This is a genomic window from Pseudomonas monsensis (assembly GCF_014268495.2).
In the GTDB taxonomy this organism is placed as follows: Bacteria; Pseudomonadota; Gammaproteobacteria; order Pseudomonadales; family Pseudomonadaceae; genus Aquipseudomonas; species Aquipseudomonas monsensis.
Genome location: NZ_CP077087.1, coordinates 1,230,515 through 1,286,698, shown reverse-complemented (window position 1 = coordinate 1,286,698; position 56,184 = coordinate 1,230,515). Strand labels below are relative to the sequence as shown.

The window sequence follows — 56,184 nt, the reverse complement described above, 5'->3', positions numbered from 1 at the left end:
GCACGGCCAGGTGATTCGTGGCTGGCTGGGGATTGAAGTGCAGCCGCTGACTCAGGAACTGGCCGAATCGTTTGGCCTGTCGGGACGCCCGGGGATTGTGGTCGCGGGGATTTTCCGCGATGGCCCGGCGCAAAAAGCTGGCCTGCAGTTGGGTGACGTGATTCTGAGCATTGATGGCGAACCGGCCGGAGATGGTCGCAAGTCAATGAACCAGGTCGCGCGGATCAAGCCGACCGACAAGGTGACCATCCAGGTCATGCGCAACGGCAAAGAGCTGAAGCTCACCGCTGAAATCGGCCTGCGCCCACCACCGGCACCGGCGCAGGAAAAAGAAGGGTAAGAGATTGTTCGCGCCAACGGCGCGAATAGCAGACATTCTCAACAGTCATGTTATATTGTTTCAATTGAACAATTGGAACAACATAACATGTCGTCTCGAAAAAGGGCCTCCCTGCTCCGTCTGACCCTGGGTCTACCCCTTGGCTTGCTGGGCGATCCGGTCTTCGCCGAAGAACCGCAACCGCTCGAACTCGACGCCATCAGCGTCACCTCCGACTACGAATCAGCCACCGACCCGGTCAAGGGCTATCGTGCCACGCGGTCGTCGAGCGCGACGAAAACCGACACCGCGATCCGCGACATTCCGCAAGCGATCAGCGTGATACCGGCCAGCGTGCTCAAGGATCTGGGCAGCAGCAGCGTCGAACGCGCACTGGATTTTGCCGGCGGCGTCTCGAAGCAAAACAACTTCGGCGGTCTGACGCTTTACGAATACAGCGTGCGCGGTTTCACCACTTCGGAGTTCTACAAGGACGGTTTCAGCGCCAACCGCGGTTATCCGAGCACGCCGGACGCCGCCAACATCGAGCGCATTGAAGTGCTCAAAGGCCCGGCTGCCAGCCTGTACGGCCGTGGCGATCCGGGTGGCACGGTGAACATCGTCACCAAGAAACCGCAGCCGCAAGCCTTCACGACGCTGCAAACCAGCGCCGGCAGTTGGGACCGCTATCGCAGCGCACTGGACGTCAACACCCCGCTCGATGAACAGGGTGACGTGCTGTCGCGGGTCAACCTCGCCGTCGAGGACAACCACAGCTTTCGCGATCACGTCGACAGCCAGCGCGTGTTCGTCGCCCCCTCGATCAGTTGGCAACTGAACCCCGACACGTCACTGCTGGTGGAAAGCGAAATCGTCCGTCACAGCTCCACCTTTGATCGCGGCATCGTGGCGCCGAACAACAAATGGAGCGGCGTCTCGCGCTCGACCTTCCTCGGCGAACCGAACGACGGCAACATCGCCAACCATAACAACCTGCTGCAGGCGACGCTCGAGCATCACCTCGACGACCGCTGGAAACTGCGTCTGGCCAGCCATTACAAGGAAGGCAAGCTCTGGGGCGACGCGTCCGAAAGCCGACCGCTGAACGCCGATGGCCATACCGTCAACCGCCGTTATCGCGAACGCGACACCAACTGGCACGACAGCATCACCCAACTGGAACTGCGCGGACTGTTCGACCTCGGCCCCTGGCAGCACGAACTGCTGATCGGTACCGAGTATGAAAACTTCCGCAAGAACGAGCGCGTCACCACCATCGCCGGCGGCCCGTACGCCATCGACATCTATAAACCGATCTACGGCCAGGCAAAACCCGACGGCGCGCGCTCGGGCAGCGACTTTTTCGAACACGTCGAGAGCCAGGCGCTGAACCTGCAGGATCAAATTGTTTTCACCGACAAGCTGCGCGGGATGATCGGCGCGCGTTTTGAACATTTCGATCAACACATCAATGATCGCAGCCGCAATGCCACCAGCCACCAACGTCACGACACCCTCACCCAACGCGCCGGCCTGCTCTATCAAGTGACGCCGGATACCGGCCTGTTCGCCAACGCATCGACCTCGTTCAAACCAAACAATGGGCTCGACGCGTCCGGTAAATCCTTCGATCCGGAAGAAGGCGTCGGTTATGAAATCGGCATCAAGAACGAGCTGTTCGACGAGCGCCTGAGCAGCACCCTCGCCTTCTTCCACATCGACAAGGAAAACGTCCTCGCCCTCGACCCGGCTACCGACAGCAGCCGCGCGATGGGCAAGGCGCGCAGTCGCGGGTTCGATTGGCAGGTCACCGGGCAAGTGACCGACGCCGTGCGGGTAATTGGCGCCTTCGCCTACATTGATGCCGAAGTCACTCAGGGTGACGCGGTGATTCCCACCGGCAGCCGCATTCTCGGCGTGGCTAAACGCAGCGGCAGTCTGCTGGGTGTGTACGAGTTTCAGGACGGCCACCTGCGCGGCTCGGACGTCGGCGCGGCGTTCACCTACGTCGGCGACCGTTCCGGTGAAGCCGGCAGCGACTTCGAATTGCCGGCCTACCACACCGTCGACCTGCTGGCCCATTACAAGGCCAGCGACACCGTCACCGTCGGCCTGAACCTGAACAACCTCTTTGACGAAAAGTACTACGAGCGCGCCTACAGCAACTACTGGGTCAACCCCGGCGAACCGCGCAATTTCACTGTCAGCCTGACTCTCAACCTGTAAAAGGAAGTCCCCATGCAATACGGCAAAACCCTTGTGCTCATCGCCGCACTGTTCGCCGGCCAGGTCTCGGCCCACGGCCTGTGGACGGAACAACGCCGCGGCAATATCGAAGTGATCTACGGCCATGGCGCCGAAGACAACGCGTTCAAGGCGCAGAAAATCAGCGGCGCCTGGGCCTATGACGCGGGCGGCAAGATGATCCCGGTCAGCGTCGAGCGCCTGGCGGACCATGCACGCTTGAAACCCTTGAAGTCGCCGGCGGTGATGGCCGTGGCGCTGAACAACGGGATGTGGTCGCAGACGGCTGACAAGAAGTGGATCAACGAAGGGCGCAGTAAAGTGCCGGGGGCGGTCGAGGCGACCGAGACGTTCAAATACAGCCTGGCGATTTACCAGCCGGGGGCAAAGTTGCCCAAGCTCGATCAAATCAGGTTGCTGATTTTGCCGGAGGTCGATCCGCTGACCGTTGGCCCGGGCAAATCATTGCCGGTGCGGGTATTGCTCGATGGCAAACCGGCAGCGGGCGTGAAGTTGATCGGTGATTATCGCAGTGCGCCGAACACGCTGAGCACCGAGACCGACAAGGACGGACGTGCGCAGGTGTTGGTGAGGAATGAAGGGTTGAATGTGATTGCGGCGCAGGTGGAAGTGCCGGTCAAGGACAACGCTGATGTGGACAGTCGTGGACTGTTCAGTTCGCTGACGTTCCTTGGCGAACCGCATCACGAATAAAAGCAGCCCCTCACCCCAACCCTCTCCCGGAGGGAGAGGGGGCCGACCGGGTTGTCTTGCGGGATACATCGACCTGAAAGATCAAGTCGATTAGGGATTCGGTACAGCACTTTCACCTCGGCGAAACTCTGCAATATCCCGCAATCAGTCCCCTCTCCCTTTGGGAGAGGGGGCCGACCGGGTTGTCTTGCGGGATACATCGACCTGAAAGATCAAATCGATTAGGGATTCGGCACAGCACTTTCACGTCGGCGAAACTCTGCAATATCCCGCAATCAGTCCCCTCTCCCTTTGGGAGAGGGTCAGGGTGAGGGCTTTGCTTTTAGAGCTCGCCAAGCCCAACGATCAGCGCCTGGTTCTGCTCCGGCGTACCGATCGAAATCCGCAGGAACTGCGCAATCCGCTCCTGCTTGAAGTGCCGCACAATCACGCCCTGCTCACGCAACTTCGCTGCCAGACCCGCTGCATCATGCTGCGGGTGCCGCGCAAAAATGAAGTTGGCCGCCGACGGCAACACTTCAAAACCCTTGGCCTGCAACTGCGCGATCACCCACTCGCGGCTCTCGATCACCAGACGGCAAGTCTTGTCGAAATACTCGCGATCTTCGAACGCTGCTGCCGCACCGACAATCGCCAGGCGATCCAGCGGATAAGAGTTGAAGCTGTTCTTGATCCGCTCCAGCGCTTCGATCAGATCTGGATGCCCCACCGCCAGACCCACGCGCAGCCCGGCCAGCGAGCGCGACTTGGACAGCGTCTGCGTTACCAGCAGGTTCGGATAACGGTCAACCAGACTGATCGCCGTCTCGCCGCCGAAGTCGATGTACGCCTCATCCACGACCACCACCGAATCCGGGCTGGCCTTGAGAATCTGCTCGACCGCCTCCAGCGCAAGCAGGCAACCGGTCGGTGCGTTCGGGTTCGGGAAAATGATCCCGCCGTTCGGCTTGGCGTAGTCCGCCGGGTTGATCTGGAACTGCGCGTCCAGCGGCACGGCATCGAACTGGATGCCGTACAGACCGCAATACACCGGGTAGAAGCTGTAGCTGATATCCGGGAACAGCAGTGGCTGCTCGTGTTGCAGCAGACCGTGGAAGATGTGCGCCAGCACTTCGTCCGAACCGTTGCCGAGGAACACCTGATTGCTCTGCACGCCGTAGTAGTTGGCGACGGCGGTTTTCAGCAGATCGCTGTTCGGGTCCGGGTACAGACGCAGGTTGTCGTTGAGTTCGGTCTGCATCGCCGCCAGGGCTTTTGGCGACGGGCCGTAGGGATTTTCGTTGGTGTTGAGCTTGACCAGTCTGGTCAGCTTCGGCTGCTCGCCTGGCACGTAAGGCACCAGATCCTTGACGAACGGGCTCCAGAATTTACTCATGTTCATTCCCCTTGCCCTTGAAGAAAGTCTTGGTCTTTGATGCGGTATTCAGCGCTGCGTGCGTGCGCGCTCAGGGATTCGCCACGGGCCAGCACCGATGCGGTCTTGCCCAGCTCGGAAGCACCGGCTTCGGAGCAGAAGATGATCGACGAACGTTTCTGGAAGTCGTACACACCCAGCGGCGAGGAGAAACGCGCGGTGCCGGAGGTCGGCAGCACGTGGTTCGGGCCGGCGCAATAGTCGCCCAGCGCCTCGGAGGTGTGACGGCCCATGAAGATCGCGCCGGCGTGACGGATCTGCGGCAGCCAGGCCTGCGGGTCGGCCACCGACAGCTCCAGGTGCTCCGGGGCGATGCGGTTGGCGACTTCGATGGCTTGCGCCATGTCACGCACGTGAATCAGCGCACCGCGACCGTTGATCGAGGTTTCGATGATGGTCGCGCGGTCCATGGTCGGCAGCAGCTTGTCGATGCTCGCGGCCACCTTGTCGAGGAACCCGGCGTCGGGGCTGACCAGAATCGCCTGGGCGTCTTCGTCGTGTTCGGCCTGGGAGAACAGATCCATGGCGATCCAGTCCGGATCGGTCTGGCCGTCGCACACCACGAGAATCTCGGACGGGCCGGCGATCATGTCGATACCAACCTGACCGAACACGTGGCGCTTGGCGGTGGCGACATAGATGTTGCCCGGGCCGACGACCTTGTCCACTTGCGGCACGCTTTCGGTGCCGTAAGCCAGCGCGGCAACCGCCTGCGCACCGCCGATGGTGAATACCCGGTCGACGCCGGCGATGCACGCCGCCGCCAGCACCAGCTCATTGATTTCACCGCGCGGGGTGGGCACGACCATGACCACTTCGGTCACGCCGGCGACCTTGGCCGGAATCGCGTTCATCAACACCGACGACGGGTACGACGCCTTGCCGCCCGGCACGTAGAGGCCGGCACGATCCAGTGGCGTGACCTTCTGGCCCAGCACCGTACCGTCGGCTTCGGTGTAGCTCCAGGAGTCCTGTTTCTGTTTTTCGTGGTAGCTGCGCACGCGCGCTGCGGCTTTTTCCAGCGCTTCGCGTTGCGCCACGGTGATGCGGGTCAGGGCCAGCTCCAGGCGCTCGCGCGGCAGGATCAGGTCAGCCATCGAGGCGACTTCAAGGCCGTCGAATTTCTGGGTGAACTCGACCAGCGCCGCATCACCGCGCTCGCGCACAGCCTTGATGATGTCCAGCACGCGCTGATTGACCGAGTCGTCAGACACACTTTCCCAGCTCAGCAGATGATCCAGATGATGCGCGAAATCCGGGTCAGCAGCGTTGAGTCGGCGAATTGCAGTCGGTGCGGTCATAGCGAGAGCCTCATAGGAATGGCAAAAACTCAGGCGCCCTAACTTAGCAGTCGTTTCCGCTTGGGCACCTGAGATTCTGGCTATGAGGCGGATAGACGGGCGCGACTCAAGGTCGCGCAGGTACATCAGCCGCGGTGTCGCGATTCCACTGCCTTGCGCAGGGTATCGATCAACGCCTGGATCCGGGCGTGTTGCATCTTCATCGAAGCCTTGTTGACCACCAGGCGCGAGCTGATCGTGGCGATCAGTTCCTGAGGTTCCAGGCCGTTGGCGCGCAGGGTGTTGCCGGTGTCGACCACGTCGATGATCTTGTCGGCCAGACCAATCAGCGGTGCCAGCTCCATCGAGCCGTAGAGCTTGATGATGTCGACCTGACGGCCCTGTTCGGCGTAGTAACGCTTGGCAACGTTGACGAACTTGGTCGCCACGCGCAGACGGCCTTTAGGCTCGGCTGCGCCAATCTTGCCGGCGGTCATCAGCTTGCACTGGGCAATCTGCAAATCCAGTGGCTCGTAAAGGCCCTGGCCGCTGTATTCCATCAGCACGTCCTTGCCGGCCACGCCGAGGTCGGCCGCGCCATGCTCGACATAGGTCGGCACGTCAGTGGCGCGCACGATCAGCAGACGAACGTCGTCCTGGGTCGTGGGGATGATCAGCTTGCGGCTCTTGTCCGGATTCTCGGTCGGCACGATGCCCGCTTCGGCGAGAAGCGGCAGGGTGTCGTCAAGGATTCGGCCCTTGGACAGTGCGATGGTCAACATGGGAAACGTCAGTCCTTATCAAGGTACTCATGTCCGGTCGCAATCGGCGCCGGACACACATCGAGCCGGAAACCGGCTCGACTCAAAACGAACTCAGCGGACACGTCCCTGTGTCCCGATGCAGCAATCAGCCCGGAACGCGACGGATCTTGGCGCCCAGCATCTGCAGTTTTTCTTCGATGCACTCGTAACCACGGTCGATGTGGTAGATGCGATCGATCAGGGTATCGCCTTCGGCCATCAGTGCCGAGATCACCAGACTGGCCGACGCCCGCAGGTCGGTCGCCATCACTGGCGCACCCTTGAGGATTTCGGTACCGGTGACGATGGCAGTGTTGCCTTCGACCTGGATCTTGGCGCCCATGCGGTGCAATTCGTACACGTGCATGAAACGGTTTTCGAAGATCGTCTCGATCACGGCACCGGTGCCTTCGGCAATGGCGTTGAGCGAGATGAACTGCGCCTGCATGTCGGTCGGGAACGCCGGGTACGGCGCGGTGCGCACGTTGACCGCTTTCGGGCGCTTGCCGTGCATGTTCAGCTCGATCCAGTCTTCACCGCAGGTGATTTCTGCACCGGCTTCACGGAGTTTTTCCAGAACGGCTTCGAGAATGGTCGGATCAGTGTCCTTGACCTTGACGCGGCCACCGGTGACCGCAGCGGCCACCAGGTAAGTGCCGGTTTCGATACGGTCAGGCATGACCTTGTAGAACGCCGAACCCAGGCGCTCGACGCCATCAATGGTGATGGTGTCGGTACCGGCGCCGGAAACCTTGGCGCCCATGGCGTTGAGGAAGTTCGCCAGGTCAACCACTTCAGGCTCGCGAGCGGCGTTCTGCAGCACGCTGCGGCCCTTGGCCAGAGCAGCGGCCATCATGATGTTTTCGGTACCGGTCACACTGACGGTATCGAAGAAGAAGTGTGCACCGCGCAGGCCGCCTTCCGGCGCCTTGGCCTTGATGTAGCCGCCTTCGACGTCGATGACCGCGCCCATGGCTTCGAGACCACGGATGTGCAGGTCGACCGGACGCGAACCGATGGCGCAACCGCCAGGCAGGGCGACTTCGGCTTCACCGAAACGGGCAACCATAGGGCCCAGCACGAGGATCGACGCACGCATGGTTTTCACCAGTTCGTACGGGGCGATCAGGGTCTTGATGGTGCGCGGGTCGATTTCGACGCTGAGTTTCTCGTCGATCACCGGCTCGATGCCCATGCGACCGAACAACTCGATCATGGTGGTGATGTCATGCAGGTGCGGCAGGTTGCCAACGGTCACCGGGCCATCGCACAGCAGGGTGGCGGCCAGGATCGGCAGGGCAGAGTTCTTTGCCCCGGAAATGCGGATCTCGCCATCAAGACGAGCGCCACCGGTAATAATCAATTTATCCATAAGAATCTCGACGCCCTAGGGCTCAGGTGCGCTCGGCCCAGGCCGCGCGGCTGAAAAATTTCATAGTGACCGCGTGGATGCTGCCATCGGCGATCCATGGGTTCAAATGGGCATAGATGCTTTGCTGACGCTTGACCGGGCTCAACGCCGCCAGTTCATCGCTAATCACGTTCAGCTGAAAGTTGCACCCTTCGCCTTCAACTTCTACCAGCGTTCCTGGCAGCTTCCCTTCAAGGAAGCTCTTCACTTCTACGGCCTGCATGCTCAACCTCAATCGGCGCCCTGTGCGCACGGGTCGGACATCATACAAAAAAGCCCCGCGCCTGCGAACCCCGCATGGCAGGACTCTGACGGGGGGCTATTTGATTGATGCGGGTTCAGGGGTGCGCCAACAACTCGGTCAATTCACTGACCTGAGCGATTTCACGCATGTCTTCGGGCATCGCGCGAATGCTGACGGCCTTGCCGGCCGCCTGGGCATCACGCATGAAGCACAGCAGCAACGACAAACCGACGCTGCTGGACTTCTTTACCGCCGAGCAGTCGATCACCAGCGACGACGCCTTGCTGGATTTGATCAGCGCCTGGCCTTCCTTTCGCAAGTCCGGCCCGGTGCGATAATCCAGCACTCCGCTGAGCAATAGCTCGTCGACATCACTCATACGAACTGCCGCCTCACTCATTGCGCTGGTTTCTTTTCGGTGGCTTCCTTGGCCTTGGCCACTTCACCGGCCCAACCATTGATGGTCTTGTCCAGATCGTTGCCATTGCGCTGCATCGCATCCGCGAACTGGTCACGGAACAGCTTGCCGATGTTGATGCCATTGATGATCACGTTACGCAGCTTCCACTCGCCGCTGATCTTCTCGAGCGTGTATTGCACAGGATAGATCGCGCCATTGCTGCCCTTGACGGTCATGCCGACGCTGGTGCGATCGCCCGACTCATCCTTGGCAGGATCAACCGTGATGCCCTGATTGTTGTACTCCAGCAAAGCGTTGCCGTAGAACTGGAACAGGCCTCTCTTGAAGTTTTCCTGGAAGGTCTTCATCTGCGCGGGCGTGGCCTTGCGCGAATATTTGACCGTCATGATGCTTTTGGAAATGCCTTCGGCATCCACCACCGGACCGACGATGGTATTCAACGCCGTGTAGAAATCCTGCGGATCCTGCTTGTACTTCTCTTTGTTCGCTGCCAGGTCGGCAAGCATCCGGTTAGTAGTGTCCTGAACCAGATCGTGCGCGGATTGCCCGGGCGCAGCGTTAGCCATCAGAGGCAAGGCCGCGAGCAACACAAACAGGCCACGTCGCAAGGTAGAGATCATTCAAAAGCTCCTCATTTGGCGTCTTTGCTAACGGTATTGAGCAGGAATTTACCGATCAGGTCTTCCAGTACCAGTGACGACTGCGTGTCGTGGATGGTTCCACCATCCTTCAGACGGGTGTCCTCCCCGCCTACGCTGATACCGATGTACTTCTCGCCCAGCAGACCAGCGGTCAGGATAGACGCTGTGGAGTCAGTCGGCAGGTTGTCGACCTTTTTATCCACTTGCAGCGTGACCCGACCGGTGAAGCTGTCGCGATCCAGATCGATCGCCGTGACCTTGCCGATGGTTACGCCGGCCATGGTCACTTTGGCTCTGACCGTCAAACCGGCGATATTGTCGAAATAGGCATAAAGTTTATACGTGTCGGTGGTCGAAGTCGGAGACAGGCCACTGACCCGCAAAGCAAGCAGCAACAAAGCCAGGATCCCTGCCAGCAGGAACAGGCCGACACCGATTTCCAGGGTGCGGTTTTGCATCAGAAATCTCCAAACATCAAAGCGGTCAGAATAAAGTCCAGGCCGAGCACTGCCAGCGAGGCAAATACCACGGTCTTGGTGGTGGCGCGACTGATGCCCTCGGAAGTGGGCTCACAGTCATAGCCTTGGAATACGGCAATCCAGGTCACGACGAAGGCGAACACGATACTTTTGATGACGCCGTTGAGCACATCGCTGGTGAAGTTCACGCTGTTCTGCATGTTCGCCCAATAAGAGCCTTCATACACACCCAGCCAGTCGACAGCTACCCACGAACCACCCCAGATACCCACCACGCTGAAAATCATGGCCAGCACTGGCAGGGAAATGAAACCGGCCCACAGCCGCGGGGCAATGATGTACTTGAGCGGGTCTACACCGATCATTTCCAGGCTGGAAAGCTGTTCGGTGGATTTCATGTTGCCGATTTCGGCGGTCAGCGCCGAGCCGGCACGCCCGGCGAACAACAGCGCGGTCACCACCGGCCCCAGTTCACGCAGCAGGGTCAACGCAACCATCTGCCCCACGGCCTGCTCCGAACCGTAGCTCGACAGAATGCTGAAGCCTTGCAGCGCCAGGACCATGCCGATGAAAATCCCGGAGACCACGATGATCACCAGCGACATGACGCCGACCGAATGCAGCTGCTTGACCAGCAGGCCGAAACCGCCGCTGATGCCGCCACGACCGAGCAAGGCGTGAAACAGGAACAGCGTGGCACGCCCGAACACCGCAACGGCGTCGATTGCCGACTCGCCGAACCGGCGTACGCGCTCTATTAATGAAATTCTGCGCATCAGCGCTTCCCCAGAAGATCTGCGCGGAAATCCGTCGCTGGAAAATGGTACGGCACCGGGCCATCGGGATTACCGGTCATGAACTGGCGGATACGCGGTTCATCCGAGTTCATCAATTCATCCGGCGTGCCCTGCCCCAGTACCTGACCATCACCCACTACATAGATGTAGTCGGCGATGCTGGCGGTTTCGGCCAAGTCGTGGGAAACCACGATACTGGTGATCCCCAGGGCATCGTTGAGCAGACGGATCAGGCGCACCAGCACGCCCATGGCGATCGGGTCCTGACCGACGAACGGTTCGTCATACATGAGGATCTGCGGGTCGAGGGCAATGGCCCGGGCCAGCGCCACACGACGCTTCATGCCTCCGGACAACTCGTCGGGCATCAGATCGATGGCGCCGCGCAGCCCCACCGCCTGCAACTTGAGCAGAACGATGTCGCGGATCATTTCATCCGGCAGATCGGTATGAACGCGCAGGGGAAACGCGACGTTCTCGAAGACATCGAGATCGGTAAACAGCGCGCCGCTCTGAAACAGCACGCCCATGTGCTTGCGCGCATCGAACAGATCGCTGCGCGACAGCGCCGGCAGGTTCTGACCGTTGACCCAGACTTCGCCGCTGCCGGGACGCAACTGTGCGCCCATCAACCGCAGCAGCGTGGTCTTGCCACACCCGGAAGGTCCCATGATGCCGGTGACCTTGCCGCGCGGGATGCGAATATCGACGTTATTGAAAATGCTGCGCGCACCGCGCTTGAAGGAGACTCCCTTCAGCTCGACCGCGTAAGCGTTATCGGCACTCATCTAAACTCCTTGCGATGCAGCCTCTCACTCGGACGCCTGGCTTTCCTGGGAAAGCACATACCTCGAGGGCAGGCCGAACTGGCGGCGAACTATATCACTGCAAAGCCCAAGCGCCCAAGGCCTCTACCGGGCTGTGTTCAGCGACATGACAGGCTTTGAGGGGCTTTTTCCGGGTTTTGGTTACGAGGAATGACAAAGCACGACGAACTTGCGTGAGGCTTTGCCACATAACCGCTATAATCGCCGCCTTTTCATCGGGCTATACGATTCTGACATGAGCCAAACCAGCGACCTGATTCAATCGGCACAACGCACCATTCGCCTCGAAGTGGAAGCCATACAAGGCTTGTTGCCCCATATCGACGCCGATTTCGTACGCGCTTGCGAGATGATTCTGGCCAGCAAGGGCCGTGTCGTCGTGGTCGGCATGGGCAAGTCCGGGCACATCGGCAACAAGATTGCCGCCACCCTGGCCAGCACCGGCACCCCGGCATTTTTCGTCCACCCGGCCGAAGCCAGCCATGGCGACATGGGCATGATCACCCGCGAAGACGTGATTCTGGCCCTGTCGAACTCCGGTTCGACCAACGAAATCGTCACCCTGCTGCCACTGATCAAGCGACTGGGCATCCAGTTGATCAGCGTGACCGGCAACCCGGCCTCCCCCCTGGCGAAAGCCGCCGAAGTGAACCTCAATGTTCACGTCGAACACGAAGCCTGCCCGCTGAACCTGGCGCCGACGTCCTCGACCACCGCCGCCCTGGTCATGGGCGATGCCCTCGCCGTGGCATTGCTGGAGGCGCGAGGCTTCACCGCTGAAGACTTCGCTTTCTCGCATCCGGGAGGCGCCCTTGGCCGCCGCCTGTTGCTGAAAGTGGAAAACGTCATGCACGCCGGTCAGGAGCTGCCGCAAGTGCAACGCGGCACCCTGCTCAAGGACGCACTGATGGAAATGACCCGCAAGGGTCTGGGCATGACCGTCATTCTTGAAACCGACGGCAAACTCGCCGGGATCTTCACGGACGGTGACCTGCGTCGCACCCTGGATCGCAGCATCGACATCCGCAGCGCCACCATCGACCAGGTCATGACCGCGCACGGCAAGACGGCCCGCCCCGAGATGCTGGCTGCCGAGGCCCTGAAAATCATGGAAGACCACCGAATCAACGCACTGGTCGTTGTTGATGAAGAGGATCGCCCGGTGGGCGCCTTCAACCTCTCCGATCTGCTGCGCGCAGGAGTGATGTAATGAGTAACGATCTGCTGCAACGCGGCAAAGCGATCAAACTGGCGGTTTTCGACGTCGACGGCGTACTCACCGACGGGCGCCTGTACTTCCTTGAAGACGGCAGCGAATTCAAGACCTTCAACACCCTCGACGGCCAAGGCATCAAAATGCTGATGAACGCCGGCGTGCAGACCGCTATCATCAGCGGTCGCAAGACCCCGGTGGTCGAGCGTCGGGCGAAAAACCTGGGGATTCCCCACCTGTTTCAGGGCCGCGAAGACAAACTGGTCGTTCTCGACGGCCTGCTTGAAGAACTGGGCCTAAGCTATGAGCAGGTGGCCTACCTCGGTGACGACCTGCCTGACCTGCCGGTGATTCGCCGCGTCGGCCTCGGCATGGCCGTGGCGAATGCCGCCGACTTCGTGCGTGAACACGCTCATGGCGTGACCCGGGCACGTGGTGGCGAAGGTGCCGCCCGCGAATTCTGCGAATTGATCCTGCGCGCCCAGGGCCGCCTCGATGCGGCCAACGCCGCGTACCTGTGAGCCAAACCATGTTTAGCAAAAAATTTCGCAATTTCCTGCTGTTCGGCTGCATCGCGGCGCTATTCGCAGCGGTCGGTTACTGGAACATCAGCCCGGGGCGCTTCCTCGACAAGCCTGCGGTCACGTCTATCGAAAACCCGATAGACTGGTATGCGACCAACACGCATACCCTGCAGTACCTGCCGGACGGCAAGGTGCAGTACGAAATGACCTCCGACAAGGCCGAGCACGTCAAGGCCACCGACATCACCCTGGTCACCAAGCCCGACCTGAACATGTACCGCGGCACGGAATTTCCGTGGCACGTGACCAGCGAGCGCGGCGAAGTGAATTCGGGCGGTACTCAGGTCGAATTGATCGATTCTGTGCGCATCAAGCGCACCGATGAGAAGAACCGCGATCTGCTGGTCACCTCCACGCGCATGACAGTGTTCCCACAGGACCAATATGCGCAGACCGAGCAACCCGTTAGAATCGACGGCGCTGGCGGTGTATCGACTGGCGTAGGCATGAAAGCGTATCTGAAGGAAAGCAGGATACACCTGCTATCGAACGTAAGAGGACAGTATGAGGCTCGTTAAAACCCTCCCTATTTTGCTCAGTCTGGGCGCAGCACTGGGAAGCGTGAGCGCCTGGGCTCTGCCGAACGATCAGCAGCAACCAATCCGCATCCAGGCCGACGACGCCCAACTGGACGACAAGAACGGCATCGCCACCTATAAAGGTGACGTGATCATCACCCAGGGTTCGATGAAGGTGACCGGCAACACCGTGACCATCACTCGCACCCCGAGCGGTGATATCGACGTGGTGACCTCGGTGGGCAACCTCGCCTACTTCGAACAACTGCAGACCGCTGGCGACACCAAGCCGGTTCAGGGCTGGGGCGTGACGATCCAGTACCATGCCGCGCAGAATCGCGTCGTACTGATCGACAAGGCCAAGGTTGTCGACAAGGACAACAACACCACCCAGGGCGAGAAAATCGTCTACGACACCGTGAAGAAACTCGCCAGCGCCGGTCGCGCGACCGGCAGCAAGGTCACCGAATCGCGTCCGCGTATCGACATGGTGATCCAGCCGAAGAAGAAAACCGACGAGAAAACCCAGTAATGGCAACTCTGAAAGCTCAGCACCTGGCCAAGGCCTATAAAAGCCGCCAGGTCGTGCGTGACGTCAGCCTGTCGATCGACAGCGGCCAGATCGTCGGCCTGCTCGGCCCTAACGGCGCCGGCAAGACGACGTGCTTCTACATGATCGTCGGCCTGGTGCAGGCCGATCAGGGCCGCGTACTGATCGACGATCTGGACGTCAGCCACCAGCCGATGCACGGTCGTGCCAAGGCCGGTATCGGCTATCTGCCGCAAGAAGCGTCGATCTTCCGCAAACTGTCGGTGGCCGACAACATCATGGCCATCCTCGAGACCCGCCCGGAACTCGACAAGGCAGGCCGTCGCAAGGAGCTGGAAAGCCTGCTGCAGGAATTCCACATCAGCCACATCCGCGACAACCTCGGCATGAGCCTGTCCGGTGGTGAACGCCGCCGGGTGGAAATCGCCCGCGCCCTGGCGACTGCACCGAAGTTCATCCTGCTCGACGAACCGTTCGCCGGTGTCGACCCGATCTCGGTCGGCGACATCAAGCAGATCATCCACCATCTCAAGGCCAAGGGCATCGGCGTACTGATCACCGACCACAACGTCCGCGAGACGCTGGACATCTGCGAAACCGCTTACATCGTCAACGACGGCCAGTTGATTGCCGAAGGCGACGCAGAAACCATTCTGGCCAACGATCTGGTCAAAGAAGTGTATCTGGGTCACGAGTTCCGCCTGTAAGCGCGACGTCCCGGTGGTTCGCGAGGGCGCTGTATCGTTGAAGCAGTTTTTTATACGTTTTAATTGTTACAGCGCTCTAGGCAAACACTTCAGTTTCAGGCATATAATTTGCTTAAGTTTGGCGCTTCGGCGCCCTGTAGTGGATGGCGCATAGCGCCGGCGAATAAGGTGTTAAGCCCCTGCCATGAAACCATCGCTAGTCTTGAGAATGGGCCAGCAGCTGACGATGACACCGCAGCTGCAACAGGCCATCCGCCTGCTCCAATTGTCGACCCTGGATCTGCAACAGGAAATCCAGGAGGCCCTGGAATCCAATCCGATGCTCGAACGCCAGGAAGAAGGCGACGACTTCGACAACTCCGACCCGCTGGCCGACAACGCCGAACACAAGCCCAATACTGAAATCCAGGAACCTTCCTACCAGGAATCCGCCCCGACGGTGGACAACCTCGAGGAGGGCGAATGGAACGAGCGCATCCCCAACGAGCTGCCGGTCGACACCGCGTGGGAAGACGTCTACCAGACCAGCGCCAGCAGCCTGCCCAGCAGCGATGATGACGAGTGGGATTTCACCACCCGCACTTCTGCCGGCGAGAGCCTGCAAAGCCACCTGTTGTGGCAACTCAATCTTGCCCCGATGTCCGACACCGATCGCCTGATCGCCGTGACGCTGATCGACTGCATCAACAACCAGGGCTACCTGGACGAGACCCTTGAAGAGATTCTCGAGGCATTCGACCCGGAACTGGATATCGAACTGGACGAAATCGAAGCCGTCCTGCACCGCATCCAGCAATTCGAGCCGGCCGGTATCGGTGCGCGCAACCTCGGTGAATGCCTGCTGCTGCAACTGCGCCAGTTGCCCGCCAAGACGCCGTGGCTCGCGGAAGCCAAACGCCTGGTCACCGATTACATCGACCTGCTCGGCAGCCGGGATTACAGCCAGTTGATGCGCCGCATGAAGCTCAAGGAAGACGAGCTGCGCCAGGTCATCGAACTGGTGCAAAGCCTCAATCCGCGTCCCGGTTCACAGATCGAATCGACCGAAGCCGAATACGTGGTACCGGACGTCATCGTGCGCAAGGACAACGAGCGCTGGCTGGTCGAACTGAACCAGGAATCAGTGCCACGCCTGCGGGTCAACGCGCAGTACGCCGGTTTCGTCCGTCGCGCCGACACCAGTGCCGACAACACCTTCATGCGCAATCAGTTGCAGGAAGCCCGCTGGTTCATCAAGAGCCTGCAGAGCCGCAACGAGACCCTGATGAAAGTTGCCACGCAGATCGTCGAGCATCAGCGCGGCTTTCTGGAGTACGGCGACGAGGCCATGAAACCGCTGGTCCTGCATGACATCGCTGAAGCGGTAGGCATGCACGAATCGACGATTTCCCGGGTGACCACGCAGAAATTCATGCATACCCCGCGCGGTATTTATGAACTGAAATACTTTTTCTCCAGCCACGTCAGCACCTCCGAAGGCGGCGAATGCTCGTCCACGGCGATCCGCGCGATCATCAAAAAACTGGTTGCCGCGGAAAATCAGAAAAAGCCGTTGAGTGACAGCAAGATCGCTGGTTTACTGGAGGCACAAGGCATTCAGGTGGCTCGCCGCACCGTCGCCAAGTACCGCGAATCCCTCGGGATCGCGCCTTCGAGCGAACGCAAGCGGTTGATGTAAGCCACGTTACAGCGTTCCAGTGGCAGGCTATCCAGCCTGCCGCTTTATGCACTGGCAACGAAGGAGAAGCTGTATGCAAGTCAACATCAGTGGACACCAACTGGAAGTGACCGAACCTCTGCGCGATTACATCAATGAGAAACTTCAACGATTAGAGCGCCATTTCGACAAGATCACCAACGTGCAAGTCACGATGTGCGTCGAAAAGCTGAAGCAGAAAATCGAAGCCACCTTGCATATTCCCGGCAGCGAAGTGGTCGCCAACGCAGAAGATACTGATATGTATGCTGCGATCGACTCACTCACCGACAAGCTGGATCGCCAACTCAAAAAGCATAAGGAAAAGACCCAGAGCCTGCTCCAGGGCGCTACCGGTCGATAACCCCCCTACTCCATGATCCGACTTGAAAGTATCCTGACCCCCGGCCGTTCCCTCGTGAACGTGCCGGGCGGCAGTAAAAAGAAAGCCCTCGAACAGATTGCCAACCTGATCGCCCGTGAAGTGCCTGATCTGGAGATGCAAGATGTCTTCGAGGCGTTGATTGCCCGTGAAAAACTCGGTTCCACCGGTTTTGGTAACGGCATCGCCATTCCTCATTGCCGCCTCAAGGGTTGCGAAGCGCCAATCAGCGCATTGATGCACCTTGATGCACCCATCGATTTCGATGCCATCGACGGCGCTCCGGTTGACCTGCTGTTCGTCCTGCTGGTGCCGGAAGCTGCCACCGATGCTCACCTGGAATTACTGCGCCAGATCGCCAGCATGCTCGATCGCAAGGAAGTTCGTGAAAAACTGCGCAGCGCATCGAGTAACGAAGCCTTGTATCAGGTCGTCCTGAGCGAGCAGAACGGTCACTAATCATGCGCTTGATCATTGTCAGCGGCCGCTCCGGCTCGGGTAAAAGCACCGCTCTGGATGTCCTTGAGGACAACGGCTATTACTGCATCGACAACCTGCCAGCCGGCCTGCTGCCGGAACTGGCCGAACGCGCGCTGATTCATACCGAGCTGGCGCAACCGCTGGTGGCCGTGTCGATTGATGCGCGCAACCTGCCCAGCCATCTGTCGCGCTTTCCGGAGTTGCTTGAAGAAGTCCGCAGCCGCCACATCCAGTGCGATGTGTTGTACCTGGATGCCGACGAAGAAACCCTGCTCAAGCGTTTTTCGGAAACCCGTCGCCGCCACCCTTTGAGCACGGCCAATCGTTCATTGGCCGAAGCGATCAGTGATGAAACCGCTCTCCTCGGCCCGATTGCCGATCTGGCCGACCTGAAAATCAACACCACCAACCTCAACCTCTACCAGTTGCGCGACACCATCAAGTTGCGCCTGCTGAACCAGCCGGAGCCGGGAACGGCCTTTCTGGTCGAGTCATTCGGCTTCAAGCGCGGGATGCCGGTGGATGCGGACCTGGTGTTCGACGTCCGCTGCCTGCCCAATCCTTACTGGAAACCGGAGCTGCGCGCGCAGTCCGGGCTGGACGCACCCGTGGCCGAGTACCTGGCGGCGCAACCGGAAGTCGAGGAGATGTTTCAGGACATCTTCAGCTATCTGCACAAGTGGCTGCCGCGCTTCGCCGCGAGTAACCGCGCCTACGTCACCATTGCCATTGGCTGCACCGGCGGGCATCACCGCTCCGTCTACCTGACCGAACGCCTGGGTCAGGCCCTGCAGAAAACCCTGAAGAACGTCCAGGTTCGCCACCGCGACCTCACTTAAAGGATTCACACCGCGATGCCTGCTCTGGAAATCGAAATCATCAATAAACTGGGCTTGCATGCCCGCGCGTCCGCCAAGTTCGTTGGCGTGGCCGGCCAATATCCCGATTGCACGATCAGAGTGGGTCGCACACCGGAGACCACGGTCGATGGCAAAAGCATCATGGCGATGATGATGCTGGCTGCCGGCAAGGGCACCAAAATCTATCTGAGTACCGAAGGCCATCAGGAACAGGAAGCGCTGGATGCGCTGGTGGCGTTGATCAATAACTACTTCGACGAAGGTGGTTGAAAGCCACCAAGGCCATCGCAGCCCACAGCGCGCATATCCCTCTGTAGGTGCTGCCGAGGCTGCGATCTTTTGATCTCTTCAACCCAACGCCGTATCCATCACCATCATCAAACAGAAGCCGATCAACAAGCCAAGACTGGCCAGCTTGTCATGACCATTGCGTCGCGACTCCGGGATTACTTCGTGAGTCACCACCAGCAACATCGCCCCCGCCGCCAGTGCCAGCCCCAATGGCAATAACAACTCCGCCAGGCTGACCAGCCACGCACAGAGCAGTGCAAACACCGGCTCGACCAGACCTGACGCCGCGCCGATCAAAAACGCTTTGCCCCGTGACATTCCCGCCCCGGCCAGTACCAGCGCAATCACCAGACCTTCCGGCACATCCTGCAGGGCAATGCCCATCGCCAGGCTGTCGGCATCGGGCATGCCGCCGCCGGCGGAAACGCCGACCGCCATGCCTTCCGGGATGTTATGGGCAATGATGGCGAACACGAACAGCCAGATCCGTGGCGCAATCACCGGATGCTCGACGGTGCCAACAAACATTTCCGGTGAAGCCCCCGAGACCTTGCGATCGACCAGAAACAGGCCGAACGCCCCGAGCATGATGCCGAAGCAGATCAGCCCGCTCGCAGCCCACGGGGTCAAGCCAAGACCTTCTGCAGCGGCGATGCCTGGCACGATCAGCGAAAACGCCGTCGCCGCCAGCATCACCCCGGCACCGAAGCCGAGCAAGGTATCGCCAAGCGCCTGCGGCATGTTGCGAATCACCAGCACCGGCACCGCGCCGAGCGCGGTGCCCAAGGCGCAGAGTGCTCCACCCTGCAAGGCCCGCGACAGTCTCGGTTCAAGCTCCAGCCATTGCAGTCCGTGGGCGACCAGCAAGGTCATGCCCGCCAGCAGCAATAGCGATCCCACCGCGTAACGAAACATACGCCCACTGCCGATCGCCAGTGTTTCAGTGCCCATAGTCAACCCTGGATGGTTTTTTTGTAGAAGGCTTACACCAGCGCGGCCCGATAGCGCGCAGCGACTTCAGGCCAATTGATCACGTTGTAGAACGCGCTGATGTACTCCGGGCGACGGTTCTGGTAGCGCAGGTAATAGGCGTGCTCCCAGACGTCCAGACCGAGAATCGGTGTGTTGCCGTTCATCAACGGGCTGTCCTGGTTGCCGCTGCTCTCCACCAGCAGTTTTTTCTCCGGCGTGACGCTGAGCCAGGCCCAGCCACTGCCGAAGCGGGTCAGCGCAGCCTTGGTGAACGCTTCTTTGAAACTGTCGAGGCCGCCCAGTTGCTCATTGATGGCTTCGGCCAGCGCACCTTCCGGCTTGCCGCCGCCGTTGGGCGCCATGACTTCCCAGAAGAGCGAATGGTTGGCGTGTCCGCCGCCCTGATTGATGACCGCCGCACGGAGTTTTTCCGGCAGTTGTTGAACGCTGGCGACCAGTTTCTCGACCGGCCACTCGGCAAACTCGGTACCTTCAATCGCTGCGTTGAGGTTGTTGATGTAGGTCTGGTGATGCTTGGTGTAGTGAATCTCCATGGTCTGCGCGTCGATGTGCGGTTCCAGCGCATCGTAGGCGTAAGGCAAGGCAGGCAAGGTAAAAGCCATTTCAATGAACTCCATGGTGATGGGTGGCAGGCGCACGGCGCGCATTGCCGGTGTCGGGATGCAGCAGACGCTGGGTACGCGGGTACTCGCCGTGTTCGCTGATGAAATTCAGCAGTTCGACATAGGTCTTGCTGCTCTGGCGCAGTGCCGCTTCCCGCAGGGCCATGCGCAGGCGCTCGTCCTGCATGGTCTGCAACAGCCGTTGGTGGATCGCGCAGAGATATTCGGCGCTTTCCTCCGGCTGATTCAGGCGCAGGTGCAGATCCGCCAGGTTGTGGTGGGAGATGACGCAGGCCGCCACCGCTTCATCCGCATCCGGCCAGCGCTCGAACAACACTTGCGCCAGGGCCAGCGCTTGCAGATAAGCCTCACGGGCATCGATCAGCTCGCCCAGCATGAAGCAGCGATTGGCCCGTTCGATCGTGCGTTTCCAGTGCTCCATGGTGAACCTCCAAAGCGGTTACGGGATTTACACGCCGCCGGCGGTGAGTTTCTCGGGATTGAGCAACTCTTCCAGCTGGCTGCGCGACAGGTTGGTGTGTTCCAGCGCGACGTCGATCACCGGGCGCCCCTGCTTGTAGGCCTGCTTGGCGATTTCCGCAGCTTTCTGGTAACCGATGATCGGGTTGAGTGCGGTGACCAGAATCGGGTTGCGCGCCAGCGCTTCCTTGAGCCGCGACTCGTTGACCTTGAAGCTGGCGATGGCCTTGTCACCGAGCAGACGGCTGGAATTGGCCAGCAGTTCGATGCTGCTCAGCAGGTTCTGGGCAATGATCGGCAGCATCACATTCAGCTCGAAATTGCCCGACTGCCCGGCGATGGTGATCACCGAGTCGTTGCCGATCACTTGCGCGGCGACCATGGCGGTGGCTTCCGGAATCACCGGATTGACCTTGCCCGGCATGATCGACGAGCCGGGTTGCAGGCCTTCAAGCTCGATTTCGCCAAGGCCGGCGAGCGGGCCGGAGTTCATCCAGCGCAGGTCGTTGGCGATTTTCATCAGTGACACGGCGGTGGCCTTGAGCTGGCCGGAGACGGCGACGGCGGTGTCTTGCGAGCCGATCAGCGCGAACAGGTCCTTACCCGGCGTGAACTGCACATGGGTCAATTGGCTGAGTTGACGGCTGAAACATGCGGCAAACTCAGGATGCGCGTTGATCCCGGTGCCCACCGCCGTGCCGCCCTGCGCCAGACATTGCAGGCTCGGCAGCAAATCCTGCAGATGGCTGATGTTGGCCTTGAGCTGCTGCGCCCAACCGTTCAACACCTGGCTCATGCGCACGGGCATCGCGTCCATCAAATGCGTGCGCCCGGTTTTGACGTGGTGATGCACTTGCGCGGCTTTCTTTTCGATCACCTGCACCAGGTGCAGCAGCGCCGGCAGCAGTTGTTCGTGCAACGCCAGGGCGGCACTGACGTGAATGGTGGTCGGGATGATGTCATTGCTGCTCTGGCCGCAGTTGACGTGATCATTGGGATTGACCGGCTCGTCGAGCAGACGGCTGGCGAGGGTCGCGAGCACTTCGTTGGCGTTCATGTTGGAACTGGTGCCAGAACCGGTCTGGAAGATATCCACCGGAAAATGCTGCATGAAATCGCCTTCGAGCAAACCTTGGGCGGCGTCACTGATGGCCTTGCCCTGGGCGGCACTGAGCTGGTTGAGTTCAACGTTGGCGCGGGCGGCCGCAGCTTTCGCCAGAATCAGCGCGCGGATGAATTGTCTCGGCATCGGCTTGCCGCTGATCGGGAAGTTATCCACGGCGCGCTGGGTCTGTGCGCCGTAGAGTGCGTCCACCGGCACCTGCAGTTCGCCCATGCTGTCACGCTCAATACGTGTCTTGGTCATCTGAAAATCCTTGTACCCGGTCAATGAGAGAAATCGAGGGAAGCAACTCACAGGTCGCGAGCTGCCAGGTGTAGCGTTGCCAGCGCTGGAGCCGGCAGACGCACAGCGACAGGCGCTCCATGTCCCGCAATGGGCGCCAGGCTTGATCGAGACACAGGCTGCGCCAATGCCACGGCAAGGCGATGTCGGTGGCCGTGTCGAGCAGCAGACGGAAGGAAGTTTCAGCGATGGTCCACGGAGAAGTTGCCGTACAACAGGCCAGGTACCGGCCTTCGGCGAGGTAGTGTTCGATCAGGCGCGGCTCGTCGGAATCCATCGCGCAACGGATCTGGCGACTCATCCAGCGCCAGCTTTCGAGGTACGGCTGCTCGTGCAGGGCAGAACTCATGATCCGGGACTCATTCTAAGATGAGATTTATTATTAAATGATAATGAGAACCAAAACAAGCATGGGTTGTGCATCAAATGGTGGGAGCGGGATTTGTGCGCTACAAAAAAAGGCGCGCCACCCAGAGGGATGGCGCGCCTTTTTGTGTGTGACGGGCCGAGCTTAGCTGCCTGCCACCGTCATGCGCTCGATCAACACCGAACCGGTGCGGATATTGCTGCGCAGCTCCAGATCATTACCGACCGCGACGATCTGCTTGAACATGTCGCGCATGTTGCCGGCGATGGTCACTTCCTGCACCGCGAACTGGATTTCGCCGTTCTCGACCCAGAAACCCGCTGCCCCGCGCGAATAGTCGCCGGTGACCATATTCAAGCCGTGGCCCATCAATTCGGTGACCAACAGCCCACGGCCCATGCGCCGCAGCAGCGCCGCCTGGTCTTCTTCACCATGGGTGACGAACAGGTTGTGCACACCGCCGGCGTTGGCGGTGCTCGGCATGCCCAGCTTGCGCCCGGAGTACGTGCCAAGGATGTACGAGACCAACTCACCCTTTTCGACGAACGGTTTGGCATACGTTGCCAGACCATCACCGTCGTACGAGGCGCTGCCCATCGCACGCATCAAGTGCGGACGCTCGTCGATGGTCAGCCATTCCGGGAACAGCTTCTGCCCCAGCGTGCCTTCAAGGAACGACGATTTGCGGTACAGACTGCCGCCGGACACCGCCGACAGGAAACTGCCGAACAAACCACCCGCCAGTTCTGCAGAAAACAGCACTGGCACCTCGCAGGTCGGCACCGGACGCGCGCCCAGGCGGCTCGCCGCCCGTTGCGCGGCACGCTGGCCGATACTCACCGGATCCGCCAGCAAACTGCCCTGACGGTTCACGTCGTACCAATAATCGCGCTGCATCTGGCCATCGGCCTCGGCGATCATGACGCAACTCAGGCTATGCCGCGTCGAGGCGTAACCACCGATGAAACCGTGGCTGTTGCCGTAAACCCGGCAGCCCTGATGGGTGCTGAGGGTGGTGCCGTCAGCGTTCTTGATCCGCGCATCGGCATCGAACGCCGCGGCTTCACAGAGCAGGGCCTTCTCGATCGCCTGCTCCGGGGTGATGTCCCATTCGTGGAACAGGTCGAAATCCTGCAGATCCTTGGCCATCAGTGCCGCATCGGCCAGGCCCGAGGCTTCGTCTTCCGAGGTGTGTCTGGCAATCGCCAATGCGGCGGCGACGGTTTCGCGAATCGCGTCCGGTCCGGTCGCCGACGTACTGGCCGAGCCTTTGCGCTGGCCGACGTACAGGGTGATGCCAAAGCCCTGATCGCGGTTGAATTCGACCGTTTCGACTTCACGCTGACGCACCGACGTCGACAGGCCTTGCTCCAGCGACACCGCGACTTCACAGGCGCTGGCGCCCTGACGCTTGGCCTCGGCGATGATCTGCTCGACCTGTTCCTGCAGTGCCGGCAATGCCTGCGGGCCGACGCTTTCAACTGCACTCATGCTCATCTCCACTCAAATTCTGCTTTCGGCTGGGGTCATCGAGCGACCGGGCCGGACAAGCGGCCCCCGACTGGTTATCATGGCGGCGTTTCTTTGCGGACTGCCACCATGGTTGATTCTTACGACGACTCCCTCGATACGGGAGAAAAAAGCAAATCTCAGGTCAAACGCGAGCTGCATGCTCTAGTTGACCTGGGCGAGCGCCTTACAACACTCAAGCCCGACTTGCAGGCAAAACTGCCGTTGACCGACGCCTTGCGTCGAGCACTGGCCGATGCGCCCAAGCACACCGCGAATATCGCGCGTAAACGGCACCTGCAGTTCATCGGCAAACTGATGCGCGATCAGGACACTGACGCCATTCTGACCCTGCTCGATCAACTCGATGCCTCTACCCGTCAGTACAACGAGCGTTTCCACAATCTCGAACGCTGGCGTGACCGCCTGATCGCCGGTGACGATGCCGTGCTGGAGAAATTCGTCGTCGAGTACCCTGACGCCGATCGCCAGCAATTGCGCTCCCTGATCCGTCAGGCCCAGCACGAGGTTGCGCAAAACAAACCGCCGGCTTCCAGCCGTAAAATCTTCAAGTACATCCGCGAGCTGGACGATACGCAACGCGGCCTGCGTTGATATTCGTCATCGGGTGGCCGCCCTGCGCGCCACCCGAAGCTCCGCCTCGTCTTATGCGCCCGTGCCACCCACGGTAATCGCATCGATCTTCAGCGTCGGCTGACCGACACCCACCGGCACCGACTGTCCGTCCTTGCCACACGTCCCCACACCGCTGTCCAGCGCCAGATCGTTACCGACCATCGACACCCGGCTCATCGCCTCGGGGCCGTTGCCGATCAACGTCGCGCCTTTGACCGGCGCGGTGATCTTGCCGTCTTCGATCAGGTACGCCTCGCTGGTAGAGAACACGAACTTGCCGCTGGTGATATCGACTTGACCGCCGCCAAGGTTGGCGCAGTAGATGCCTCTCTTCACCGAAGCGATGATTTCCGCCGGATCACTTTCCCCGCCAAGCATGTAGGTGTTGGTCATCCGTGGCATCGGCAGATGCGCATAGGATTCGCGACGACCGTTGCCAGTACGGGCCACCCCCATCAGCCGCGCGTTGAGCTTGTCCTGCATGTAGCCCTTGAGCACGCCGTTTTCGATCAGCGTGGTGCACTCGGTCGGCGTACCTTCGTCGTCGACGCTCAGCGAACCGCGACGACCGGCCAACGTGCCGTCATCAACGATGGTGCAGAGTTTGGAAGCAACCATTTCGCCCATGCGCCCGCTGTAGGCAGAGCTGCCCTTGCGGTTGAAGTCGCCTTCCAGACCGTGACCGACTGCTTCGTGCAGCAGCACACCGGACCAGCCCGAACCTAATACCACCGGCAAAGTGCCGGCCGGTGCCGGAATCGCTTCCAGGTTCACCAGGGCTTGACGCAACGCCTCACGGGCATAGCCCATGGCGCGGTCTTCGGCGAGGAAATACCGGTAATCGGTACGCCCGCCACCGCCGTGCCCGCCGCGCTCGCGACGGCCATTCTGTTCAACGATCACACTGACATTGAAACGCACCAGCGGCCGCACATCGGCCGCCAGACCGCCATCGGTGGACGCCACCAGAATCCGTTCCCAGACCCCGGCCATGCTCACACTGACCTGCTGAATCCGTGGATCGAGGGCGCGGGTGGCGACGTCGATGCGCTTGAGCAGTTCGACCTTCTCCGCACGGCTCAGCACTTCCAGCGGGTTATCCGGCGCGTACAACTGGGCAACGTCCTGCGTGGTAAACGCCTGCACTTTGCCGTTCTGCCCGGCACGGGAAATCGAACGCGCGGCACGGGCCGCAGCACCAAGGGCTTCGAGGGTAATTGCGTTGCTGTAGGCAAAACCGGTCTTTTCGCCGGATTGCGCACGCACACCGACACCCTGGTCGAGGTTGAAGCTGCCTTCCTTGACGATGCCGTCTTCCAGCGCCCAGGACTCGGAGATCTGCCCCTGGAAATACAGGTCGGCCGCATCGATGCCCGGACCGGCCAGATCGCCGAGCACGCCTTGCAGGCTCTCGAGGGTCACACCGCCCGGGGCCAACAAGTGATCACTGACTGAGGACAACAACTCGCTCATAGGTTTACGCCTTAAATTCGTGTTCTGAAGCAGGTCGCTGTGCGCCCTGCGAGAAAAACCGCCGGTGGCTCGCCACCGGCATGCGCGCCCGGATGGACGCTTGTTCGTCGATATCGCGTTCGGCCAACAACACCGCTTCGCCTTGATCCTGATGCGCCAGCACACGACCCCATGGGTCGATGATCGCCGCATGCCCGAAAGTTTCTCGCGGTCCCGGATGGGTCCCGCCCTGTGCTGCCGCCAATATGTAGCACTGAGTCTCAATGGCCCGTGCGCGAATCAGCACGTCCCAATGCGCCGCGCCGGTCACCGCAGTGAAGGCCGACGGCGCCGTAATCAATTCGGCACCGGCAGCACGCAACTCGCTGTACAGCTCAGGAAAGCGCAGGTCGTAGCACACCGTCAGGCCGACTCGGCCGACCGGGGTGTCCGCGACCACCACGCCGCTGCCATAAGCATAGTCATCGGATTCGCGGTAACGGCCCCGATTATCCGCCACATCGACATCGAACAAGTGCAACTTGTCATAGCGGGCCACGGTGTCGCCCTGATCGTTGATCAGCAGCGAACAGGCATTGGCCTTGGCCATCGGTTGATCCAGCGGCGGCAACGGCAACGTGCCAGCCACTATCCATAACTTGAGGTCGCGGGCGGTCTGTTTCAACCACGGCAGGATCGGGCCTTCGCCCAGTGCTTCGGCGCGGCCGATGTCAGCGATGTCGCGACGGCCCATGGCCGCGAAGTTTTCCGGCAACACCGCCAGCTTCGCACCGCCGGCCGCAGCCTGCTCGAGCAGGCGTCGGGCCTGGGCCAGATTGGCCAGCACATCGCTCTGGCTGACCATTTGAATCACCGCTAAAGACATGGCCGTTCCTTATCCGCAAATCAACACAAACCCTGCAGAAGCTGGCGCAGGGGGCTTCGGCCATGCTACTAGCGGCGGTTCAAAAAGGCTTGTCGAATGTGATTTTCGGCTCTTTCCACGGGCCCTTGACGGTGTATTTCACACTGGCAAAGCGCGCCACACGGTCGCCGATCAGTTTGTCGATCAGGAATAAGGCACCACCAACAGCCGGTGCGCCCACGATCAGCGCGGCAATCGGCAGGTTGTTGGTCACCGGCAAGGTCACCAGCAACTTGGCATCGACCTGTTCGCCGACCAGATCCAGCGTCCCGTCCAGTTCGATGTTGCTCGACGGCCCGGTCAGGCGGATCGGCTCGCGGGTCACGTAAACGCCGTTGCTCGCCACCAACAGGCCTTTGACCCGGTCATAGCTCAGGCCTTTGCCGAACAGGTCGGAGAAGTCCAGACGCAAGCGGCGGCCGATGGAGTTGAAGTTAAGCAGGCCAAACACCCGCAATGCCTGGGCCCCGCCCTCCACTTCGACAAACTGGCCCTTGTTCAACGATGCATCGAGGGTGCCCGAGAAACGTTTGGTCGCCAGCCACGCCGGCGAGCCCGGCCAGCGGCCGTCGACGTCCATGCGGAATTCCTCGCTGGTCACACTCGGGGCAAAGCCCCAGCCTTTGAGGACATCGGCCAGGTTCTTGCCAGCGATCCGCCCCTTGAACCAACTGTTGGTCGCCCCCGGCGCACCTTCCCAGCCACCGTTCCCCTGCAACAGGATGCCTTTGAGGCCCATATCGAGGCTGTTCAGGGCGATGCCTTTGGCGGTCGGTCGCACCTTGAGCGACCAGCCGCCAACCAGATCCTGGCCGAGAAACAATTGATTGATGGTGATATCCAGCGCGGGGATTTTCGTCGGGTCGACCGAGACCAATGGATCGGGCGAGTTCTCATCGGCCTGGACCGACGGGTCTGGTGCCGGCAAGCGGACGTATTGCAGATTCACCGTAATCGGCGTGCTCTTGGCATCCGGCAAGCTCGCCCAGCCTTTGGCCTGCTGGCTGTCCAGTGCCAGGTTCCACGTACTCGGCTTGCGGTTCACCTGGACCGAGGCCTGGTCAAGTGTGGTGCCGAACGCCGTGAGCTTGCCGATCTTGAAATCGGCACTGTTCAACAGTTGCTTGGCACTGCCACCCGGGTCCTGACCGGCGTATTTGTTGACCAGATCCTGCCACGGCGCCACGTCCAGCTCCGACAGCACACCGCGAATGCGCAAGCCTTTGGCGCCCGGCAGCACGGCTTCGCCGGCACCGAGGAACAGTTCGCCACGTCCGTCGGCAAAACTGCCTGGTGGTGCCGCGAAGGTAAAATTGGCCAGTTGATCGTAGTTGACCCAATAACGTCGCTCCTGCCCTTGCAGGGTCATACGGAACACCGTGCTGCGTCCGACATCCGCCGCCATGCCGAACGGTGCCGGCAGATCCACCGCCACGCCCTTCATGCTGGAGCTGACCAACAACTGACTGTCGGCACCTTCCAGATTCAATTGCAACTGGTACGGGATCGTCCCGGACACCGGCAGCGGTTGCGTCACGCCCAGCCAGTCGGTGAGTTTCTTGACTTCGACCTGCCCCGACGCGGCCACCCGGGTCTTGAGTTTTTTGGCGCTGCCGTCGGCAAAAATCTGCGCCGTGACAGGCTTGTCGAACGCGCGCGCCGCGATGTTCTGCCCGCTGAGGCCTTTGCCGCTGTCGAAACGGAAGTCACCTTTGAGCTGCGTCAGTTCCAGCTTCGGCTCTGCCAGCTGCAACCGTGCATTGGCGGTCTTGAAGTCGACCAGAATCTTCGGCTGATCGCCGCCCTTGTCCAGCGGCACGTCCAGCTTGAGCTTGCCCTGCAGATCGCCGGCGCCTTCCCAGCCGGCGAAGGTTTCGCCCGTACCGATCGGCGCCTCTTGAAGAATCTTCAAGCCATCGCCCAGGCCACCGGCAAAAGCCCCGTCGAGAAACAGATGGGTATGTTGGCCGGCAGGCACATGGGGAATATTGACGAACACATCACTGACCTGGGTATCGAGCAACTGGCCCTTGTCGGCCCAGATGCGCACACCGCTGTCTTCGATGAACACGTCGCCACTGACGTTGCTGACGTGAGGCCAGCCCGGCTGGAAGGCCAGTTCGGCGTCATGCACCTTGAAGAACAGGCTGATACTGCGATCCGCATCGCCCGCGTCCTTGTTCAGCGAGCCTTGATACTGGAAGAAGCCCTGATCCACTGCGCCTTTGAGAATGGCGGTGCGCAGCCATTCATCCAGCGCCGGGCTCAAGACCTTGGGCAGATACTTGGCAGTGTAGCGACCATCGCCCTCGACCAGCCCGACCCGCAGGTCCATGTAGTCTTCCTGGCTATGGTCGAAGTGCAGGCGAATCAGGAAGTCGCCGGCAATCTTGCCCTCTTCGCCGAGCACCTTCAGGTACGGTGCGATCAGGGTGAAGCCGTCTTTATCGAGTTTCCAGGTCAGCCGCGCATTGGCCTGCAGATACTGCCAGGGCTTGGCGAAGATCGGATCAAGGTGCAGGACGAAATCCTTACTGTCCATGCGCAACTCGCCACCGTCGAGGTTACCGCTGAGACTGCCACTGACATTACGGGCGGCCGGCGCACCGTGATAGGCATCGAAACCGACGCTATCGAGATTGGCCGCGAAGCTGAACTTGCTGCCATCAGTGGCGTTGGGTCGGAAATCCAGCAACACATTACGCAGGCCGCCGGTGACGTTGAGGTGATCGACCACGGTGGCGAAACCTTGCGGCAATGGCCCCAGGGCGTTGAGCAACGGGGTGAGCGGGGTCAGGTCGAGGCGATCGGCCTGCAGATGCCAAAGCTCTTCAACGTTGTCACTCGCACGGGTCTGCTGCAGCTGCACGCGCGATTCCCAGCGGGTTTCGCCAATGCTCATCGCCAGTGAATCGAAGGTGACCGTCGCACCCTCGGCGCTGTTACGGTAGTAAGCGTTGAGCGCCAGATTGTGTATCTGAATCGGTTTGCGCTCGGCATAGGCACCGGTCAGTTGCGGCGCGTTCAGGCGCAGCGAGGCACTTTGCAGGGCACCCTCGGCCCAGTTGAACCAGAGCTCGCCACCGGCCTTGAGCTCGGCGAAATGCCATTGCCGGGTCAAGCGCTCGGGCAACCACTTCGCCCAGTCGCTTTGCGGCAGGCTGGCATAGCCGTCCACCACACTGTCCTGCCATTGATCAGGACGGATCCGCGTACGCAGGCTCAGCGCAACGGGCTGGCCATCCGGCAGGGTCAAACGCGCATCGAGGCGTTGCCGACTGGCGCCGGTTTTCAGGTTGAGGCCGACATAGGTCAGCGTCATTGGCGCGTGATCCTGCGGCTGCAAGGTCACCTGACTGTCGAGCACCGACAGTTGCTGGATCATTTGCGAGCGGTTGAACAGTTGCTGCGGATCGAGCGGCTGATCGTTCTGCACCGGCAGACCTTCCAGCGCCCAACGGCCGTCCGCCGCCTCCTTGAGGCTGATCTTCAGACCGTTGAGTTCAAGATGAGCGATGCGCACTTCGCGGGTCAACAGGCTGGCCCACAGATCCGGTACGGCACGCACCCGATCCAGGCGCAGAGCATTGGCGCCGTCGCCAACCATGACGTCGTGGGCGAGCAGGATCGGCGCAAACCCGCTCCAGTTGCCTTCCAGCTCACCGATCTGCAGCGGCATGCCCAAAGCCGCACTGGCCTTGTCTTCGATGTCGGCGCGATACTCGGCCACCAGCGGGGTCAGCTCACGGCCAAGACTGACGTACAACGCCATCAACACCAGAACCAACGCGCACAGGCCCAATCCCCAACGGGTGAGCGCGGCCAGAATGCGTGTCAGACGCTCCATGTCAGTTGGCTCCCATGGCGAAAATACTGCGAAAAGCTGAGGCCAGCCGCGGTGGATTGAATGTGACGCAGGTGATCAGAGCAGCACCACGTCGTATTGTTCCTGGGAATACATGGTTTCCACCTGAAAGCGTATGGTGCGACCGATGAACCCTTCAAGCTCGGCGACGTTACCGGATTCTTCGTCGAGCAGGCGATCGACCACTTTCTGGTTCGCCAGCACTCGATAACCCTCGGCCTGATAGGCGCGGGCCTCGCGAAGAATCTCGCGGAAGATCTCATAACAGATGGTTTCCGCCGTCTTCAGTTTGCCGCGCCCCTGACAACTGCTGCACGGTTCGCACAATACCTGCTCAAGACTTTCACGCGTACGCTTGCGGGTCATCTGCACCAGGCCCAGCTCGGTGATGCCGATGATGTTGGTCTTGGCGTGATCGCGCTCCAGCTGTTTTTCCAGGGTGCGCAGCACCTGGCGCTGATGCTCTTCGTCTTCCATGTCGATGAAGTCGATGATGATGATCCCGCCGAGATTGCGCAGGCGCATCTGCCGGGCAATCGCCGTGGCCGCTTCGAGATTGGTCTTGAAGATGGTTTCTTCCAGATTGCGATGGCCGACGAACGCCCCGGTGTTCACATCAATGGTGGTCATGGCTTCCGCCGGATCGACCACCAGATAACCACCGGACTTCAACGGCACCTTGCGCTCGAGGGCCTTCTGGATTTCGTCTTCGACGCCATACAGATCGAAAATCGGTCGCTCGCCCGGGTAGTGTTCCAGACGATCGGCGATTTCCGGCATCAGTTCGGCGACGAACTGCGTGGTTTTCTGGAAGGTTTCCCGCGAATCAATGCGGATCTTCTCGATCTTCGGATTGACCAGATCACGCAGGGTGCGCAACGCCAGGCCAAGGTCTTCGTAGATCACGCTCGGTGCAGCGATGGTTTTGATCTGCTCGTTGATCTGATCCCACAGACGGCGCAGATAACGGATGTCCATGAGGATCTCGTCGGCACCGGCACCTTCGGCGGCCGTGCGCAGAATAAACCCGCCCGCCTCCTTGATCTCTTCCTTGGCCACACAATCGCTGACCACCTGCTTGAGGCGCTCGCGCTCGGCTTCGTCTTCGATTTTCAGGGAAATGCCAACGTGGGCGGTGCGCGGCATGTAGACCAGATAGCGCGAAGGAATCGACAACTGTGTGGTCAGGCGCGCGCCCTTGGAACCGATCGGATCCTTGGTGACTTGCACCACCAGACTCTGGCCTTCGTGCACCAGCGAACTGATGCTCTCCACTGCTGGCCCTTCACGCAGGGAGATTTCCGCCGCGTGAATGAACGCGGCACGGTCCAGTCCAATGTCGACGAACGCTGCCTGCATGCCCGGGAGTACGCGGACAATCTTGCCTTTATAGATGTTGCCGACGATCCCGCGTTTTTGCGTGCGCTCGACATGCACTTCTTGCAGCACACCGTTTTCGACCACCGCCACGCGCGACTCCATCGGCGTGATGTTGATCAGAATCTCTTCACTCATGGCAGGATCTCGTTCAGGCATGTTCACGATAATGGCTGCATCTTTTGTGTACGACGCTTATTGCGCATTCAGGTTTTGCCAACAGGGTATGCCGAAATGGTCCAACAGTTCTGCGGTTTCGCAAACGGGCAGGCCGACCACCGCCGAATAGCTACCGTTGAGGCCGGCGACAAACACCGCGCCAAGCCCCTGAATGCCATAGCCACCGGCCTTGTCCCGGGGTTCGCCGCTGGCCCAATAGGCGGCGGCTTCGTCGCGACCGATCGGCCGAAACCGCACCAGACTGCGCACCACCCGCGACTCGCAGCGCTCGCCTTCGCGCACGGCGATCGCAGTCAGCACTTCATGCTCCTTGCCAGACAACATCATCAGCATGGCGCATGCATCGGCTTCGTCCACCGGTTTGCCAAGAATTTTGCCGTCGAGCACCACTGCGGTGTCGGCGCCCAGGACGCAGAACGCTGCGTCGGAAACGACCGTGCACTGCCCGGCCTCGGCCTTGCCGCGCGCCAGGCGCTCGACATAAGCCGAAGGCGATTCTTCGGGTAGCGGGGTTTCGTCGATGTCCGCGCTGATGGCGGAGAATGGAACGCCGATCTGCGTGAGCAATTCACGGCGACGCGGCGATCCGGAGGCGAGGTAAAGCGGCTTCATCAAAACATCTCCCTGTTCAGTGCCCTGCTTCACCGGATCAATTGATTTTGTAGCGGCGGCGCAATCCACGCAGAGCAAAGCTGACCCAAGGCCAGAGCAAGGCACTGACCAGTGCCGGAAGGACCAGCGCAAGGGTCGGCTGACGGTTGCCGGTCAAGGCACTGAGCCACAACTGGACCAGTTGCGCGAGGCCGAAAATCACCAGGATCACCAGGCACTGCTGCCACATCGGGAACATCCGCAGGCGTTGCTGCAATGACAGCACCAGAAAGGTGATCAGGGAAAGGATCAAGGCGTTCTGACCGAGCAGGTCGCCCTGCAGCACGTCTTCGGCCAGTCCCAGGCAGAACGCCGTGACCATGCCCACCGTATGCGGCAGGTACAAGGCCCAGAACGTCAGAAGCAAGGCCAGCCACAGCGGGCGCAGGATCTCCATGAAGATCGGCAATGGCGACACGCTGAGCAATATGCCGACGACAAACGTCAGCCAGACGATCCAGCCGTTACGCGATGCGGTAGCCCCGACCATTATTCTTGCCTCCCGGTGGTTGCCGGCGCGGTGACAGGCGGTTTGGCCGCCGGTCGAGCAGCAGGCTGATTCGCCGGTGGTTTACCGGCGGCCGGTGTGGCGGCCGGTGGTTTTGCAGGCACTGGCGGCTTGCTTGCTGCGGGTTTGGCCGGCGCAGCGCTGGCGGCCGGTGCAGCCGGTGCAGCCGGCGATGTCGCAGGCGTTGTTGCGGCAGCCGGCGGGGTCACGGCTTTCGGCACTGTCGTTGGGATCACCGGGCCACCGCCCTGTGCATCAAGATTTTCCTGCGCCTGCGCTGCGTCGTTGGCACGCTCTTCGGCGGTGCGGTTGTCGCTGAACACCAGCAACATGTAGCGGCTGCGGTTCAGTGCGGCCGTCGGTACGGCGCGGACAATGGCAAACGGCTGGCCGGAATCGTGAATCACTTCTTTCACGGTGGCGACCGGATAGCCCGCCGGGAAGCGCTGGCCAAGGCCGGAGCTGACCAGCAGATCGCCTTCCTTGATGTCTGCCGTATCGGCGACGTGACGCAATTCCAGTCGTTCAGGGTTACCGGTACCGCTGGCAATCGCCCGCAGACCGTTGCGGTTCACCTGCACGGGAATGCTGTGGGTACTGTCAGTGAGCAGCAGGACACGGGAGGTGTAAGGCATCAACTCGACCACCTGCCCCATCAAGCCGCGGGCATCGAGCACCGGCTGACCGAGCACCACGCCGTCGCGCTCACCTTTATTGATGATGATGCGATGAGTGAAGGGGTTGGGGTCCATGCCGATCAACTCGGCCACTTCGACCTTTTCGTTGACCAGTGCGGAGGAATTGAGCAACTCGCGCAGCCGCACGTTCTGCTCGGTGAGGGCGGCAAGCTTTTGCATGCGGCCCTGCAACAGCAGGTTCTCGGTCTTGAGTTTTTCGTTTTCGGCAACAAGCTCAGTGCGGCTGCCGAACTGGCTGGCGACACCTTCCCACAGGCGACCGGGCAGGTCAGTGATCCAGTAGGCATCCATCAGCACCAGCGACGCTTGTTTGCGCGCAGGCTTGAGCAGATCGAAACGGGCATCGACCACCATCAGCGCGACCGACAGCACGGCCAGCACCAACAGGCGCACACCCAACGAAGGGCCCTTGGCGAAAAGCGGTTTAATAAGCCGCTCCTCCCAGGCAAATGTTCTGTTTATTCATACGGCATCAAACCGGCCTGGATGAAGACTGACAGAAGATAAACGCCAACAGGCAGCACTGCAAAGTGCTGCCTGCGCGCTCACCCACGTATTGCACTCGGCGACTTATTCGCTCGAGAGCAGGTCCATGGTGTGTTTATCCATCATTTCCAATGCACGGCCACCGCCGCGAGCAACGCAGGTCAGCGGGTCTTCGGCAACGATCACCGGCAGACCGGTTTCCTGGGCCAGCAACTTGTCGAGGTCACGCAGCAGCGCGCCACCACCGGTCAGCACCAGGCCACGCTCGGCGATGTCGGAAGCCAGCTCCGGCGGCGATTGCTCCAGGGCGCTTTTCACAGCCTGAACGATAGTGGCCAGGGACTCTTGCAGAGCTTCCAGCACTTCGTTGGAGTTCAGGGTGAATGCGCGTGGAACGCCTTCGGCCAGGTTGCGACCGCGAACGTCGACTTCGCGAACTTCGCCGCCCGGGTAGGCCGTACCGATTTCCTGCTTGATGCGCTCGGCCGTCGATTCACCGATCAGGCTGCCGTAGTTGCGGCGCACGTAGGTGATGATCGCTTCGTCGAAGCGGTCGCCGCCCACGCGGACGGATTCGGCATAGACCACACCGTTCAGGGAGATCAGCGCGATTTCAGTGGTACCACCACCGATATCGACAACCATCGAACCGCGTGCTTCTTCAACCGGCAGACCGGCACCGATCGCAGCAGCCATTGGCTCTTCGATCAGGAATACTTCACGGGCACCGGCACCAAGGGCCGATTCACGGATGGCACGACGCTCCACCTGGGTGGATTTGCATGGAACGCAGATCAGCACACGAGGGCTAGGCTGCAGAAAACTGTTTTCGTGAACCTTGTTGATAAAGTATTGCAGCATCTTTTCGCAGACGCTGAAGTCGGCGATTACGCCGTCTTTCATCGGACGAATGGCAGCAATGTTGCCCGGCGTACGGCCGAGCATGCGCTTGGCTTCGGTGCCGACAGCAACGACACTTTTCTGGTTACCGTGTGTCCGAATGGCCACAACCGATGGCTCATTCAGGACGATACCGCGCTCGCGCACGTAAATAAGGGTGTTGGCAGTGCCCAGGTCAATGGAAAGATCGCTGGAAAACATGCCACGCAGTTTCTTGAACATGGGAAAGGGACCCTAGGCAACGCGTGGGTAAAAAAGTGCGGCAAACTCTAACAACGACAGGGATTTTGGGCAAGGCGCCAATATGTTAAATTGGCCGCTTTTCTGTGCACCAAGCCCCACAATCGCGGCCTTATGACCGTAGAAGTGCGGTAGTGTTCCGACAATCTAACACACGGACGCCGTCCGTTCTGTTTTCCACTGGAGAATCCCGATGGCGCTAGAACGCTCCGACGTGGAAAAAATCGCTCATCTGGCCTGCCTTGGCCTCAATGATGCCGATCTTCCGCACATTACTTCCGCCCTCAACAGCATTCTCGGGCTGGTCGACGAAATGCAGGCCGTCAATACCGACGGTATCGAGCCTTTGGCCCACCCGCTGGAAGCCAGTCAGCGCCTGCGCGCCGACGTTGTGACCGAGACCAATCACCGCGAGGCCTACCAGTCCATCGCACCAGCGGTCGAAAACGGCCTGTATCTGGTTCCGAAAGTCATCGACTAAAGGGAAAGAGCCTGCAATGCATCAAATGACTCTGGCCGAGATCGCCCGCGGTCTCGCCGATAAAAAGTTTTCCTCCGAAGAGCTGACCAAAGTCCTGCTGGCGCGTATCACCCAGCTCGATCCGCAGCTCAACAGTTTCATCAGCCTCACCGAAGAGCTGGCGCTCGAGCAGGCGAAAGCCGCCGACGCACGCCGGGCCAACGGTGAGAGCGGCGCCCTGCTCGGCGCGCCGATCGCTCACAAAGACCTGTTCTGCACCCAGGGCATTCGCACCAGCTGCGGCTCGAAGATGCTCGATAACTTCAAGGCCCCGTATGACGCCACCGTGGTCGCGAAACTGGCCGCTGCCGGTGCCGTGACTCTGGGCAAGACCAACATGGACGAATTCGCCATGGGTTCGGCCAACGAGTCGAGCTGGTACGGCGCGGTGAAAAACCCGTGGAACCTGGAACACGTACCGGGCGGCTCGTCCGGTGGTTCGGCGGCGGCGGTTGCCGCTCGTCTGTTGCCTGCGGCCACGGCCACCGACACCGGCGGCTCGATCCGTCAGCCGGCGGCGTTCACCAACCTCACCGGCCTGAAGCCGACCTACGGTCGCGTGTCGCGCTGGGGCATGATCGCTTATGCCTCCAGCCTCGATCAGGGCGGCCCGTTGGCACGCACCGCCGAAGACTGCGCGATTTTGTTGCAAGGTATGGCCGGGTTCGACCAGAACGACTCCACCAGCATTGATGAGCCGGTTCCGGATTACTCCGCCAGCCTCGGCGATTCGCTGCAAGGCCTGCGCATCGGCGTGCCGAAGGAATACTTCAGCGCCGGTCTCGACCCGCGCATTGCCGAGCTGATCCAGAACAGCATCAAAGAGCTGCAGAAGCTCGGTGCGGTGATCAAGGAAATCAGCCTGCCGAACATGCAGCACGCGATTCCTGCGTACTACGTGATTGCGCCGGCAGAAGCCTCCTCGAACCTGTCGCGTTTCGACGGCGTGCGTTTCGGCCATCGCTGCGAGAACCCGGAAAACCTGATCGACCTGTACAAGCGCTCCCGTGGCGAAGGCTTCGGCCCTGAAGTGCAGCGCCGGATCATGGTCGGTGCCTACGCGCTGTCCGCCGGTTACTACGATGCCTACTACCTGAAAGCGCAGAAGATTCGTCGTCTGGTGAAGAACGACTTCATGGCGGCCTTTAATGAAGTCGACATCATCCTCGGCCCGACCACGCCGAACCCGGCCTGGAAGCTCGGCGCCAAGAACAGCGACCCGGTCGCTGCCTATCTGGAAGACGTCTACACCATCACCGCCAACCTCGCGGGCCTGCCGGGCCTGTCGATGCCGGCCGGTTTTGTCGACGGTCTGCCGGTTGGCGTGCAGTTGCTCGCGCCGTACTTCCAGGAAGGTCGCCTGTTGAACGTTGCCCACCAGTATCAGTTACACACTGACTGGCACACCCGCACCCCGCAGGGGTTTTGAAACTGCTGCGCTCGGTAATGCTGCGTTGAAAACTGGCTCGTAATGCTCATTGACTAACGTCAACTCCGCTTACTCGCCAGTTTTCGCCTTGCCTTACCTTCGCTCGCAACGTTTCAAAATCCCCAGCAAAAGGCTAGGAGACACACATGCAATGGGAAGTCGTGATCGGGCTGGAGATTCACACTCAGCTCACCACCCGGTCGAAAATCTTTTCCGGTAGTTCCACCCAGTTCGGCTCCGAGCCGAACACCCAGGCCAGCCTGATCGACCTGGGCATGCCCGGCGTGTTGCCGGTGCTGAACCAGGAAGCGGTGCGCATGGCGGTGATGTTCGGTCTGGCGATTGACGCCGAGATCGGTCAGCACAACGTGTTCGCCCGCAAGAACTACTTCTACCCGGACCTGCCGAAGGGCTACCAGATCAGCCAGATGGAATTGCCGATCGTCGGCAAGGGCCACCTGGACATCGCCCTGGAAGACGGCACGGTCAAACGTGTCGGCATCACCCGTGCGCACCTGGAAGAAGACGCCGGCAAGAGCCTGCACGAAGAATTCAACGGTGCCACCGGCATCGACCTGAACCGTGCCGGCACGCCGCTGCTGGAAATCGTGTCCGAGCCGGACATGCGCAGCGCCAAGGAAGCCGTGGCTTACGTCAAGGCGATCCACGCGCTGGTGCGTTACCTGGGCATCTGCGACGGCAACATGGCCGAAGGCTCGCTGCGTTGCGACTGCAACGTCTCGGTACGTCCGAAAGGCCAGGTCGAGTTCGGCACCCGCTGCGAGATCAAGAACGTCAACTCGTTCCGCTTCATCGAGAAGGCGATCAACTCCGAGATCCAGCGTCAGATCGAGCTGATCGAAGACGGCGGCAAAGTGATCCAGCAGACCCGTCTGTACGATCCGAACAAGGACGAGACCCGTCCAATGCGTTCGAAAGAGGAAGCCAACGACTACCGTTACTTCCCCGATCCGGACCTGCTGCCGGTGGTCATCGAAGAGTCGTTCCTGGGCGAGGTGCGCGCCACCCTGCCAGAACTGCCACCGCAAAAACGCGAGCGCTTCCAGAGCCAGTTCGGTCTGTCGGCCTACGACGCCAACGTGCTGGCCACCAGCCGTGAGCAAGCGGATTACTTCGAGAAAGTCGCGGCCATCGGCGGTGACGCCAAACTGGCAGCGAACTGGGTGATGGTCGAGTTGGGCAGCCTGCTCAACAAGCAAGGCCTGGACATCGAGGATTCGCCAGTCTCCGCCGAGCTGTTGGGCGGCATGCTGCAGCGCATCAAGGACAACACCATCTCCGGCAAGATCGCCAAAGTGGTGTTCGAAGCGATGGCCAATGGCGAAGGCACTGCGGACGAGATCATCGAAAAGCGCGGCCTGAAGCAGGTTACCGACAGCGGCGCGATCTCGGCGGTGCTGGACGAAATGCTCGCGGCCAACGCCGAGCAGGTCGAGCAATACCGTGCGGCAGACGAAGCCAAGCGCGGCAAGATGTTCGGTTTCTTCGTCGGTCAGGCCATGAAAGCCTCCAAAGGCAAGGCCAACCCGCAGCAAGTGAACGAACTGCTGAAGAGCAAGCTCGAAGGCTGATGAAAATGGAGCCAGACAAACAGCCTGGCTCCATCCCCTGTAGGAGTGACCTGTGGTGAGGGGATAAATCCCCTCGCCACAGGTCACTCCCACATTTGATTCGGGAAACCTTTGAATGAAGCGTTTGTTCATCAGCTGCGCCCTGCTCTCTCTACTGGCCGGTTGCGCCAGCAACGACATCATCGACCCGCACGGTTACGACCAGACCGGCGTTGCCTCTTATTACGGCGCCAAACACCACGGTAAACGCACCGCCAGCGGCGAAGCGTTCAACCAGCATTCCCTGACCGCCGCCCACCGCCAGTTGCCTTTCGGCACCCGGGTGATGGTCACCAACCTGAAAAACGCCAAGTCCTGCGTGGTCCGCATCAATGATCGCGGGCCGCATACCCGTGGTCGCCTGATCGATGTTTCACGCGAAGCGGCCGAACGACTCGGTATGCTCGGCAGTGGCACCGCCCGGGTGCGCATCCAGGCCCTCGACGACTGATGGAGCACCGACCATTTTCGGACTGACCGATTTACCGCTGATCAGCGTGATCGAATTGCTCGCCGGCCTCGGCCTGCTGATCTTCGGCGCCGAACTGATGGTGCGCGCGGCGGTGCGGCTGGCGGCCCGTCTGCACGTACGGCCGCTGATCATCGGTCTGACCATCGTCGCCCTCGGCAGCAGTGCGCCGCAAATGGCCGTCAGCCTGCAAGCTGCGCTGACGCATAACTCCGACATTGCCGTCGGCAGTGTGGTCGGCAGCAGCATCTTCAACATCCTTGTAACCCTCGGCCTGTCGGCGTTGATCATTCCGCTGCGTGTGTCGCGGCAACTGGTGCGCCTCGATATTCCGCTGATGATCGGCGCCAGCCTGCTGGTGTTCGTCCTGGCATGGAACGAGGAGATCGGGCGTTTCGACGGCATCGTGCTACTGGCCGCCCTGGCGTTGTACCTCGGTTTGCTGTTTCGGCAGTCGCGCCACTCGACGCGACCGCATTCCGGCCCCCCGCAAGCGCAGCAGGCGTCTTGGATCGCCAGCGTGCTGATGATCATCGTCGGCCTGGCGATGCTGGTGTTCGCCGGGCACCTGTTGCTCAACGCTGCGGTTGTGGTGGCGACTGATCTCGGTTTCTCGGAACGCGTCATCGGCCTGACCGTGGTCGCCGTCGGCACGTCGCTGCCGGAACTCGCTACGTCGTTGATCGCGGCCTTGCGCGGACAACGCGACATCGCTGTCGGCAATGTGATCGGCGCCAACCTGTTCAACCTGCTGGGGGTGCTCGGTCTGACCGCACTGATCGCACCGACGCCACTGTCGGTGTCGCCGAACGCGCTGGATTTCGACCTGCCGGTGATGCTCGGCGTCGCCGCGCTGTGCCTGCCGGTGTTCTATTCCGGCTACCGCGTGACACGTGCCGAAGGTTTGCTGTTGCTCGGTTTGTACCTGGCGTACGGGTTGCACGTGGTGTCGTTCACCACCGGCATGCCGCTGGCCGGCAAGCTCGAGCGGTTGATGCTGTTTTATGTCTTGCCGACGCTGTTGACGTTTCTGCTGTTCACGTCGATCCGCGCCTGGCGCCGCCAACACCACAAGAGGGATATGCCATGACCGAATCGAAGAAGTCCGGGGTTGAAGTCCGCCGTCAGGTAATGGGCGATGCATTTGTTGATCGCGCCTTGGGCAACGCCACCGAGTTCACCCAGCCGCTGCAGGATTTCGTCAATGAACACGCCTGGGGCGGCGTGTGGAATCGTGAAGGTCTGCCGCTGAAAACCCGCAGCCTGATCACCCTCGCCGCACTGACCGCGCTGAAGTGCCCACAGGAGTTGAAGGGCCATGTGCGCGGCGCGCTGAACAATGGCTGCACGGTGGATGAGATTCGTGAGGCGCTGCTGCATTGCGCAGTGTATGCCGGCGTGCCGGCGGCGATTGATGCGTTTCGCGCGGCGCAGGAAGTGATCGATAGCTACCAGAAACCTGAGTGACCTTCCGGGCCTCATCGCGGGCAAGCACGCTCCCACAGGGATCTCAATGTTGATGAAATTTGATTAACAACCGAAAAACCTGTGGGAGCGGGCTTGCCTGCGATGAGGCCGGAAAAATCACCGAAAATCTTTCGGTCAGATCCATCCACCCCACTGCAAAACAAAGATCCCGACATTGGTGGTCACCGCAGCCATCAGCGTGGTCAACACAATGATCGCCGCCGCCAATTCATGATTGCCCTGCGCCGCCCGGGCCATGACGAAACTCGCCGCCGCCGTCGGGCTGCCGAAGTACAGAAACAGAATCCCCAGCTCCGCGCCGCGAAATCCCCACAACCAAGCCCCCAAAGTCGCCAGCACCGGCAAACCGATCATCTTCACCAGACTCGAACTGAGCGCCATGTTGCCGCTCTTGCGCAACGCCGCCAGTGACAGGGTTCCGCCGATGCAGATCAGCGCCAGTGGCAACGTGGTCTGCGCCAGATACTGCCCGGATGTCTCCAGCCAGCCCGGCAAACCGATTTTGAAATAGGCAAACGGCGCCGCGGCAATCACGCTGATGATCAGCGGGTTGCTGAACACGCTTTTGCAGATACTCCACGGATCGGACTTGATCACCGGGCTGTACACCGCCAGGACAATGGTCGACAGGGTGTTGTAAAACAGGATCACCAGCGCGGCGAGAATCGCCCCGAGGGAAATTCCGTAATCACCGTACATGCTCGCCGCCAGTGCCAGGCCGATCACCCCGTTGTTGCCGCGAAACGCGCCTTGGGTGTAGATGCCGCGATCTTCGCGGGGGCAACGCAGAATCGCCCAGCCCCAGGCCAGGGCAAAACTCGCCAGCGTGGCGACGGCGAAGTAGATCAGCAGTGCCGGTTGCAACGCGGCGTGCAGATCCGCATGCAGAATGCCGAGAAACAGCAGCGCCGGCATGCTGACGTTGAACACCAGCGACGAGGCGGTGTGGATGAAGTTGTCGTTGATCCAGTCGATGCGTTTGAGCAACACACCGAGAAACAGCATGGCAAACACCGGCGCGGTGATGTTCAGGGTTTCGAGGAAGATTGCCAGCATGCCGGGGGAGCCTTGGGTGAGCGTCGTTAGGTGGCAATGATAAAGCAAAAGCCCCTCACCCTAGCCCTCTCCCTGTATGTACCGGACACATGGTGGACAGGTGTTCGGAGACATGGTGGACACTTTTTAATAGGCACATTGCTCATCACTAAGGAGATGACCTGTGTCTTGGGAAGAGGTGTCCACTGTGCAGCTTCGTTCAGAATTCGTGCTTTTGGCTCGGCAAGAAGGGGCCAATGTCCGGCAGCTTTGCCGTCGATTTAATATCAGCCCAAGCACCGCCTATAAATGGCTTAACAGGTTTGAAAACCTGGGTGCAGAAGGACTGAACGATCAGTCTCGACGACCGAAGACATCACCCAAGCGATGTGCTGATGAGGTTGAACAGCAGATTTTGACCGTGAGTCAGGAGTACGCGGCCTGGGGCGCTCGCAAGCTCAAACGTGTGTTGGAAGACAACGGCTTAGTGATGCCTTCGGTCAGTACCGTGCATGCGGTTTTACAGCGTCATTCACGCGTTGATCCAAAGGCCGCCGAGATCAAACCGTTTATCCGTTTTGAGCATGAAGCGCCCAACGATCTTTGGCAGATGGACTTCAAGGGGCATATCAGTCTGGGTCAGGGGCGTTGCCATCCGTTGACGATACTGGACGATCATTCGCGGTTTTCACTGTGCATCGCGGCGTGTATCAATGAGCAGCGCGACACCGTCCAGGAGCATCTGGTCCGGGCCTTTCGGCGCTATGGCCTGCCTTTGCGCATGACGATGGACAACGGCTCTCCATGGGGTGATCAGACAGGCGTTTATACCGCGCTGGAGGTCTGGCTGATGAGTCAAGGCATCAAGGTCGGCCACTCTCGACCTTATCATCCGCAAACCCAAGGAAAGCTGGAACGCTTCCACCGCAGTCTGAAAAATGAAGTCCTCCAGGGTCAGCACTTTAACGATCTCAACAGCGCGCAACGGGCGTTTGATATCTGGCGTGATATTTACAACCAGAAGCGCCCGCATCAAGCGCTGGACATGCAGGTTCCTGCTACTCGGTACAGCAGCAGCTCAAGGGAATATCAGGAGCAACCCGCAGCGCCGGAGTACGACGATGGTGATGTGGTCAGGAAGGTTCAGGTAAAGGGCGAGATCTACTGGAGGAACCGTGAATACACAGTCGGGAAAGCTTTTTACGGGAAGTCAGTAGCTATCCGGGAAACGACGGAGGACGGCATCCACGATGTCTACTGGAGTAGACATCGCATCGCCCGAATCGACTTGAACTTGCAGATCGTTATGGCAGGTAAGAAGATCTAAAACCGTCCACCATGTCTCCGAACATGTGTCCACCATGTCTCCGGTACATACACTCCCAAAGGGAGAGGGGACCGATCACGGGATATTGGAGAAATCCATCGACCTGAAATGACATCGCTGAATCCGGCAATGCCTGTAGCAGGCCATAATCAACTCGGTCTTTCAGGTCGATGTAATGCGCAAGACACCTCGGTCGGCCCCCTCTCCCTCCGGGAGAGGGCTGGGGTGAGGGCCAAGCCGATCACGCATCAAGTAATCGGCGCTGGGTTAAACAGCGTGATGTCGTTATGCAGCTTGTGCTTCTCCGCCCACGTCTGCTGCTTGCCGCTCGCCACATCCAGATAGTAGTGGAACAACTCCCAACCCAACTCCTCGATGGTTGCGCGCCCGGTGGCAATCCGTCCGGCGTCGATGTCGATCAGGTCCGGCCAACGCTGCGCCAGCTCGGTCCGGGTCGAGACTTTTACGACCGGTGCCATCGCCAGCCCGTAGGGCGTGCCGCGACCGGTGGTGAACACATGCAGGTTCATCCCCGCCGCCAATTGCAACGTGCCGCAGACAAAATCGCTGGCCGGGGTCGCACAGAAAATCAAACCTTTCCGCTTGAAGCGCTCGCCCGGGCCAAGCACGCCGTTGATCGCGCTGCTGCCGGACTTGACGATCGAGCCCAGCGACTTCTCGACAATGTTCGACAACCCGCCCTTCTTGTTGCCCGGCGTGGTATTGGCGCTGCGATCCGCTTCGCCCTTGGCCAGATAACGGTCGTACCAGTCCATTTCGCGCACCAGTTCCTCGGCGACAGTTTTACTCTGCGCACGTGAAGTCAGCAGGTAGATCGCATCGCGCACTTCAGTGACTTCGGAAAACATCACCGTCGCCCCCGCACGCAGCAGCAAGTCCGAGGCGTAGCCCAGTGCCGGGTTGGCGGTGATTCCGGAAAACGCATCGCTGCCGCCGCACTGCATGCCGAGGATCAACTCGGACGCCGGCACGGTTTCGCGGCGGCGCTGGTCGAGCTTCTTCAGGCGGACTTCGGCCAGCGCCATGATCTGCTCGATCATCTCGGTGAAACCATGACTGGAATCCTGCAGGCGATACAGCCACGGCTCGCTCAGATCAACCGAAGCGTCGTCCTCGTGCATCACCTGCCCGGCCTGCAATTTCTCGCAACCGAGACTGATCACCAGCGCCTCTCCCCCCAGGTTCGGGTTGCGCGCCAGATTGCGCACGGTGCGAATCGGGATGTAGGCGTCGGTGGCGGTGATCGCCACGCCGCAGCCGTAACTGTGGGTCAGCGCCACCACGTCATCGACGTGCGGGTATTTGGGCAGCAACTCGTCCTTGATGCGCTTCACCGCATGATCGAGCACACCGGTGACACACTGCACCGTGGTAGTAATCCCGAGAATGTTGCGCGTGCCGACAGTGCCGTCGGCATTGCGATAACCCTCGAAGGTGAAACCTTCCAGCGGTGCCTGGGCGGGCGGCACTTCGGTGGACAGCGGCAGGCTGTCCAGCGGCGGCGCGGTCGGCATGCGCAGTTGATCTTCCTTGACCCAACTGCCGCGCGGAATGGGCTGCAACGCGTAGCCGATGGTCTGGCCGTAGCGAATCACCTGGCCGCCCTCGGGAATGTCTGCGAGGGTGACCTTGTGGCTCTGCGGTACAAAATCCACGGTCACCAGACCGTCGGGAAATTCGGTGCCGGCCGGCACGCCCTGGTCGTTGACCACAATCACTACGTTGTCCCGCTCGTGCAGGCGGATGTAGCGCGGCGAGTCGGAATGTTCAATCAACTGCATGACGCCGCTCCTCAGGAATGCGCTTGAGACAATTTGCCGGTGGCTTCAGTACCGCCATGGGTTGGCGGCTCTTTGAGTACCACGCGTTTGATCGGGCCGACGATCACCAGGTAGCTGAACACCGCAACCAATGCGTTGGCACCAACGAACACCAGCGCCCATTTGAACGATCCGGTGGAGCTGATGATGTAGCCGATCACGATCGGCGTGGTAATCGAAGCGATGTTGCCGAAGGTGTTGAACAGGCCACCGCTCAGGCCGGCGATCTGTTTCGGCGAGGTGTCGGAGACCACCGCCCAGCCCAGCGCGCCCACGCCTTTGCCGAAGAACGCCAACGCCATGAAACCCACGACCATCCATTCAACGTCGACATAGTTGCAGGCCACGATGCTGCTGGACACCAGCAACCCGGCGATGATCGGCGCCTTGCGGGCGAAGGTCAGCGAATGCCCTTTGCGCAGCAGGTAATCGGAAATCACTCCGCCGAGCACACCACCGATGAAGCCGCAGATCGCCGGCAACGAGGCGATGAAACCAGCCTTGAGAATGGTCATGCCACGCTCTTGCACCAGGTACACCGGGAACCACGTCAGGAAGAAGTAAGTGATGCCGTTGATGCAGTACTGGCCCAGGTACACGCCGAGCATCATACGGTTGGTCAGCAACTGACGAATGTAATCCCACTTCGGCCCGTCAGCCTTTTTGCCTTTGTTCTGGTCCATGTCGACCATGCCGCCGTTGTCGGCGATGAACTGCACTTCCGCTGCGTTGGCCATCGGATGCTGACGCGGGCTGTGGATAACCTTGAGCCAGATCCCCGAGAAGACGATGCCGAACACGCCCATGACAATGAACACGTGCTCCCAGCCAAAGCTGTAGACGATCCAGCCCATCAGCGGCGCGAACAGCACGGTGGCGAAGTATTGCGCCGAGTTGAAGATCGCCGAAGCGGTGCCGCGTTCAGCGGTCGGAAACCACGCGGCGACGATGCGCGCGTTGCCCGGGAAGGATGGCGCCTCCGCCAGACCGACGAGGAAGCGCAGCATGAACAGCGCAACAATCGCCGTGGACATGCCGAACTCACCGACAAAGCCTTGCAGCACGGTGAACAGCGACCAGGTGAAAATGCTCAGGGCATAGACTTTTTTCGAGCCGAAGCGATCGAGCAACCAGCCGCCGGGAATTTGCCCGGCCACGTAGGCCCAACCGAAGGCAGAGAAGATATAGCCGAGGGTGACCGCGTCGATGCCCAGATCTTTTTGCAGGCTGGAGCCGGCGATGGCGATCGTGGCGCGGTCGGCGTAGTTGATCGTGGTCACCAGAAACAGCATGAGCAGGATCAAATAGCGGACGTGAGTCGGCTTGGACGATTGCATGTAGATGTACTCCCACTGATTATTTTTATGCGCGGGTGAATCTTCTTTGGTCGGTCTTTTGTGGGAGCTGGCCTGCCGGCGATAGCATCACTGCGGTTGTTCAGTTACACCGCGGTGATGCTATCGCTTGCAGGCAAGCTCCTACGGGTATTGCGTGTGTCAGGAGCCTATATAGGCGGTTTTCACCACGGTGTAGAACTCTTGCGCATAGCGGCCTTGCTCACGTGAGCCATAGGATGAACCCTTACGGCCCCCGAACGGAACGTGGTAATCGACGCCAGCGGTCGGCAAATTGACCATCACCATCCCGGCCTGCGAGTGACGCTTGAAGTGGTTGGCGTACTTCAGCGAAGTGGTGGCGATACCCGCCGACAGACCGAACTCGGTGTCATTGGCCATTGCCAGCGCCGCGTCGTAATCCGCCACGCGAACAATATTGGCCACCGGACCGAAGATTTCTTCGCGGCTGATACGCATCGACGCTTCGCTGTCGGCAAACAGCGTTGGCGCGAGGAAATAACCTTCGGTGTCACAGGTCACCAGACCGCCACCACTGACCAGACGCGCACCTTCGGACTGGCCGATGTCGATGTACTTCAGGTCCTGCTCAAGCTGCGCCTGGGAAACCACTGGACCGATGTCAGTGCCGGATTTCAGGGCGTGGCCGACCTTGATCGACTTCATGCGCTCGGCCATCGCCTCGACGAACTTATCGTGGATCCCGGCAGTGACGATCAAGCGGCTGGAAGCGGTGCAACGCTGGCCGGTGGAGTAGAACGCACTCTGCACCGACAGCTCGACCGCTTGTTTGAGGTCGGCGTCGTCGAGAATGATCTGCGGGTTCTTGCCGCCCATTTCCAGTTGCACTTTGGCTTGGCGCGACACGCAGTTGACCGCGATCTGTCGACCCACGCCCACCGACCCGGTGAAGCTGATGCCGTCGACTTTCGGGCTCTGCACCAGCGCATCGCCAACCACGCGACCGCTGCCCATCACCAGGTTGAACACGCCGGCCGGAAAGCCTGCCCGGGAGATGATTTCGGCCAGTGCCCAGGCGCAACCCGGCACCAGATCGGCCGGTTTCAATACCACGCAGTTGCCGTAGGCCAAGGCTGGCGCGATTTTCCACGCCGGAATTGCAATCGGGAAGTTCCACGGGGTGATCAGACCGACCACGCCGAGTGCTTCGCGGGTGACTTCAACATTGACGCCCGGACGCACCGACGGCACGTAATCGCCGGACAGACGCAGGCACTCACCGGCGAAGAATTTGAAGATGTTGCCGGCGCGGGTCACTTCGCCGATGGCTTCGGGCAAGGTCTTGCCCTCTTCGCGGGCCAGCAAGGTGCCGAGTTCTTCGCGACGAGCCAGAATCTCGGTGCCGACTTTATCCAGCGAATCGTGACGGGCCTGAATGCCCGAAGTCGACCACGCCGGGAAGGCCGCGCGGGCGGCGTCGATGGCGGCGTGAACCTGAGTCAGGTCGGCCTTGGCGTAATCGCCAATGTTGTCGCTCAGTTCCGACGGGTTGATGTTGGCCGAGTAGTCGGCACCGGCAACCCATTCACCGTTGATGTAGTTGTCGTAGCGTTTTGCAGTTGTCACAGGGGCAGCCCTCACATCTCAAAGCCTTCACGCAAAAAGCCGCTGATTGCTCAGCGGCCTCGCTTTTATCGGGTGTTACTGCGCACCTTGCTTGTCGATCAGCGCGGCGAGCATTTCGTACTCTTCGGCGGTCAGGTCGGTCAGCGGGGCACGCACCGGGCCGGCGTCATAGCCGGCGATTTTTGCGCCTGCCTTGACGATGCTCACGGCGTAACCGGCTTTGCGGTTGCGGATGTCGAGGTACGGCAGGAAGAAGTCGTCGATGATTTTGCCGACGGTGGCGTGATCTTCACGGGCGATCGCGTGGTAGAAGTCCATCGCGGTTTTCGGGATGAAGTTGAACACCGCCGACGAGTAAACCGGCACGCCCAGCGCCTTATAGGCAGCGGCGTAGACTTCAGCGGTCGGCAGGCCGCCGAGGTAGCTGAAGCGATCACCGAGGCGGCGGCGGATCGACACCATCAACTCGATATCGCCCAGGCCGTCCTTGTAACCGATCAGGTTCGGGCAGCGCTCGGCCAGACGTTCCAGCAGCGGCGCGTTGAGGCGGCAAACGTTGCGGTTGTAGACGACTACGCCGATGTTCACCGATTTACACACAGCTTCAACGTGGGCGGCAACCCCGTCCTGGCTGGCTTCGGTCAGGTAGTGCGGCAGCAGCAACAGACCTTTGGCACCCAGACGCTCGGCTTCTTGAGCGTATTCGATGGCCTGACGAGTCGAACCACCGACACCGGCGAGGATCGGCACACTCGTTGCGCAAGTGTCGACGGCCGTCTTGATGATTTCCGAGTATTCGCTGGCAGCCAGGGAGAAGAACTCACCGGTGCCACCGGCGGCGAACAAGGCTGAAGCGCCATACGGGGCCAGCCATTCCAGACGTTTGATATAGCCCGCGCGGTTGAAATCGCCCTGCGCGTTGAAATCGGTGACCGGGAAGGACAGCAGGCCGGCGGAGAGGATGGACTTCAGTTCTTGTGGATTCATTTTTCGAACACCCTGGGTAGCAACGTTTTTTGTGAGTTTTATGATTCAGCCAGCGCTGAAGTTGTAGGTCATCGTACAACTTAAAAGATAACCGTCAACTGCATTTCATCGCTGACCAGCATTTTTTGTCGGACAGGATTCTTTCTTGACGTAGGAAAATTCTCATCTAGGCTCGATTTAACTGTATATGCATACAGTTAAATTAAACCCGCCGATGACATATCAAGGAGAAAGAAATGTCCGGACTACAGCCCAAACCACAGGAAAGACCCAAGCCGGTCATCGCCCGTTTCGATGATCTGTTCACCAAGACCGGCATCCGCTTCAGCACCGACAACCCGCATCTGGTGCTGCACATTGCCGACGCCCACAGCGATGTCGAACAGGTCACCGGCCTCCCCGGCAAACCGCTCAAAGGCAAAGCGCAATTGCGCTTCGAAGGCGCTGAACACACGGCCATCGGCGACAACACCCTGCTGCGCTTCAGCGAAACCGCCGAACCGATCCGTGCGCAAAACGTGCCGTTACACCTGCCCAACGGCCTCGCCCTGACCTACGGCCAGATCCTGGCACTGGGCGGCGATTTCTACGGTGTGGTCGACCGGCCGATCAACGAAGGGGCGACCCCGGCCGATCGCCTGAACCGCTTCAACGCTGCCTTCGATTCCCTTGCCGTGCTGTCGGCGTCCCGTGCCGAGGCGCCGCAGATCCTCGCGGTCATGCAGAAAGAGATCGACGCGGTTAAACAGGCGATCAAGGACGGTAAACAACCGCATGAAGCCTACGATGCGCTAGGAGATACGTTGTCGGAAGAGTGGAACAAGCTCACCGGCGGCGGCAGCTTTGTCTCGGCGCTGTTCCCGCTTGGGCGTTATCTGAAACTGGCGGCGAACAACGCCGATCACTTCGGCGAATGGGCCAGACTGGCCTACATCGCCGGCCACACCGCCGCCCTGCAGACCGCCGTCGCGGCCCGGGCCAGTCACGATGAGCAACAGCTGGAAAGGGCCTACGCGATGAACGCGTTCGCCGACCATTTCCTCACCGACCTGTTCTCTTCCGGGCACCTGCGCGTGCCGCGCAAAGAGATGGCGGCGGTGGTGACGCCGAGCGACCTTGGCTCGCTGGTAACCCGCTTCATGCACGACGAAGACAGCAAATTCGGCCTCAAGGTGCGCAACGCCCATGGCGCTCAATGGCGTGCCTTCGGCGACAAGCGCTATTTCGAGGCCAGCGACGCGGACAACCGCACCCAGGTCAATCTGGCTGTGCAGGCCTCGGCGGATGAAGTCTTCGCCGCCTATCTCAGCGGCAATGCGCCCGCTCCGTCGGCGTTCGCCGCGCTGCAACGGGTGCCGGATCTGACGGCGGTACTGAATCTTTCCAGCAACTTCTCGCCGCTGTTCCGGGTCGAGGGCGGCAAAGTACTGCGGCGCAAAGACGTCAACAACCTCAACGACACCGCGACCATCGACGACTGGTGGGGCTGGAGCACCTATCTCTTGCTCAAGAACTACCAGCCCACCGGCAACGTCAATTGAGGAGAACACCATGACGATCACATTGAAACTGGAACTGGCCTCAGGCCAATCGCTCAAGGGTGCGCCGCTGGAACTGTTGGCCAAAGGCCTGCCAATTGCCCGGGCGACCGTGGATGATCAGGGATACGCGACGTTTAACGCCAAACCCGTCACCGGGCCGCTGGCCGTGAGAGTGGATCGCTCGATTCTGCCCACCCTCTAACCCCTTCCCTGCAGGAGCTACCGCAGGCTGCGATCCTTTGACGTTGATTTTTAATGATCAAGATCTAAAGGTCGCCGCCTGCGACAGCGCTTGCAAAAGGAAATTGAAATAGCTGGCAACGAACGGTTTAAAGCGCCTCTGCGCAAAGGCCCGTACCGTGCACAAACCGCCGTGAACGGATCACGGCTCACCTCGCACGGAGAGCGAACCCATGACTTTTGCCCCACCAGTCCTTTCCCAAGCCCCCGGTCACCCACCGGAAAAAGCCACTGTCAGCCTGTCGACACTCGGCGACGAATTGATCCTTCAGGTGCCTGACGCGACCGACATTCCGGCGAACTGGGAGGTCTACCCGATTCTCGGCGCCGATCCCGAAGACCCCGACTGGCAAGGGCAGACCCAGCCCACAGGGATCTGGGACGATGCCAGCGAAGAGGCATTGAAACTCAACGGTATCGAGTTGCGCATCCCCAGGGAGGCGCTCGAAACCTATCTGAACGAAGAGGTTGAGCTGCGCTACAAGTTCGCCGATGAGTCCAGTCTGGAGCCGTGTTCCGAGCCGCTGATGCTCTGCATCGAAACCTGAGGCTCAGCGCTGCGCCTGCGCCTCTTCATGGGCCTGGCGCAATCGTTCGCGGCTGTTGGTCAGGTGCAGACGCATGGCGGCACGGGCCGCATCGGAATCCTGACGGGCGATCGCTTCGTAGATTTCTTCGTGCTCGCGGCTCAGACGGCTCATGTAGTGCTGCTGATCGTCATGCGCCAGGCGCGCGGAATTCAGCCGCGTACGCGGAATGATGCTGGTACCCAGGTGGGTCATGATGTCGGTGAAATAACGATTGCCGGTGGACAGCGCGATTTCCAGGTGAAAGGCGAAGTCCGACGCAACCGCGTCACTGGCGTGTGCAGCACTTTCGTTGAGCGCATCGAGAGCGGCACGCATGGTTGCCAGTTGCTCCGGGCTGCGGCGTTGCGCCGCGAGCCCGGCCGACTCGACTTCCAGGCTGATGCGCAATTCGAGAATGGCCAGCACATCCCGCAGGGTAACGACGGTGGCCGGGTCAATCCGGAAACCGCTCGGGCTCGGGGTATCGAGCACAAAAGTGCCAATGCCGTGACGGGTTTCCACCTGACCGGCGGCCTGCAAACGGGAAATCGCCTCGCGCACCACTGTGCGGCTGACCCCATGAGCTTCCATGATCGCCGACTCGGTGGGCAGCTTGTCGCCACGCTTGAGCAGGCCATCGCGGATCTGCTCGCTCAGCACCGTCACCAGTTCCTGGGCCAGGCTGCGGCGCTTGCGTGGGAGGCGCGGGGTGTCGATCAGGTTTTCCATGGTGTGCATCGGGTCTCGAAAATTCGGCTTGTGGGCATGATAGCTCAAGCGGGTTGTACGATCACTTTCCATTTCCATACAAAACCTGTGGGAGCTGGCTTGCCAGCGATGAGGCCATACCTGTCGATGAAGATGTCGACTGAACCGACGCCATCGCTGGCAAGCCAGCTCCCACATGGGATGTGTGTTGATCAGGCAGTCACGGTCTGTTCAACCAAATGGCCGCTGTCGATCCGCACATGCCGTGGGTGGAAGCGTTTCAAACTGCTGCGATGGCCGACGCTGACAATGCTCAGACCCGGCAACTGATCAATCAGTGCCTGATACAGCGTCGCTTCGTCTTCCTCATCCATCGCCGAAGTCGCCTCATCCATGTACAGCCACTGCGGTGCGTAAAGCAATGCACGAGCGAAGGCCAAACGTTGCTGCTCGCCCGGCGACAACATGCGCTGCCAGTGATTGGCCTCGTCCAGCCGCGCGACCAGATGCGGCAAGCGGCAGGTTTCCAGCACTTGTGCATAACGCTCCGGCGCGTAGGTGTCGCCAGGTTGTGGATAACTGAGCGCCTCGCGCAGGGTGCCGATCGGCAGATACGGTTTCTGCGGCAGGAACAGATACCGCGCCGCCGGCAGCCGAATGTTGCCGTGCCCCGCCGGCCACAAATGCCCCATTGCCCGCAGCAACGTGGACTTGCCGCTGCCGGAGCGGCCGCTGAGCATCACCCGCTCGCCCGGCTCGACAGTCATATCGGCATTGGTCAGCAGATGACGACCGTCGGCCAGATCCAGACCGAGGTTGTGCACCTTCAATTCGCTCCCCTGATTCTGCACATCAATGGCGGGAGTGCGGTCTTCGTTGTCGGTCATGGCCTGGCGGAAACTCAGCAGTCGATCACAGGTGGCGCGCCAGGAAGCGAGGCTCTGGTAAGCATTGATGAACCAACTGAAGCTTTCCTGAACGTTGCCGAATGCCGAGCTGATCTGCATCAGCTCACCGAGCTCAATCTTACCGGACAGGTAACGCGGCGAAGCCACGATAAACGGAAAGATGATGGCCGCCTGACTGTAACCGGCGGTAAAGAATGTCAGGCGTTTGGACACTTTCATGATGTCCCAGAAGTTGTGCCAGACATTACCGAAGCGGGCGCTCAATCGGCGATTCTCGTTCGGTTCGCCGTTGTACAACGCGATGCTTTCGGCATTCTCGCGAATTCGCACCATGGAAAAACGCAGGTCGGCTTCGAAACGTTGTTGCTGGTTATTCAGACCGATCAAGCGACGACCGATCAAATGCGTCAGCCAACTGCCCACCACCGCGTAAACCAGCACACACCAGAACATGTAGCCGGGAATGGTGATGCCGTAAACCTCGATACTGCCCGACACGCCCCACAGAATGATCGAGAACGACACCAGGCTGACAATATTGCGCAGCAGCCCGATGCCCAGTTCAAGCGTGTTGGAGGTGAAGTTGTTGAGGTCTTCGGAAATCCGCTGATCCGGGTTATCGGTGTAACCACCCTGCTCCAGGTGGTAGTAATTCTTGTCGGCAAGCCATCGGGAAAAATGCTTTTCAGTGAGCCAGGCCCGCCAGCGAATCGTCAGCATCTGAGTCAGATAAAGCCGGTAAACGGCACCGATAATCGCCACAGCCGCAATCGCACAGAAATACAGGATCAGTTGCCAGAACGCCGCTTCATCCTTCTTTTGCAGCGCATTGTAAAAGTCCTTGTACCAAGTGTTGAACCACACCGAGATACCCACGCTCAGTAGCGAGAGCGCGATCACTGCGATCAACAGCGTCCAGGCCTTGCCCTTCTCTTCACTGCGCCAATAAGGCGTGATGATTCCCCAAACCTTGCGAAAAAACTGCCCGCGCACAGCATCGTTGACCGCGGAATATTCAGCGTTCTGATTCATGGATAAGGCTCAATATAGAAAAGAACAGACACGCACCGATCATAGTAGATCGGTGCGTTTTATCGCGAGGGCTGAAGATAGCCGTTCAGCGCAGGTTCAGCGACGAACCGGGCGCTTCTGCAGTTTGCGCTGCAGGGTGCGGCGGTGCATGCCCAGGGCGCGGGCAGTGGCGGAGATGTTGCCTTCGTGCTCGGTCAGCACCCGCTGGATGTGCTCCCACTGCAGGCGATCGACCGACATCGGGTTTTCCGGCACCAGGCTGTCGAGGTCGGCGTGCTCGGAGAGCAGCGCGGCCAGCACGTCGTCGGCGTCGGCCGGCTTGCACAGGTAGTTGCAGGCACCGCGCTTGATCGCTTCGACAGCGGTGGCAATGCTCGAGTAACCGGTGAGGATCACTACGCGCATTTCTGGGTCCAGTTCCAGCAACTTCGGCAGCAGCACGAGGCCGGAGTCGCCGTCCATTTTCAGGTCCAGCGCGGCGTAGTCCGGCAGGTCAGCCTGGGCGATGGTCAGGCCCTCTTCAGCGGAACCTGCGGTACTCACGCGAAAGCCGCGGCGGGCCATGGCGCGAGCCATGACACGGGTAAAGGTCGCGTCGTCGTCGACCAGCAGCAGATGCGGCAGCTCTTCGCCTTCGACTTGGATTTCGTCACTCATGTTGGTCTCCTCGGGCGCCGTGGGGCAGGCGCAGCTCGGTGAGCGTGCCGCCTTCCTCATGACTGTAGAGTTTCACTGAGCCGCCGGCGCGTGTCACGCTGGCCTTGCTCAAAAACAGGCCCAGGCCGAAACCTTTGCCCTTGGTGGTAAAAAAAGGTTTGCCGATCTGCTCGGCGATGGCCAGCGGCACGCCGGCACCGTGGTCACGAATGCTGATGGTCACGTTCTCGACGTCCCAGTCCAGGGTGACCTGGAGATTTTCCGGGCAAGCGTCGGCGGCGTTGTTGAGCAGGTTCAACAGCGCCTGAGTCAAATCCGGCGGCGGCGCCATGCGCGGCACACTGCCCTGACCGAGACGCTGGAAGCGGTAACTGGCTTCCGGACGCATCAGGTGCCAGCGGTTCAGCGCTTCGTCGAGCCACTGGGTGACGTCCTGCATCTCCACGGCCATCCGCCGGTTGGCCTCGGCAGCACGCACCAATTGTTGCAGGGTCTCTTTGCACAGTTTGACCTGATCCTGCAGCACTTTCAGATCGTCTTGCAGCATCGGGTCGGGATGATCCTGCTGCATTTCCTTGAGCAATACACTCATGGTTGCCAGCGGCGTGCCCAGTTCATGTGCCGCGCCGGCAGCCTGGGTGGCGACGGCGAGCAACTGCTGATCGCGCAGGCCTTCTTCACGGCGGATCGCCCGCAGCTCTTCCTGGCGGC

General features: G+C 60.4%; 57 protein-coding genes (2 of these 57 only partly in view). 24 read left to right on the top strand and 33 right to left on the bottom strand.

The genetic code is table 11. From position 1 onward, the window contains the following. The 3 genes from algW to HV782_RS05420 form a co-directional block, all read left to right on the top strand. A protein-coding gene (algW, locus tag HV782_RS05430; RefSeq protein WP_123464691.1) for a Do family serine endopeptidase AlgW crosses the window boundary here: on the top strand, positions 1–340 show its end. It extends 818 nt beyond the left edge of the window; 340 of the gene's 1,158 nt are visible here — the last part of the coding sequence; the start codon falls outside the window, past its left edge; its stop codon occupies positions 338–340. An 87-nt stretch (positions 341–427) separates the two neighbouring features. Continuing rightward, positions 428–2,545: a TonB-dependent siderophore receptor gene (locus HV782_RS05425; RefSeq protein WP_186745594.1), complete on the top strand. Its 2,118-nt coding sequence runs from the start codon at positions 428–430 to the stop codon at positions 2,543–2,545. A 12-nt stretch (positions 2,546–2,557) separates the two neighbouring features. Beyond that, positions 2,558–3,277: a DUF4198 domain-containing protein gene (locus HV782_RS05420; RefSeq protein WP_186745596.1), complete on the top strand. Its 720-nt coding sequence runs from the start codon at positions 2,558–2,560 to the stop codon at positions 3,275–3,277. A gap of 322 nt (positions 3,278–3,599) precedes the next feature. Here HV782_RS05420 and hisC read toward each other — a convergent pair whose 3' ends face one another. From hisC to HV782_RS05370, 10 genes are all read right to left on the bottom strand, one after another. After that, complete coding sequence (gene hisC, locus HV782_RS05415) at positions 3,600–4,652, bottom strand: histidinol-phosphate transaminase (RefSeq protein ID WP_123464686.1); 1,053 nt, start codon at positions 4,650–4,652, stop codon at positions 3,600–3,602. A gap of 2 nt (positions 4,653–4,654) precedes the next feature. Next, positions 4,655–5,992 (bottom strand): histidinol dehydrogenase, encoded by a 1,338-nt coding sequence (gene hisD, locus HV782_RS05410; protein ID WP_123464684.1) that lies wholly within the window; start codon positions 5,990–5,992, stop codon positions 4,655–4,657. A gap of 125 nt (positions 5,993–6,117) precedes the next feature. Then, positions 6,118–6,753, bottom strand: coding sequence for an ATP phosphoribosyltransferase (hisG, locus tag HV782_RS05405; RefSeq protein WP_123464681.1), 636 nt, complete (start codon positions 6,751–6,753; stop codon positions 6,118–6,120). Between the two features lie 127 nt (positions 6,754–6,880). Beyond that, positions 6,881–8,146, bottom strand: a complete 1,266-nt coding sequence (gene murA, locus HV782_RS05400) for a UDP-N-acetylglucosamine 1-carboxyvinyltransferase (protein WP_042608749.1) — start codon at positions 8,144–8,146, stop codon at positions 6,881–6,883. 22 nt (positions 8,147–8,168) lie between these two features. Then, a complete protein-coding gene (locus HV782_RS05395) occupies positions 8,169–8,408 on the bottom strand; it encodes a BolA family protein (RefSeq protein WP_123464679.1) in 240 nt (79 codons plus the stop codon). A 115-nt stretch (positions 8,409–8,523) separates the two neighbouring features. Further along, a complete protein-coding gene (locus HV782_RS05390; RefSeq protein WP_064387999.1) occupies positions 8,524–8,829 on the bottom strand; it encodes an STAS domain-containing protein in 306 nt (101 codons plus the stop codon). Beyond that, complete coding sequence (locus HV782_RS05385) at positions 8,826–9,470, bottom strand: MlaC/ttg2D family ABC transporter substrate-binding protein (protein WP_186745599.1); 645 nt, start codon at positions 9,468–9,470, stop codon at positions 8,826–8,828. The genes HV782_RS05390 and HV782_RS05385 overlap by 4 nt, the downstream gene beginning before the upstream one ends. An 11-nt stretch (positions 9,471–9,481) precedes the next feature. After that, positions 9,482–9,949, bottom strand: coding sequence for an outer membrane lipid asymmetry maintenance protein MlaD (gene mlaD, locus HV782_RS05380; RefSeq protein ID WP_007967220.1), 468 nt, complete (start codon positions 9,947–9,949; stop codon positions 9,482–9,484). After that, positions 9,949–10,746 carry a lipid asymmetry maintenance ABC transporter permease subunit MlaE gene (mlaE, locus tag HV782_RS05375; protein WP_064119368.1) on the bottom strand — a complete coding sequence of 266 codons (798 nt, stop codon included), beginning with the start codon at positions 10,744–10,746 and terminating at the stop codon, positions 9,949–9,951. The genes mlaD and mlaE overlap by 1 nt, the downstream gene beginning before the upstream one ends. Next, positions 10,746–11,555, bottom strand: coding sequence for an ATP-binding cassette domain-containing protein (locus HV782_RS05370; protein WP_123464675.1), 810 nt, complete (start codon positions 11,553–11,555; stop codon positions 10,746–10,748). Before HV782_RS05370 ends, mlaE begins: the two co-directional genes overlap by 1 nt. Positions 11,556–11,829: 274 nt before the next feature. Between HV782_RS05370 and HV782_RS05365 the strand changes: the two genes are divergently transcribed. The 10 genes from HV782_RS05365 to HV782_RS05320 all read left to right on the top strand — a co-directional run bounded on the left by HV782_RS05365 (position 11,830) and on the right by HV782_RS05320 (position 18,854). After that, positions 11,830–12,804 (top strand): KpsF/GutQ family sugar-phosphate isomerase, encoded by a 975-nt coding sequence (locus tag HV782_RS05365; RefSeq protein ID WP_123464673.1) that lies wholly within the window; start codon positions 11,830–11,832, stop codon positions 12,802–12,804. Next, positions 12,804–13,328, top strand: a complete 525-nt coding sequence (locus tag HV782_RS05360; protein WP_123464671.1) for a KdsC family phosphatase — start codon at positions 12,804–12,806, stop codon at positions 13,326–13,328. The genes HV782_RS05365 and HV782_RS05360 overlap by 1 nt, the downstream gene beginning before the upstream one ends. An 8-nt stretch (positions 13,329–13,336) precedes the next feature. Continuing rightward, the gene (gene lptC / locus HV782_RS05355) at positions 13,337–13,909 is read left to right on the top strand and encodes an LPS export ABC transporter periplasmic protein LptC (protein ID WP_123464669.1); all 573 of its coding nucleotides are present in this window, start codon (positions 13,337–13,339) and stop codon (positions 13,907–13,909) included. Then, the gene (lptA, locus tag HV782_RS05350; RefSeq protein WP_123464667.1) at positions 13,896–14,441 is read left to right on the top strand and encodes a lipopolysaccharide transport periplasmic protein LptA; all 546 of its coding nucleotides are present in this window, start codon (positions 13,896–13,898) and stop codon (positions 14,439–14,441) included. The genes lptC and lptA overlap by 14 nt, the downstream gene beginning before the upstream one ends. Next, positions 14,441–15,166, top strand: a complete 726-nt coding sequence (gene lptB / locus HV782_RS05345; RefSeq protein ID WP_024011621.1) for an LPS export ABC transporter ATP-binding protein — start codon at positions 14,441–14,443, stop codon at positions 15,164–15,166. The genes lptA and lptB overlap by 1 nt, the downstream gene beginning before the upstream one ends. Before the next feature lie 184 nt (positions 15,167–15,350). Next, complete coding sequence (locus HV782_RS05340) at positions 15,351–16,844, top strand: RNA polymerase factor sigma-54 (RefSeq protein ID WP_128615211.1); 1,494 nt, start codon at positions 15,351–15,353, stop codon at positions 16,842–16,844. A gap of 73 nt (positions 16,845–16,917) precedes the next feature. Continuing rightward, the gene (gene hpf, locus HV782_RS05335) at positions 16,918–17,226 is read left to right on the top strand and encodes a ribosome hibernation-promoting factor, HPF/YfiA family (RefSeq protein WP_077571130.1); all 309 of its coding nucleotides are present in this window, start codon (positions 16,918–16,920) and stop codon (positions 17,224–17,226) included. Positions 17,227–17,238: 12 nt separating this feature from the next. Next, positions 17,239–17,703, top strand: a complete 465-nt coding sequence (gene ptsN, locus HV782_RS05330; protein ID WP_123464663.1) for a PTS IIA-like nitrogen regulatory protein PtsN — start codon at positions 17,239–17,241, stop codon at positions 17,701–17,703. A 2-nt stretch (positions 17,704–17,705) separates the two neighbouring features. Then, positions 17,706–18,563, top strand: coding sequence for an RNase adapter RapZ (gene rapZ, locus HV782_RS05325; RefSeq protein WP_123464661.1), 858 nt, complete (start codon positions 17,706–17,708; stop codon positions 18,561–18,563). Between the two features lie 15 nt (positions 18,564–18,578). Continuing rightward, a complete protein-coding gene (locus tag HV782_RS05320; RefSeq protein WP_008085079.1) occupies positions 18,579–18,854 on the top strand; it encodes an HPr family phosphocarrier protein in 276 nt (91 codons plus the stop codon). A gap of 78 nt (positions 18,855–18,932) precedes the next feature. Here the strand turns inward: HV782_RS05320 and HV782_RS05315 are convergent, their stop codons facing one another. From HV782_RS05315 to pmbA, 6 genes are all read right to left on the bottom strand, one after another. After that, positions 18,933–19,826 (bottom strand): ZIP family metal transporter, encoded by an 894-nt coding sequence (locus tag HV782_RS05315; protein ID WP_123464659.1) that lies wholly within the window; start codon positions 19,824–19,826, stop codon positions 18,933–18,935. A 32-nt stretch (positions 19,827–19,858) separates the two neighbouring features. After that, on the bottom strand, positions 19,859–20,470 hold the full coding sequence (locus tag HV782_RS05310; RefSeq protein ID WP_128615213.1) for a superoxide dismutase: 612 nt from the start codon (positions 20,468–20,470) through the stop codon (positions 19,859–19,861). A gap of 1 nt (position 20,471) precedes the next feature. Next, complete coding sequence (locus HV782_RS05305; RefSeq protein ID WP_123464655.1) at positions 20,472–20,912, bottom strand: DUF2753 family protein; 441 nt, start codon at positions 20,910–20,912, stop codon at positions 20,472–20,474. Positions 20,913–20,939: 27 nt separating this feature from the next. Further along, entirely contained in the window at positions 20,940–22,316 is a 1,377-nt protein-coding gene (locus HV782_RS05300) for a class II fumarate hydratase (protein WP_123464653.1), read from the bottom strand. After that, positions 22,297–22,704 carry a FagA protein gene (locus tag HV782_RS05295; RefSeq protein WP_123464651.1) on the bottom strand — a complete coding sequence of 136 codons (408 nt, stop codon included), beginning with the start codon at positions 22,702–22,704 and terminating at the stop codon, positions 22,297–22,299. The genes HV782_RS05300 and HV782_RS05295 overlap by 20 nt, the downstream gene beginning before the upstream one ends. A gap of 162 nt (positions 22,705–22,866) precedes the next feature. Continuing rightward, positions 22,867–24,213, bottom strand: a complete 1,347-nt coding sequence (pmbA, locus tag HV782_RS05290; RefSeq protein ID WP_123464649.1) for a metalloprotease PmbA — start codon at positions 24,211–24,213, stop codon at positions 22,867–22,869. A 108-nt stretch (positions 24,214–24,321) separates the two neighbouring features. Between pmbA and yjgA the strand changes: the two genes are divergently transcribed. Beyond that, on the top strand, positions 24,322–24,846 hold the full coding sequence (gene yjgA, locus HV782_RS05285; protein ID WP_025109468.1) for a ribosome biogenesis factor YjgA: 525 nt from the start codon (positions 24,322–24,324) through the stop codon (positions 24,844–24,846). Between the two features lie 51 nt (positions 24,847–24,897). Here the strand turns inward: yjgA and tldD are convergent, their stop codons facing one another. From tldD to mreB, 8 genes are all read right to left on the bottom strand, one after another. Next, positions 24,898–26,340, bottom strand: coding sequence for a metalloprotease TldD (gene tldD / locus HV782_RS05280; RefSeq protein ID WP_123464647.1), 1,443 nt, complete (start codon positions 26,338–26,340; stop codon positions 24,898–24,900). A 4-nt stretch (positions 26,341–26,344) separates the two neighbouring features. After that, positions 26,345–27,205: a carbon-nitrogen hydrolase family protein gene (locus tag HV782_RS05275; RefSeq protein ID WP_186745601.1), complete on the bottom strand. Its 861-nt coding sequence runs from the start codon at positions 27,203–27,205 to the stop codon at positions 26,345–26,347. Positions 27,206–27,284: 79 nt separating this feature from the next. Continuing rightward, positions 27,285–31,091 carry a YhdP family protein gene (locus HV782_RS05270; RefSeq protein WP_186745603.1) on the bottom strand — a complete coding sequence of 1,269 codons (3,807 nt, stop codon included), beginning with the start codon at positions 31,089–31,091 and terminating at the stop codon, positions 27,285–27,287. Positions 31,092–31,166: 75 nt separating this feature from the next. Beyond that, on the bottom strand, positions 31,167–32,624 hold the full coding sequence (gene rng, locus HV782_RS05265) for a ribonuclease G (protein ID WP_186745605.1): 1,458 nt from the start codon (positions 32,622–32,624) through the stop codon (positions 31,167–31,169). A gap of 57 nt (positions 32,625–32,681) precedes the next feature. Continuing rightward, on the bottom strand, positions 32,682–33,278 hold the full coding sequence (locus tag HV782_RS05260; RefSeq protein ID WP_123464641.1) for a Maf family protein: 597 nt from the start codon (positions 33,276–33,278) through the stop codon (positions 32,682–32,684). 37 nt (positions 33,279–33,315) lie between these two features. Beyond that, positions 33,316–33,807: a rod shape-determining protein MreD gene (gene mreD, locus HV782_RS05255; protein WP_123464639.1), complete on the bottom strand. Its 492-nt coding sequence runs from the start codon at positions 33,805–33,807 to the stop codon at positions 33,316–33,318. Then, complete coding sequence (mreC, locus tag HV782_RS05250; RefSeq protein ID WP_128615215.1) at positions 33,807–34,952, bottom strand: rod shape-determining protein MreC; 1,146 nt, start codon at positions 34,950–34,952, stop codon at positions 33,807–33,809. The genes mreD and mreC overlap by 1 nt, the downstream gene beginning before the upstream one ends. A gap of 141 nt (positions 34,953–35,093) precedes the next feature. Continuing rightward, positions 35,094–36,131, bottom strand: coding sequence for a rod shape-determining protein MreB (gene mreB / locus HV782_RS05245; protein ID WP_002555108.1), 1,038 nt, complete (start codon positions 36,129–36,131; stop codon positions 35,094–35,096). A 211-nt stretch (positions 36,132–36,342) separates the two neighbouring features. On the opposite strand from mreB, the gene gatC reads away from it, so the two are divergent. The 6 genes from gatC (at position 36,343) to HV782_RS05215 (ending at position 41,665) form a co-directional block, all read left to right on the top strand. Beyond that, a complete protein-coding gene (gatC, locus tag HV782_RS05240) occupies positions 36,343–36,630 on the top strand; it encodes an Asp-tRNA(Asn)/Glu-tRNA(Gln) amidotransferase subunit GatC (RefSeq protein ID WP_007901429.1) in 288 nt (95 codons plus the stop codon). A 16-nt stretch (positions 36,631–36,646) separates the two neighbouring features. Beyond that, positions 36,647–38,098 carry an Asp-tRNA(Asn)/Glu-tRNA(Gln) amidotransferase subunit GatA gene (gene gatA, locus HV782_RS05235; RefSeq protein ID WP_007961566.1) on the top strand — a complete coding sequence of 484 codons (1,452 nt, stop codon included), beginning with the start codon at positions 36,647–36,649 and terminating at the stop codon, positions 38,096–38,098. Positions 38,099–38,244: 146 nt separating this feature from the next. Then, on the top strand, positions 38,245–39,690 hold the full coding sequence (gene gatB / locus HV782_RS05230; protein ID WP_123464635.1) for an Asp-tRNA(Asn)/Glu-tRNA(Gln) amidotransferase subunit GatB: 1,446 nt from the start codon (positions 38,245–38,247) through the stop codon (positions 39,688–39,690). Between the two features lie 115 nt (positions 39,691–39,805). Beyond that, positions 39,806–40,180: a septal ring lytic transglycosylase RlpA family protein gene (locus HV782_RS05225; protein ID WP_123464633.1), complete on the top strand. Its 375-nt coding sequence runs from the start codon at positions 39,806–39,808 to the stop codon at positions 40,178–40,180. 46 nt (positions 40,181–40,226) lie between these two features. After that, positions 40,227–41,288, top strand: a complete 1,062-nt coding sequence (locus HV782_RS05220) for a calcium/sodium antiporter (protein WP_186745614.1) — start codon at positions 40,227–40,229, stop codon at positions 41,286–41,288. Beyond that, a complete protein-coding gene (locus tag HV782_RS05215) occupies positions 41,285–41,665 on the top strand; it encodes a carboxymuconolactone decarboxylase family protein (protein WP_011332452.1) in 381 nt (126 codons plus the stop codon). The genes HV782_RS05220 and HV782_RS05215 overlap by 4 nt, the downstream gene beginning before the upstream one ends. A 135-nt stretch (positions 41,666–41,800) precedes the next feature. Here the strand turns inward: HV782_RS05215 and HV782_RS05210 are convergent, their stop codons facing one another. After that, positions 41,801–42,742 carry an AEC family transporter gene (locus HV782_RS05210; RefSeq protein ID WP_123464628.1) on the bottom strand — a complete coding sequence of 314 codons (942 nt, stop codon included), beginning with the start codon at positions 42,740–42,742 and terminating at the stop codon, positions 41,801–41,803. Positions 42,743–42,905: 163 nt separating this feature from the next. Between HV782_RS05210 and HV782_RS05205 the strand changes: the two genes are divergently transcribed. Further along, positions 42,906–44,048, top strand: a complete 1,143-nt coding sequence (locus HV782_RS05205) for an IS481 family transposase (RefSeq protein WP_186748803.1) — start codon at positions 42,906–42,908, stop codon at positions 44,046–44,048. A gap of 248 nt (positions 44,049–44,296) precedes the next feature. Here HV782_RS05205 and garD read toward each other — a convergent pair whose 3' ends face one another. The 4 genes from garD to kdgD all read right to left on the bottom strand — a co-directional run bounded on the left by garD (position 44,297) and on the right by kdgD (position 49,818). Beyond that, on the bottom strand, positions 44,297–45,850 hold the full coding sequence (gene garD / locus HV782_RS05200) for a galactarate dehydratase (RefSeq protein ID WP_186748597.1): 1,554 nt from the start codon (positions 45,848–45,850) through the stop codon (positions 44,297–44,299). Positions 45,851–45,861: 11 nt separating this feature from the next. Continuing rightward, positions 45,862–47,226, bottom strand: a complete 1,365-nt coding sequence (locus HV782_RS05195) for an MFS transporter (protein WP_123464624.1) — start codon at positions 47,224–47,226, stop codon at positions 45,862–45,864. 159 nt (positions 47,227–47,385) lie between these two features. Next, positions 47,386–48,831: an aldehyde dehydrogenase family protein gene (locus tag HV782_RS05190; protein WP_186748598.1), complete on the bottom strand. Its 1,446-nt coding sequence runs from the start codon at positions 48,829–48,831 to the stop codon at positions 47,386–47,388. A gap of 75 nt (positions 48,832–48,906) precedes the next feature. Then, positions 48,907–49,818: a 5-dehydro-4-deoxyglucarate dehydratase gene (gene kdgD / locus HV782_RS05185; protein ID WP_186748599.1), complete on the bottom strand. Its 912-nt coding sequence runs from the start codon at positions 49,816–49,818 to the stop codon at positions 48,907–48,909. 236 nt (positions 49,819–50,054) lie between these two features. Here kdgD and HV782_RS05180 point away from each other — a divergent pair, with 236 nt between their 5' ends. The 3 genes from HV782_RS05180 to HV782_RS05170 all read left to right on the top strand — a co-directional run bounded on the left by HV782_RS05180 (position 50,055) and on the right by HV782_RS05170 (position 52,147). Next, on the top strand, positions 50,055–51,359 hold the full coding sequence (locus HV782_RS05180) for a phospholipase (protein WP_186748600.1): 1,305 nt from the start codon (positions 50,055–50,057) through the stop codon (positions 51,357–51,359). A gap of 10 nt (positions 51,360–51,369) precedes the next feature. Then, complete coding sequence (locus tag HV782_RS05175; RefSeq protein ID WP_186748601.1) at positions 51,370–51,561, top strand: hypothetical protein; 192 nt, start codon at positions 51,370–51,372, stop codon at positions 51,559–51,561. A 211-nt stretch (positions 51,562–51,772) separates the two neighbouring features. Further along, positions 51,773–52,147, top strand: a complete 375-nt coding sequence (locus HV782_RS05170; RefSeq protein ID WP_186748602.1) for a hypothetical protein — start codon at positions 51,773–51,775, stop codon at positions 52,145–52,147. Positions 52,148–52,150: 3 nt separating this feature from the next. On the opposite strand, the gene HV782_RS05165 is transcribed toward HV782_RS05170, so the two are convergent. The 4 genes from HV782_RS05165 to HV782_RS05150 all read right to left on the bottom strand — a co-directional run. Continuing rightward, complete coding sequence (locus HV782_RS05165) at positions 52,151–52,897, bottom strand: FadR/GntR family transcriptional regulator (RefSeq protein WP_177490658.1); 747 nt, start codon at positions 52,895–52,897, stop codon at positions 52,151–52,153. A gap of 191 nt (positions 52,898–53,088) precedes the next feature. Next, on the bottom strand, positions 53,089–54,816 hold the full coding sequence (locus tag HV782_RS05160; protein ID WP_186748603.1) for an ABC transporter ATP-binding protein/permease: 1,728 nt from the start codon (positions 54,814–54,816) through the stop codon (positions 53,089–53,091). 96 nt (positions 54,817–54,912) lie between these two features. Beyond that, positions 54,913–55,473, bottom strand: coding sequence for a response regulator transcription factor (locus HV782_RS05155; RefSeq protein ID WP_003221630.1), 561 nt, complete (start codon positions 55,471–55,473; stop codon positions 54,913–54,915). Continuing rightward, a protein-coding gene (locus HV782_RS05150; RefSeq protein WP_123464611.1) for an ATP-binding protein crosses the window boundary here: on the bottom strand, positions 55,466–56,184 show its 3' portion. The gene runs 544 nt beyond the window's last position; only the last 719 of its 1,263 coding nucleotides appear in the window; its start codon lies off the right edge, out of view; the stop codon is at positions 55,466–55,468. Before HV782_RS05150 ends, HV782_RS05155 begins: the two co-directional genes overlap by 8 nt.

Excerpts from the sequence above, each read along its gene's own strand:
- HV782_RS05425 (WP_186745594.1), top strand. The coding sequence starts at position 428 with ATGTCGTCTCGAAAAAGGGCCTCCCTGCTCCGTCTGACCCTGGGTCTA.
- HV782_RS05420 (WP_186745596.1), top strand. The coding sequence starts at position 2,558 with ATGCAATACGGCAAAACCCTTGTGCTCATCGCCGCACTGTTCGCCGGC.
- hisC (WP_123464686.1), bottom strand. The coding sequence starts at position 4,652 with ATGAGTAAATTCTGGAGCCCGTTCGTCAAGGATCTGGTGCCTTACGTG.
- hisD (WP_123464684.1), bottom strand. The coding sequence starts at position 5,992 with ATGACCGCACCGACTGCAATTCGCCGACTCAACGCTGCTGACCCGGAT.
- hisG (WP_123464681.1), bottom strand. The coding sequence starts at position 6,753 with ATGTTGACCATCGCACTGTCCAAGGGCCGAATCCTTGACGACACCCTG.
- murA (WP_042608749.1), bottom strand. The coding sequence starts at position 8,146 with ATGGATAAATTGATTATTACCGGTGGCGCTCGTCTTGATGGCGAGATC.
- HV782_RS05395 (WP_123464679.1), bottom strand. The coding sequence starts at position 8,408 with ATGCAGGCCGTAGAAGTGAAGAGCTTCCTTGAAGGGAAGCTGCCAGGA.
- HV782_RS05390 (WP_064387999.1), bottom strand. The coding sequence starts at position 8,829 with ATGAGTGAGGCGGCAGTTCGTATGAGTGATGTCGACGAGCTATTGCTC.
- HV782_RS05385 (WP_186745599.1), bottom strand. The coding sequence starts at position 9,470 with ATGATCTCTACCTTGCGACGTGGCCTGTTTGTGTTGCTCGCGGCCTTG.
- mlaD (WP_007967220.1), bottom strand. The coding sequence starts at position 9,949 with ATGCAAAACCGCACCCTGGAAATCGGTGTCGGCCTGTTCCTGCTGGCA.
- mlaE (WP_064119368.1), bottom strand. The coding sequence starts at position 10,746 with ATGCGCAGAATTTCATTAATAGAGCGCGTACGCCGGTTCGGCGAGTCG.
- HV782_RS05370 (WP_123464675.1), bottom strand. The coding sequence starts at position 11,555 with ATGAGTGCCGATAACGCTTACGCGGTCGAGCTGAAGGGAGTCTCCTTC.
- HV782_RS05365 (WP_123464673.1), top strand. The coding sequence starts at position 11,830 with ATGAGCCAAACCAGCGACCTGATTCAATCGGCACAACGCACCATTCGC.
- HV782_RS05360 (WP_123464671.1), top strand. The coding sequence starts at position 12,804 with ATGAGTAACGATCTGCTGCAACGCGGCAAAGCGATCAAACTGGCGGTT.
- lptC (WP_123464669.1), top strand. The coding sequence starts at position 13,337 with ATGTTTAGCAAAAAATTTCGCAATTTCCTGCTGTTCGGCTGCATCGCG.
- lptA (WP_123464667.1), top strand. The coding sequence starts at position 13,896 with ATGAGGCTCGTTAAAACCCTCCCTATTTTGCTCAGTCTGGGCGCAGCA.
- lptB (WP_024011621.1), top strand. The coding sequence starts at position 14,441 with ATGGCAACTCTGAAAGCTCAGCACCTGGCCAAGGCCTATAAAAGCCGC.
- HV782_RS05340 (WP_128615211.1), top strand. The coding sequence starts at position 15,351 with ATGAAACCATCGCTAGTCTTGAGAATGGGCCAGCAGCTGACGATGACA.
- hpf (WP_077571130.1), top strand. The coding sequence starts at position 16,918 with ATGCAAGTCAACATCAGTGGACACCAACTGGAAGTGACCGAACCTCTG.
- ptsN (WP_123464663.1), top strand. The coding sequence starts at position 17,239 with ATGATCCGACTTGAAAGTATCCTGACCCCCGGCCGTTCCCTCGTGAAC.
- rapZ (WP_123464661.1), top strand. The coding sequence starts at position 17,706 with ATGCGCTTGATCATTGTCAGCGGCCGCTCCGGCTCGGGTAAAAGCACC.
- HV782_RS05320 (WP_008085079.1), top strand. The coding sequence starts at position 18,579 with ATGCCTGCTCTGGAAATCGAAATCATCAATAAACTGGGCTTGCATGCC.
- HV782_RS05315 (WP_123464659.1), bottom strand. The coding sequence starts at position 19,826 with ATGGGCACTGAAACACTGGCGATCGGCAGTGGGCGTATGTTTCGTTAC.
- HV782_RS05310 (WP_128615213.1), bottom strand. The coding sequence starts at position 20,470 with ATGGCTTTTACCTTGCCTGCCTTGCCTTACGCCTACGATGCGCTGGAA.
- HV782_RS05305 (WP_123464655.1), bottom strand. The coding sequence starts at position 20,912 with ATGGAGCACTGGAAACGCACGATCGAACGGGCCAATCGCTGCTTCATG.
- HV782_RS05300 (WP_123464653.1), bottom strand. The coding sequence starts at position 22,316 with ATGACCAAGACACGTATTGAGCGTGACAGCATGGGCGAACTGCAGGTG.
- HV782_RS05295 (WP_123464651.1), bottom strand. The coding sequence starts at position 22,704 with ATGAGTTCTGCCCTGCACGAGCAGCCGTACCTCGAAAGCTGGCGCTGG.
- pmbA (WP_123464649.1), bottom strand. The coding sequence starts at position 24,213 with ATGAGTGCAGTTGAAAGCGTCGGCCCGCAGGCATTGCCGGCACTGCAG.
- yjgA (WP_025109468.1), top strand. The coding sequence starts at position 24,322 with ATGGTTGATTCTTACGACGACTCCCTCGATACGGGAGAAAAAAGCAAA.
- tldD (WP_123464647.1), bottom strand. The coding sequence starts at position 26,340 with ATGAGCGAGTTGTTGTCCTCAGTCAGTGATCACTTGTTGGCCCCGGGC.
- HV782_RS05275 (WP_186745601.1), bottom strand. The coding sequence starts at position 27,205 with ATGTCTTTAGCGGTGATTCAAATGGTCAGCCAGAGCGATGTGCTGGCC.
- HV782_RS05270 (WP_186745603.1), bottom strand. The coding sequence starts at position 31,091 with ATGGAGCGTCTGACACGCATTCTGGCCGCGCTCACCCGTTGGGGATTG.
- rng (WP_186745605.1), bottom strand. The coding sequence starts at position 32,624 with ATGAGTGAAGAGATTCTGATCAACATCACGCCGATGGAGTCGCGCGTG.
- HV782_RS05260 (WP_123464641.1), bottom strand. The coding sequence starts at position 33,278 with ATGAAGCCGCTTTACCTCGCCTCCGGATCGCCGCGTCGCCGTGAATTG.
- mreD (WP_123464639.1), bottom strand. The coding sequence starts at position 33,807 with ATGGTCGGGGCTACCGCATCGCGTAACGGCTGGATCGTCTGGCTGACG.
- mreB (WP_002555108.1), bottom strand. The coding sequence starts at position 36,131 with ATGTTCAAGAAACTGCGTGGCATGTTTTCCAGCGATCTTTCCATTGAC.
- gatC (WP_007901429.1), top strand. The coding sequence starts at position 36,343 with ATGGCGCTAGAACGCTCCGACGTGGAAAAAATCGCTCATCTGGCCTGC.
- gatA (WP_007961566.1), top strand. The coding sequence starts at position 36,647 with ATGCATCAAATGACTCTGGCCGAGATCGCCCGCGGTCTCGCCGATAAA.
- gatB (WP_123464635.1), top strand. The coding sequence starts at position 38,245 with ATGCAATGGGAAGTCGTGATCGGGCTGGAGATTCACACTCAGCTCACC.
- HV782_RS05225 (WP_123464633.1), top strand. The coding sequence starts at position 39,806 with ATGAAGCGTTTGTTCATCAGCTGCGCCCTGCTCTCTCTACTGGCCGGT.
- HV782_RS05215 (WP_011332452.1), top strand. The coding sequence starts at position 41,285 with ATGACCGAATCGAAGAAGTCCGGGGTTGAAGTCCGCCGTCAGGTAATG.
- HV782_RS05210 (WP_123464628.1), bottom strand. The coding sequence starts at position 42,742 with ATGCTGGCAATCTTCCTCGAAACCCTGAACATCACCGCGCCGGTGTTT.
- garD (WP_186748597.1), bottom strand. The coding sequence starts at position 45,850 with ATGCAGTTGATTGAACATTCCGACTCGCCGCGCTACATCCGCCTGCAC.
- HV782_RS05195 (WP_123464624.1), bottom strand. The coding sequence starts at position 47,226 with ATGCAATCGTCCAAGCCGACTCACGTCCGCTATTTGATCCTGCTCATG.
- kdgD (WP_186748599.1), bottom strand. The coding sequence starts at position 49,818 with ATGAATCCACAAGAACTGAAGTCCATCCTCTCCGCCGGCCTGCTGTCC.
- HV782_RS05180 (WP_186748600.1), top strand. The coding sequence starts at position 50,055 with ATGTCCGGACTACAGCCCAAACCACAGGAAAGACCCAAGCCGGTCATC.
- HV782_RS05175 (WP_186748601.1), top strand. The coding sequence starts at position 51,370 with ATGACGATCACATTGAAACTGGAACTGGCCTCAGGCCAATCGCTCAAG.
- HV782_RS05170 (WP_186748602.1), top strand. The coding sequence starts at position 51,773 with ATGACTTTTGCCCCACCAGTCCTTTCCCAAGCCCCCGGTCACCCACCG.
- HV782_RS05165 (WP_177490658.1), bottom strand. The coding sequence starts at position 52,897 with ATGGAAAACCTGATCGACACCCCGCGCCTCCCACGCAAGCGCCGCAGC.
- HV782_RS05160 (WP_186748603.1), bottom strand. The coding sequence starts at position 54,816 with ATGAATCAGAACGCTGAATATTCCGCGGTCAACGATGCTGTGCGCGGG.
- HV782_RS05155 (WP_003221630.1), bottom strand. The coding sequence starts at position 55,473 with ATGAGTGACGAAATCCAAGTCGAAGGCGAAGAGCTGCCGCATCTGCTG.